Annotated in this window: 47 protein-coding genes and 1 rRNA gene (1 of these 48 cut by a window edge); 20 read left to right on the forward strand and 28 right to left on the reverse strand. The window is 42.0% G+C overall.

What is annotated here, in order from left to right:
* From F902_RS01905 to glnK, 7 genes are all read right to left on the reverse strand, one after another.
* On the reverse strand, positions 1-588 hold the 5' portion of the coding sequence (locus F902_RS01905) for a riboflavin synthase (RefSeq protein ID WP_004656373.1). 72 nt of this gene lie to the left of the window's left edge; 588 of the gene's 660 nt are visible here — the first part of the coding sequence; the start codon lies at positions 586-588; its stop codon lies off the left edge, out of view.
* A 155-nt stretch (positions 589-743) separates the two neighbouring features.
* Complete coding sequence (locus F902_RS01910) at positions 744-1,586, reverse strand: MIP/aquaporin family protein (RefSeq protein ID WP_004802130.1); 843 nt, start codon at positions 1,584-1,586, stop codon at positions 744-746.
* A gap of 396 nt (positions 1,587-1,982) precedes the next feature.
* Positions 1,983-3,275 (reverse strand): DNA adenine methylase, encoded by a 1,293-nt coding sequence (locus tag F902_RS01915; protein WP_005200608.1) that lies wholly within the window; start codon positions 3,273-3,275, stop codon positions 1,983-1,985.
* The gene (gene ribD / locus F902_RS01920) at positions 3,272-4,372 is read right to left on the reverse strand and encodes a bifunctional diaminohydroxyphosphoribosylaminopyrimidine deaminase/5-amino-6-(5-phosphoribosylamino)uracil reductase RibD (RefSeq protein WP_004802127.1); all 1,101 of its coding nucleotides are present in this window, start codon (positions 4,370-4,372) and stop codon (positions 3,272-3,274) included. Before ribD ends, F902_RS01915 begins: the two co-directional genes overlap by 4 nt.
* Before the next feature lie 12 nt (positions 4,373-4,384).
* Entirely contained in the window at positions 4,385-4,849 is a 465-nt protein-coding gene (gene nrdR, locus F902_RS01925; protein WP_004656377.1) for a transcriptional regulator NrdR, read from the reverse strand.
* 125 nt (positions 4,850-4,974) lie between these two features.
* Entirely contained in the window at positions 4,975-6,381 is a 1,407-nt protein-coding gene (locus tag F902_RS01930; protein ID WP_005200614.1) for an ammonium transporter, read from the reverse strand.
* Between the two features lie 67 nt (positions 6,382-6,448).
* On the reverse strand, positions 6,449-6,787 hold the full coding sequence (gene glnK, locus F902_RS01935; RefSeq protein WP_004656379.1) for a P-II family nitrogen regulator: 339 nt from the start codon (positions 6,785-6,787) through the stop codon (positions 6,449-6,451).
* Positions 6,788-7,062: 275 nt separating this feature from the next.
* Here glnK and F902_RS01940 point away from each other — a divergent pair, with 275 nt between their 5' ends.
* Both F902_RS01940 and F902_RS01945 read left to right on the forward strand, forming a co-directional pair.
* Entirely contained in the window at positions 7,063-7,290 is a 228-nt protein-coding gene (locus F902_RS01940) for an accessory factor UbiK family protein (RefSeq protein ID WP_004802123.1), read from the forward strand.
* Between the two features lie 69 nt (positions 7,291-7,359).
* Complete coding sequence (locus tag F902_RS01945; protein ID WP_005200615.1) at positions 7,360-8,847, forward strand: YifB family Mg chelatase-like AAA ATPase; 1,488 nt, start codon at positions 7,360-7,362, stop codon at positions 8,845-8,847.
* Between the two features lie 41 nt (positions 8,848-8,888).
* On the opposite strand, the gene F902_RS01950 is transcribed toward F902_RS01945, so the two are convergent.
* Positions 8,889-9,677, reverse strand: a complete 789-nt coding sequence (locus F902_RS01950; RefSeq protein WP_005200616.1) for a TorF family putative porin — start codon at positions 9,675-9,677, stop codon at positions 8,889-8,891.
* A gap of 391 nt (positions 9,678-10,068) precedes the next feature.
* Here F902_RS01950 and F902_RS01955 point away from each other — a divergent pair, with 391 nt between their 5' ends.
* A complete protein-coding gene (locus F902_RS01955) occupies positions 10,069-10,836 on the forward strand; it encodes a sulfite exporter TauE/SafE family protein (RefSeq protein ID WP_005200617.1) in 768 nt (255 codons plus the stop codon).
* Between the two features lie 75 nt (positions 10,837-10,911).
* On the opposite strand, the gene F902_RS01960 is transcribed toward F902_RS01955, so the two are convergent.
* Positions 10,912-11,682 (reverse strand): TorF family putative porin, encoded by a 771-nt coding sequence (locus F902_RS01960; protein WP_004802085.1) that lies wholly within the window; start codon positions 11,680-11,682, stop codon positions 10,912-10,914.
* 740 nt (positions 11,683-12,422) lie between these two features.
* On the opposite strand from F902_RS01960, the gene F902_RS01965 reads away from it, so the two are divergent.
* A complete protein-coding gene (locus F902_RS01965) occupies positions 12,423-13,715 on the forward strand; it encodes an OprD family outer membrane porin (protein WP_005200618.1) in 1,293 nt (430 codons plus the stop codon).
* Positions 13,716-13,814: 99 nt separating this feature from the next.
* Here the strand turns inward: F902_RS01965 and ppa are convergent, their stop codons facing one another.
* Together ppa and F902_RS01975 are read right to left on the reverse strand one after the other, a co-directional pair.
* Entirely contained in the window at positions 13,815-14,342 is a 528-nt protein-coding gene (ppa, locus tag F902_RS01970) for an inorganic diphosphatase (protein WP_004656389.1), read from the reverse strand.
* A 116-nt stretch (positions 14,343-14,458) separates the two neighbouring features.
* Positions 14,459-14,857 (reverse strand): MAPEG family protein, encoded by a 399-nt coding sequence (locus F902_RS01975; protein WP_004802081.1) that lies wholly within the window; start codon positions 14,855-14,857, stop codon positions 14,459-14,461.
* Positions 14,858-15,007: 150 nt separating this feature from the next.
* Here F902_RS01975 and F902_RS01980 point away from each other — a divergent pair, with 150 nt between their 5' ends.
* On the forward strand, positions 15,008-15,400 hold the full coding sequence (locus F902_RS01980) for a hypothetical protein (RefSeq protein WP_005200620.1): 393 nt from the start codon (positions 15,008-15,010) through the stop codon (positions 15,398-15,400).
* A gap of 49 nt (positions 15,401-15,449) precedes the next feature.
* On the opposite strand, the gene F902_RS01985 is transcribed toward F902_RS01980, so the two are convergent.
* The 7 genes from F902_RS01985 to F902_RS02015 form a co-directional block, all read right to left on the reverse strand.
* Positions 15,450-17,129, reverse strand: coding sequence for a long-chain-fatty-acid--CoA ligase (locus F902_RS01985; protein WP_005191709.1), 1,680 nt, complete (start codon positions 17,127-17,129; stop codon positions 15,450-15,452).
* A 156-nt stretch (positions 17,130-17,285) separates the two neighbouring features.
* Positions 17,286-19,505, reverse strand: coding sequence for a DNA topoisomerase IV subunit A (parC, locus tag F902_RS01990; RefSeq protein WP_005200622.1), 2,220 nt, complete (start codon positions 19,503-19,505; stop codon positions 17,286-17,288).
* Between the two features lie 152 nt (positions 19,506-19,657).
* On the reverse strand, positions 19,658-20,221 hold the full coding sequence (locus tag F902_RS01995; RefSeq protein ID WP_017401962.1) for a hypothetical protein: 564 nt from the start codon (positions 20,219-20,221) through the stop codon (positions 19,658-19,660).
* Positions 20,211-20,855, reverse strand: coding sequence for a trimeric intracellular cation channel family protein (locus tag F902_RS02000; RefSeq protein WP_004802075.1), 645 nt, complete (start codon positions 20,853-20,855; stop codon positions 20,211-20,213). The genes F902_RS01995 and F902_RS02000 overlap by 11 nt, the downstream gene beginning before the upstream one ends.
* A 52-nt stretch (positions 20,856-20,907) precedes the next feature.
* Positions 20,908-21,378 carry a YchJ family protein gene (locus F902_RS02005; protein ID WP_005200625.1) on the reverse strand — a complete coding sequence of 157 codons (471 nt, stop codon included), beginning with the start codon at positions 21,376-21,378 and terminating at the stop codon, positions 20,908-20,910.
* Between the two features lie 80 nt (positions 21,379-21,458).
* On the reverse strand, positions 21,459-23,042 hold the full coding sequence (locus tag F902_RS02010; RefSeq protein WP_005200627.1) for a TerC family protein: 1,584 nt from the start codon (positions 23,040-23,042) through the stop codon (positions 21,459-21,461).
* Entirely contained in the window at positions 23,039-23,284 is a 246-nt protein-coding gene (locus F902_RS02015) for a hypothetical protein (RefSeq protein WP_005200628.1), read from the reverse strand. The genes F902_RS02010 and F902_RS02015 overlap by 4 nt, the downstream gene beginning before the upstream one ends.
* An 84-nt stretch (positions 23,285-23,368) precedes the next feature.
* Here F902_RS02015 and F902_RS02020 point away from each other — a divergent pair, with 84 nt between their 5' ends.
* On the forward strand, positions 23,369-23,992 hold the full coding sequence (locus F902_RS02020) for an LOG family protein (RefSeq protein ID WP_004656405.1): 624 nt from the start codon (positions 23,369-23,371) through the stop codon (positions 23,990-23,992).
* 55 nt (positions 23,993-24,047) lie between these two features.
* Here the strand turns inward: F902_RS02020 and F902_RS02025 are convergent, their stop codons facing one another.
* Positions 24,048-25,835 (reverse strand): choice-of-anchor I family protein, encoded by a 1,788-nt coding sequence (locus tag F902_RS02025; RefSeq protein WP_005200637.1) that lies wholly within the window; start codon positions 25,833-25,835, stop codon positions 24,048-24,050.
* A gap of 164 nt (positions 25,836-25,999) precedes the next feature.
* On the opposite strand from F902_RS02025, the gene mdtD reads away from it, so the two are divergent.
* The 9 genes from mdtD (at position 26,000) to F902_RS02070 (ending at position 34,901) form a co-directional block, all read left to right on the forward strand.
* Complete coding sequence (mdtD, locus tag F902_RS02030; RefSeq protein ID WP_005200639.1) at positions 26,000-27,388, forward strand: multidrug transporter subunit MdtD; 1,389 nt, start codon at positions 26,000-26,002, stop codon at positions 27,386-27,388.
* A gap of 51 nt (positions 27,389-27,439) precedes the next feature.
* Positions 27,440-28,408, forward strand: coding sequence for a hypothetical protein (locus F902_RS02035; protein WP_005200641.1), 969 nt, complete (start codon positions 27,440-27,442; stop codon positions 28,406-28,408).
* 10 nt (positions 28,409-28,418) lie between these two features.
* The gene (locus F902_RS02040; RefSeq protein WP_005200642.1) at positions 28,419-29,180 is read left to right on the forward strand and encodes a glycoside hydrolase family 25 protein; all 762 of its coding nucleotides are present in this window, start codon (positions 28,419-28,421) and stop codon (positions 29,178-29,180) included.
* Complete coding sequence (dinB, locus tag F902_RS02045; protein ID WP_005200644.1) at positions 29,170-30,237, forward strand: DNA polymerase IV; 1,068 nt, start codon at positions 29,170-29,172, stop codon at positions 30,235-30,237. The genes F902_RS02040 and dinB overlap by 11 nt, the downstream gene beginning before the upstream one ends.
* Positions 30,238-30,541: 304 nt before the next feature.
* Complete coding sequence (gene creB / locus F902_RS02050) at positions 30,542-31,261, forward strand: two-component system response regulator CreB (RefSeq protein WP_005200645.1); 720 nt, start codon at positions 30,542-30,544, stop codon at positions 31,259-31,261.
* Positions 31,262-31,264: 3 nt separating this feature from the next.
* Positions 31,265-32,731: a two-component system sensor histidine kinase CreC gene (creC, locus tag F902_RS02055; protein WP_005200646.1), complete on the forward strand. Its 1,467-nt coding sequence runs from the start codon at positions 31,265-31,267 to the stop codon at positions 32,729-32,731.
* Positions 32,732-32,806: 75 nt separating this feature from the next.
* Positions 32,807-34,204 (forward strand): cell envelope integrity protein CreD, encoded by a 1,398-nt coding sequence (creD, locus tag F902_RS02060; RefSeq protein ID WP_005200648.1) that lies wholly within the window; start codon positions 32,807-32,809, stop codon positions 34,202-34,204.
* A gap of 62 nt (positions 34,205-34,266) precedes the next feature.
* Positions 34,267-34,470 carry a hypothetical protein gene (locus tag F902_RS02065; RefSeq protein ID WP_005200650.1) on the forward strand — a complete coding sequence of 68 codons (204 nt, stop codon included), beginning with the start codon at positions 34,267-34,269 and terminating at the stop codon, positions 34,468-34,470.
* 74 nt (positions 34,471-34,544) lie between these two features.
* Positions 34,545-34,901: a RidA family protein gene (locus F902_RS02070; RefSeq protein ID WP_005200652.1), complete on the forward strand. Its 357-nt coding sequence runs from the start codon at positions 34,545-34,547 to the stop codon at positions 34,899-34,901.
* Here F902_RS02070 and F902_RS02075 read toward each other — a convergent pair.
* The 6 genes from F902_RS02075 to F902_RS02100 form a co-directional block, all read right to left on the reverse strand.
* Positions 34,898-35,440: a DUF2726 domain-containing protein gene (locus tag F902_RS02075; protein WP_004802049.1), complete on the reverse strand. Its 543-nt coding sequence runs from the start codon at positions 35,438-35,440 to the stop codon at positions 34,898-34,900. The two genes, F902_RS02070 and F902_RS02075, sit on opposite strands and share 4 nt — an antisense overlap.
* Positions 35,441-35,743: 303 nt before the next feature.
* A complete protein-coding gene (locus tag F902_RS02080; RefSeq protein WP_005200654.1) occupies positions 35,744-38,125 on the reverse strand; it encodes a YgiQ family radical SAM protein in 2,382 nt (793 codons plus the stop codon).
* 204 nt (positions 38,126-38,329) lie between these two features.
* Positions 38,330-38,719 carry a hypothetical protein gene (locus tag F902_RS02085; protein ID WP_005200656.1) on the reverse strand — a complete coding sequence of 130 codons (390 nt, stop codon included), beginning with the start codon at positions 38,717-38,719 and terminating at the stop codon, positions 38,330-38,332.
* A gap of 63 nt (positions 38,720-38,782) precedes the next feature.
* A complete protein-coding gene (locus tag F902_RS02090; RefSeq protein ID WP_005200658.1) occupies positions 38,783-39,997 on the reverse strand; it encodes an MFS transporter in 1,215 nt (404 codons plus the stop codon).
* A gap of 78 nt (positions 39,998-40,075) precedes the next feature.
* Positions 40,076-41,332, reverse strand: coding sequence for an esterase-like activity of phytase family protein (locus F902_RS02095; RefSeq protein WP_017401965.1), 1,257 nt, complete (start codon positions 41,330-41,332; stop codon positions 40,076-40,078).
* 152 nt (positions 41,333-41,484) lie between these two features.
* Positions 41,485-41,889 carry a helix-turn-helix domain-containing protein gene (locus F902_RS02100; protein ID WP_005200662.1) on the reverse strand — a complete coding sequence of 135 codons (405 nt, stop codon included), beginning with the start codon at positions 41,887-41,889 and terminating at the stop codon, positions 41,485-41,487.
* Positions 41,890-41,970: 81 nt separating this feature from the next.
* Between F902_RS02100 and F902_RS02105 the strand changes: the two genes are divergently transcribed.
* The 5 genes from F902_RS02105 to F902_RS02125 all read left to right on the forward strand — a co-directional run bounded on the left by F902_RS02105 (position 41,971) and on the right by F902_RS02125 (position 45,007).
* Complete coding sequence (locus F902_RS02105) at positions 41,971-42,462, forward strand: DUF2938 domain-containing protein (protein WP_005200664.1); 492 nt, start codon at positions 41,971-41,973, stop codon at positions 42,460-42,462.
* A gap of 11 nt (positions 42,463-42,473) precedes the next feature.
* Positions 42,474-43,049, forward strand: coding sequence for a flavodoxin family protein (locus tag F902_RS02110; RefSeq protein WP_004802036.1), 576 nt, complete (start codon positions 42,474-42,476; stop codon positions 43,047-43,049).
* Positions 43,046-43,264 (forward strand): DUF2798 domain-containing protein, encoded by a 219-nt coding sequence (locus F902_RS02115; RefSeq protein WP_004656444.1) that lies wholly within the window; start codon positions 43,046-43,048, stop codon positions 43,262-43,264. The genes F902_RS02110 and F902_RS02115 overlap by 4 nt, the downstream gene beginning before the upstream one ends.
* Before the next feature lie 315 nt (positions 43,265-43,579).
* A complete protein-coding gene (locus F902_RS02120; protein ID WP_005191649.1) occupies positions 43,580-44,143 on the forward strand; it encodes a lytic transglycosylase domain-containing protein in 564 nt (187 codons plus the stop codon).
* Positions 44,144-44,464: 321 nt separating this feature from the next.
* Positions 44,465-45,007, forward strand: coding sequence for a lytic transglycosylase domain-containing protein (locus F902_RS02125; protein ID WP_005200666.1), 543 nt, complete (start codon positions 44,465-44,467; stop codon positions 45,005-45,007).
* A gap of 55 nt (positions 45,008-45,062) precedes the next feature.
* Here the strand turns inward: F902_RS02125 and cysK are convergent, their stop codons facing one another.
* From cysK to rrf, 3 genes are all read right to left on the reverse strand, one after another.
* On the reverse strand, positions 45,063-46,064 hold the full coding sequence (gene cysK / locus F902_RS02130; protein ID WP_005200669.1) for a cysteine synthase A: 1,002 nt from the start codon (positions 46,062-46,064) through the stop codon (positions 45,063-45,065).
* Between the two features lie 190 nt (positions 46,065-46,254).
* Positions 46,255-46,797 (reverse strand): GNAT family N-acetyltransferase, encoded by a 543-nt coding sequence (locus tag F902_RS02135; RefSeq protein WP_005200671.1) that lies wholly within the window; start codon positions 46,795-46,797, stop codon positions 46,255-46,257.
* A 155-nt stretch (positions 46,798-46,952) separates the two neighbouring features.
* Positions 46,953-47,067: ribosomal RNA gene (gene rrf / locus F902_RS02140) — 5S ribosomal RNA — on the reverse strand.
* Positions 47,068-47,211: the final 144 nt, after the last annotated feature.

The raw sequence follows: 47,211 nt of genomic DNA on the forward strand, positions 1-47,211 counted from the left end.
ATCACCTAGCAATAAACGCTCAATGTAGCGTGCCAAGACATCCACTTCCAAGTTGACTTTGCTGCCAACCTGCCAAGTGCCAATATTGGTACGTTCTGCGGTATGTGGGATCAAATTCAAACTTAAAATATTGCCGCGTAAATGGTTAATGGTCAGACTGATCCCATCGACAGTAACTGAACCTTTTTCAGCTAAATATTTAGCTAACTCAACAGGCGCTGTCACTTCAAAATACAGTGAACGTGCATCATGTCGCACTAAGGTAATTTCACCTAAACCATCCACATGTCCACTGACAATATGCCCACCAAAACGTGTGGTTGGCAGCATTGCTTTCTCAACGTTGACGGCTTGACCGACTTTCCATTGGCCTAATGTGGTACGGTTTAAACTCTCTCGCGAAACATCAGCTGCATACCAGTTTTCACCCCATTCAATCACAGTCAGGCAGATCCCATTGGTGGCAATTGAATCCCCCAAATGTACATCAGACATATCCAAATCAGTTTGAATACGCAAACGAACGTCGCCACCTACACTCTGTAGGCTCTCAACCTTACCTAAACTTTCAATAATGCCTGTAAACATGGGAGTTTCAACCTATCTTTATTGCAGTATGTACCACTGTAAAGAAGATACCTTAAAGCAAAGAACTAGAGATAACAAGGCATGTACAGTCCAAATACAGGCAAATAAAAAGGGCAATCCGTTGACTGCCCTTCAGATTCTTGATCTGGTCTTTATTACATTTCAGACACTTGCTTTTCAGCAATTTCTTTTTCTTTTACTACAACAGGATTGTTGACTAAAAAATGACTAAAAAACAGCTTATAACCAAGTACGCCCAAACAAGCCCCTACGATTGGTGCAATAATCGGGACGATGAAATATGGAATATCGCGTCCACCGGTAAATGCAACAGGTCCCCAGCCAGAGAAATAAGCCACAATTTTCGGGCCAAAATCACGGGCAGGATTCATAGCAAAGCCAGTCAATGGGCCAAAAGATGCACCAATCACGGCAACCAATAAACCGACTAAGATCGGTGCCAAAGCACCACGCGGTAAACCATTGCTATCATCACCAATCGCCATAATCAGCCAAAGCAATAACATGGTGATAAACATTTCTACCATAAAGGCCTGACCAAGCGAGAGCAGATGATGTGGATAGGTTGAGAAAATCCCCGCTAGCTCTAAACTTTCTACACTGCCCCGCACCATATGATGGGTTTGCTCATAGTCCACAAATAAATTGCTATACAGACCATAAACCAGAAGTGCACCCACAGCTGCACCAGCAACTTGTGAAATGATATAGAAAGGTACTTTACGTTTTTCAAAACCAGCAAACAATGCCAAAGCGATAGTCACTGCGGGATTAAGATGTGCCCCAGAAATGCCAGCAGATAAATACACTGCCAATGCAACAGCCAAGCCCCATACAATACTAATTTCCCACAAGCCTAAACTCGCTCCCGCAAGCTTAAGTGCAGCCACCACACCAATACCGAATGATAAAAAAATTGCGGTAGCAAAAAATTCAGCTACACATTGCCCCAATAAGGTGGGCTCCGAGCGACTCATAACAACCTCTCTTGGTCATCGCTGCAAATAGGCAAGACCCTAAATTAAGCTCGGCAAACTATAGTTATTTTTAGATATGGTCAATATCATTTGGTAAAAATTTGAACGATTGGTTAAAGTATTTCCAGCCTTATATTAAGTGAACAGGACGATAAAAACTAAAGACAAAACCATTCCATGTATTTGTTTTAAATCATTATTTATTAATTATAATTTTCTAAGTTCTAATTTAAATGTATGATTTCGCATGTATAAACCAGCTCAAAATTGGTAGATATTTACTATAAAAACATAGGCTTATCTTACAAATCGATCACAACAATCTAATTAACCGATACTCAGCAAATACTGGATACAAAAACACCACTTTGTTGCCAAAATGGTGTGTTTTTTCTTTTACCAAAGTGCCAGTTGGGTACTGTTACCTGTGGTATCTACACCACCCAATTCAGCGAAATGGTACAACTGCCCCAAGAGCTGCCGTAATGGTGGTCCAGACTTGGCATGGGTGTCCGTGATTACAATAAACTCAAGAACGCGAGCACGTTCAGACTGGCGTTGTTTACTGACCCGATAACGTGGAACATCTTGGGTCAATAAAGTCACTTTACCGCGCTTCAAATTGGCAGTCAGTAAGTCTTTCGGCTCAATATTTCCATCTGTCGAATAACTGGTCAAAATATAACGCGCATTAATCGTTTCCAATAACTTTTCATAGGCCTCTTTGGCATATTTAGAAGAGTTATAAGGACTTGGACGTTCTTTACGCCAAGCTCGATCAATACCACTTTTAAAACCTTTGGTGTCTGGGGATGGCAAGTCAACTTGATCCCATAAAGTCAGTGCATTCAGAACATGATAGTTACTGCTATAGGCATGCTGATTATAGGGTGGATCTAGATAGGCGACATCAACCTCAAAACTACTCATTTGATTGGCCAGATGCTGTGCATCGACACACCACATTTCAGCAGCAGGACGCTTAGGATCACCAATCTCACAGAAGCGACTTGGTGTCAGCCACAATAAAGATTCAATCCGCTCCAAGGCAGTTTGGGTACGTCCGCCCCAGCCCTGATGGAAACTTTTAAAGACACCACTGGTGTTACTGACGAAACTTGCTGAATACAGTAGCGGTGCCAATAAAGCACTCATTTCTACATCATTAATTGCACCTTGCGCTTGCCACGTTGCAATCTGCTGACGAATCGCATCAATCCGCATACCGTTACGGCGTTTGAAGAACAAACGATCACGGGCAGGATCATACACATCATCATTACGCGGACATAAATTATGCGTGACCCAGCCTTTGACCTCAGGTAAGCGATTCAGATAATCAATGGCTTTCTGATAGCCACCTAACTCTTTAAAAGCAGGTGCATCAACACAAGCTAAAATGGCATTGTTCAAGGCATGACTATACGGTTCCCAGTCATTGGCAATCACGCGATAGCCATTTTGACGGGCTAACCGCGAAACAACCCCACTCCCCGCAAAGAAATCAGCAAAAATCGGTGGATTCTTTTTCTTGCTATTCAATGTACCTGTAATCTCAAGTGCTTCTAAAATGAGGTGAAGCAGTCGACGCTTATTACCGAGATAAGGCACTAACTGATGAAAAAGATATTCGTCAGTCGTACGGGCAGCATGACGACGTTTGTGATAAACCGATGGTTCTGGATTCATATCATCTCTTGGATAGGGAGCAATCTTAGGCGAATGTCTTGCCCAAGTTGGGTTACATCGACCAACTCAAAACGGAGCTGCTCTGCCATTTTGCTAAATTCAGCATTAAACATAGCCCGAGCAGATTGACCAAGTAAAGTTGGCGCAACATAACTAATCATTTCATCAACCAATCCTTGTTGTAAAAAGGCCGTTGATAAAGTCGCACCTGCCTCAACCAAAACATCATAAATTTGATATTGTTGAGACAAAGTCTGCAATAACTGGTTTAAAGGTTGCGGTGGCAATTGTATCACGCCTAAATCAGCAAGTTCTTGACGAAATGGTGTCATCACCATCACCGTTTCAGATTGCTGTAGAATTTTCGTAGAAAGTGGTAATTGCCCTTGTCGATCTAAAACGATCCGTTTTGGTTGCACCACTGTTGTCAGATCAACGCCTTCTAATGCACGCACATTCAGTTCGCAATCATCGGCCAAAACCGTTTGAATACCAGTGATGACCGCACCCGAAATTGCCCGCCAATGTTGTACGTCTTGTCGGGCTGCTGTGCCAGTAATCCACTTTGATTCACCCGAGGCCATGGCAGTACGGCCATCCAGACTTGATGCTATCTTTAAACGTACATAAGGCAGGCCAGTTGACATGGCCTTCAAGAAACCCAAGTTGAGCGTTTTTGCACTTTCCGTACAAATCCCTGTTTCGACCTCAATACCTGCATCTTGTAAAATCTTAACACCTTTACCTGCGACCAGTGGATTTGGATCAGAACAGGCAATGACGACTTTTTTCACTTGAGCTTTGACCAAAGCCTCTGCACAAGGCGGTGTTCGACCGTAATGTGCACAAGGTTCTAAAGTGACATATGCAGTTGCATCTTTGGCATTCTCAGCTGCTTGACGCAGGGCAAAAACTTCCGCATGCGGCTGGCCAGCTTTAGGGTGATAGCCTTCCCCAATCAATTGACCGTCTTTGACAATCACACAACCTACATTGGGATTCGGCTTCGTCGAATATTGACCACGTCGAGCTAAGGCAATGGCTTGTTGCATCCAGTGCTGATGTTCAGATAAATGATCTTGGGTTAACTCAGACATGATCTCTCGAATTTAAGCTTCATTTTCACGTTGTTGCATTTGCTCAATTTGATGGCGAAATGCTTCTACATCTTGGAAATCTTGGTACACAGAAGCAAATCGAACATAAGCAACATGATCCAATGCAAATAATGCCTGCATCACGATTTCACCAATGGTTCTGGATTTGACATCCCGTTCGCCTAGACGGCGAATCTGCGATTGAATATCGCTGAGTACGGTTTCAATTTGTTCCTGAGTGACAGGACGTTTTTGTAAGGCATGCATTAAAGAACGGCGTAGTTTGGCCTCATCAAAAGGTTCATTTTTACCGTCTGATTTGATCACACGAGGCATGACCACATCATAACTTTCAAAGGTGGTAAAACGCTCCCCACAAATGACACACTCACGACGACGACGAATCTGGCAGCCTTCGGCAGCCAAACGGGAGTCTATGACTTTACTATCAGCAGCGTTACAAAATGGACAATGCATAGTTGCGCGATTATTTACTCACTTTGCTTAAGTGTAGCAAAGTTTCTTCAATTGCAGAACTAGCACCCTAAAGCCATAAAAAAACAGCCCCATAAGGCTGTTTTTTTAATCACATCTTGCACTGATTATTCGATACGTTCGCCATGTTGGCTAAGGTCAAGCCCCATACGCTCATCATCAGCACTTACACGGATACCAATCACCAGATCAATTACTTTCAGGATAATGAAGGTCACAATTGCGCTATAAGCGATTGTCGCTAACACACCTTCAATTTGTACCCACAATTGACCGATAAAGGTCGGTGCAAGTGCAACATTTGCCGCTTTGATGATTTCATCACTGTAGAACACACCAGTAAGAATCGCACCAACGATACCACCCACAGCATGTAAACCAAACGCATCCAGAGCATCATCCGCTTTAAGCAGGCGTTTCAGTGCAGTAATCCCCCAGAAGCACACCACACCACCAATTAAGCCCATGATTAATGCGCCACCTACACCAACGAAACCAGCAGCAGGCGTAATCACCACTAAACCAGCAACCGCACCTGATGCACCACCAAGAACTGATGCTTTACCACGAACAAGACGTTCAACAATGAGCCATGAGAATGCAGCAGCGGCAGCAGCGACTTGAGTTACAAGAATCGCCATACTTGCACGCGCACCCGCACCTAAAGCACTACCACCGTTAAAGCCGAACCAACCTACCCAAATCAAGCTTGCGCCAATGACAGTTAAAGTTAAGTTATGCGGTGCCATCGATTCACGGCCAAGGCCTGTACGTTTCCCTAACATGTATGCTGCAACCAAACCTGCAACACCTGCGTTAATATGAACAACCGTACCACCAGCAAAATCTAATGCGCCTGCTTTGAATAACCAGCCATCAGCCGCCCATACCCAGTGAGTGATTGGTGCATAAACCAAAATTACCCATACTGCGATAAATGCCATAAATGCTGAATATTTCATACGATCAGCAATCGAACCACTGATAATCGCAACAGTGATGATCGCAAACGTCATTTGGAAAATAACAAATAAGCTTTCAGGAATTGTTCCACTTAAGGCATCAAATGCAACGCCATTCAGCATCGCCTTGCCCAAGTCACCCACATAAGCACCTGAACCAGAGAAAGCCAATGAGTAACCGGCAATTACCCAGATTAAACTCACTAAGATCGCCGCAGAAAGGCTGAACATCATGGTGCTGAGTACGTTTTTCTTACGCACCATACCACCATAGAACAGAGCCAAACCAGGAATAGTCATCAACAGAACCAATGCTGTTGAAACAAGAACCCAAGCTGTATCACCTGTATCCACTGTTGCTACAGCAGCAGGAGCAGCCTCTTCAGGAGCTGGAGCTTCAACGGCTACAATTTCAGTTGTTGCAGCACCCGTATCAGCAACGGCTACAGTTTGTTCAGTTACTGGTGTTGATGCAGCATCTTCTGCCCAAACCACCGCTGAACCACCTAAGAGTGCGCCAGATAGACTGAGCGCCATAAGCATTTTTTTCATTCGTGTCCCCCAACCTTATTTTGTGAGCTATTTCTCTTATTTCTAACTCAGCAAAGTTTGTGCCAATTTAGACAGCATCTGGCCCAGTTTCACCCGTACGGATACGGATTACTTGCTCTAAATTCGTGACAAAAATTTTGCCGTCACCAATTTTGCCTGTGCTTGCGACACGAGTGATTGATTCAATGACTGCGTCCACCATTTCATCACTAATTGCAATTTCAATCTTCACTTTCGGTAAGAAATCAACCACATACTCTGCACCACGATACAGTTCTGTATGACCTTTTTGACGTCCGAAACCTTTGACTTCAGTTACGGTAATCCCTTGAACACCAATCTCAGAGAGTGCTTCACGCACATCATCTAATTTAAATGGTTTTACAATTGCAGTTACAAGCTTCATGTTTGTTTTCCTTCGGCTTATTTTCACCAGTAAGGTTTTATGTTCAATTTTCATGCCAATATTTAAAGGTTGGGGGTTTTTAAATATTGGGCACAAGCTTTCTTTATAACCTATTTAGGCTTGAAGATGTAGATAGTGCATCGAAAATAAGTTTCATTTCGCTATATTGAATGAAATCAACCAGTCACTCATCCTTCTGTCCCGAAGTGTGCTAGAGGAATATAGCCAGCAGTGATACACTGAGCAGCAAATATACATAACCTATTGAGCACTTTATGATTGAGACTCTTTTACAGGCAATTTTGCAACAAGTTGACCAACCTAAAAAAGACCTAGAAAAAAACTTACGTGCGTTACTCAGTGAAAGCATCGAAAAGTTAGACCTTGTCTCTAAACAAGAGCTTGATCGCCAACGAACTGCTCTCAATACGGCCAATCAACGCCTCACTGAGCTGCAACAGCAAATGAAAATACTTGAAGAAATCGTTCAGAATAAAAAATAAGCACCAATTCGGTGCGAATAGCACCGAAAAATGATTAAAAATAAAGCACCACAATGGAACAATAATAAGATGTCTTTTGCCAAAATTTATACGAGAGGCTTATTGGGTCTACACGCCCCACAAATTGAAGTTGAAGTCCACATCAGTTCAGGCTTGCCTTCACTCACAATTGTAGGTCTACCTGAAGCTGCAGTACGTGAAAGTAAAGATCGTGTCCGCTCAGCCATTATTAATAGCGGTTTTCAGTTTCCAACCAAGCGCTTAACCATCAATTTAGCCCCAGCAGATCTCCCTAAAGATGGTTCTAGACTTGATTTACCCATTGCTCTTGGCATCTTGATTGCTTCAGGACAATTACCAGAAAATAGCACTGAAGGCTTTGAATTTATTGGTGAACTGGCATTAGATGGACATTTACGCCCGATTTCAGGCGCATTGACCATCGCGATGGCCTGCCAACAAGCGCAGCACCGTCTGTTACTGCCTAATGGCAATTTAGAAGAGGCCAACCAACTCCCCAATTTTGAGGTATATGCGGCCAATCACCTACAGGATGTCTGTGCACATTTTTCGGGCAATTCTCAAATTACGGCTGCACCACAAAGATCAATTCATGGTTTAACCTCTTATCAACTCGACCTCGCAGATGTTAAAGGACAATTACGACCACGTCGTGCCTTAGAGATTGCAGCAGCTGGTGGGCATTCGCTCTTATTTAAAGGTCCTCCTGGTACAGGTAAAACCTTACTCGCCTCTCGCCTTCCTTCCATTTTACCGCCACTCAATGCACAGGAAAATTTAGAGGTCGCCAGTATTTATTCAGTTGCCAATGCACAACATAGCTTTGGACAACGGCCCTTTCGCGCACCACACCATACTGCATCTGCGATTGCCTTGGTCGGTGGTGGCTCACAACCCAAACCTGGTGAAATTACCTTGGCACATTTGGGTGTATTATTTCTGGATGAATTACCCGAATTTGACCGCAAAGTCATCGAAGTCTTGCGTCAACCGCTAGAGTCCAAAGAAATTGTGATTTCTCGTGCAGCAAGGCAAATGACTTTTCCTGCAAATTTTCAATTTATTGCAGCAATGAACCCCTGCCCATGTGGTTATGCCTTTAATCAGGATAGTCGTTGCCAATGTTCTCTGGATAGTATCCAACGCTATCAAAATCGAATTTCAGGCCCGCTATTAGATCGGATTGATTTACATATTGATGTTCCACCTTTACAGGCACAAGAATTACAGGATCGTACCCCAACCGAAAACTCTGACACGGTACGACAGCGCGTCATCAATGCTTATGAAAAACAGATCCAAAGACAACATTGTTTAAATCAAGCGCTCTCTCCAAAATTATTGGAACAGCATGCCTTATTAGATGACAGCTCAATAAAAATTATTGAAATGGCACAACAGCGGCTCAACCTTTCTGCTCGTGCCTATCATCGGGTGTTAAGAGTGGCTCGAACCATTGCAGATCTAGCAGAAAGTGAATTCATCAGTAGTGGCCATATCACTGAAGCCTTGTCCTACCGCGGTCAGCAAAGCTAAAAAAGCGACCTTGAGGTCGCTTTTTTATGGATCAGACTCAATTAGAAGGCATAACCTAAAGCTAATACCACTTTATTCTTTTGTTTGGTTTCATCACGGGTATAGCCGCCAAAAATATAATCCAGACTCCACGTTGCGCCGGTATTACCCAAAGGATGTGATAAACCCAGTGTTGCATGACGGAAAGCAAAATCCGTTTTAGTTACATCGCCAGCTTTGGCTTGATAAGCCAGATACTCGTCGTCATCACCATAATAATAGGCTGCAACTTGCGCTTTACCTGTAAATCCACCTGCAAGTTTTGGCGCATAGGTCGCTAAGAAATAAGTATCGCCTTTGTTTCCGAAGGTGACATTATTCAACAAAGTCTGCGCGGTAATGCTGAAATCTTTATAGCTCAAACCCAAGATGGTTTCATAACCTGTCGATTCCCAACCCGGATAATAGTAATAAACCGTTCCCCCAATTTGATAACCAAGATCCTCGGTAATTTTGCCTTTATAGCCCGCGTAAAAATCGTTTTCGAAGGATTTTTTCTCTTCCTTCACATCAGTAGGCGAAGTATTAAAATCAGCATAGGCAGCCGTTAAAGTCGAAAACCAATAACCCAAATAAAAACCACTGTCATGTGTATAATCCAGCCCCCCTTGCACTGCTGGTGTATCACTTTCTGGTGAGTTGGTCATACCACGTAAATTATAGCTCGATACCACATTCACATTACCTGTGATCGTTCCTGAAAATGGCAGTTTTGTTTCCTCAGCCAAGCTCAAAGTTGATACTGTAGTCATCATTCCCAGTACAGCAGCCTTGCATGCAAATTTCATCATATTGGTCTCCCCCTATATTTTAGATACTCAATTGATTTTTAAGCTTTAAATTGCATCACCAGCTAATTAGCAATTGCTGTGCCAAATCACAAAAATAAAAAAAAGACAAATAAAATCAAACACTAATAAAAATTAACTCAATATTTTCTCATTTTTAAAGCAACATATTTCTAATCATGCAACTGAAATGAGCGACTCCTATCCTTCATAGCGCATAAAAAGCACCTTTTTAGCCAAGCAAATCATTTATATTCATTCAAAACCTTAATTACTGAGCAGCATAAAAAAACAGCAAGCTCACAAGAAACGATGTTTAATAATGATCTAACAAGATTCGCATGCTGTTCTTTCAAAAGTGCGAACAACATAAAAAATTCTAAGACTGGCTGATATGATAAATGATGAAACCGTCCTACTGACTTTAGGGTTCTTTGCTTTCTGTGGCGGTCTGATTGATGCAGCAGTTGGCGGTGGTGGTTTAGTACAAATACCTGCCTTATTACATGCTTTGTCACAACACAGTATTGCGACCGTTTTTGGTACAAATAAGTTAGCTGTTTGGGCGGGAACGGCATCTTCTATTTTTAAATTTGTTCATAAAATCAATTTTGTGTGGAAACTTCTGATTCCTACAATGCTTGCAGCATTTATATTTGCATTTATTGGGGCGATGACCACTGCCTATATTCCCAAGCAATTGATGACGTATGTCATTTTTTGTTTACTCATCATGATGGCTGTCTATACATTTTTGAAGAAGGATTTAGGTGCACGAAGTACTTATCTCAAATGCGGACATAAAGAAATCTTGCTCGGAATCCTTTTTGGTGGATTGATCGGCTTCTATGATGGTGTTTTTGGGCCTGGTAGCGGAAGTTTTCTGCTTTTCCTGTTTGTCAAAGTTTTCGGTTTTGATTTCCTCAATGCTTCTGCATCTGCAAAGGTTGTTAACCTTGGGACATTTAGCGCAGCACTTTTATTTTTTATTCCTACAGGTCATGTCTTGTGGGCAATCGGATTAACGATCGCCGTCTGTAATATTATGGGTTCTTTAGTGGGTGTTTTTTTAGCGCTACGCTATGGCAGTCAATTTATCAGATTATTTTTTCTTATTCTTTTGGTCTTTCTGATTATCAGAATGGGCCTATCTATATTTTAATCAGGCTTAATATCTCAATGCTCAAATCAATAAAAAGCCAGCAACAGTGCTAGCTTTTTATTTACTTAAAGAAACTTAGAATGCTTTGGTTAAAGTAAACACTGCACCTGTCTCAACACCACGTTTATAAGGTTGAGTCTGCGCATCGATATTAGTCCCTACCGCTGCGAGTTCAGCCGTTAAACCCGATACTGATTTAACGCTATAAGTCACACCTGCTTTCCAGTCTACATAATTATCTTTAGCATCTTTTTGACCAAAAGCTTCATCAAGATCTACTTTGGTATAGCCAATGCTTGCAACACCACCGAAGCCGGTATCAGCGAAAGGAACATTATAAGTCGCATTTACATACCAACCATTCTCATCTGTACCTGCAAAATCATTGGTATAGTTCAAACTACCCAATAAGCTGTCGCCAGATGCCAAGACATTTTTAAAGCCTAATTTTGCATATAATTCTAACCAGTTCAGATCAGATGCACTTGGATAGCCGTAATACCATAAACCCACATCTAAAGTCGGTTTACCCGCAAATGGAAGTTCAGTCGCATAGCCCACATATGGATCTAACTCCAAATGTGGATCTGGAGCGCCAAAATTAACATTCGAACCCCACACACCTGCATATAAACCAGATGAATGTGTCAATGTAAAACCACCTTGCACCGCAGGATCACTTTCAGTTTGAGTAATACCACGATAACGATAATCTGTCGTTAAAGCAGCGGTTCCAGAAAAGCTAAGGCCGTATTGAGATAATGTATTTGTTTCTTCCGCCATAGCAAAAGTCGAAGTCACTGCACAAATACTCAACGCGATTGCTTTACATGCAAATTTCATCATATTGATCTCCCCCATGATGGATATTCGACTGATTTATGTTTTAAATTGCATCGAAAAGTAATTAGCAATTGCTGTGCCAACTCTATAAAAACTGCATTAAATCTCGATTTTGTCCCATAAAAGTGCTGAGCTTCTGTCATTTGTGCCTTGGAATTGATCTTTATCAAAAACAGATCTGTTTTTTTGAACTATTTAGAAGCGCTATAAAAATAAAGACTATTTATTGCACAAAAAAGAGGCATACCTGCAAAGTAAAAAAGCAACAAAGCGTTTAAAATATAAGCATTGTGTAGAAAAAGCAGGCGGTGTTCCATAAAAGTGCATCGGCAAAAAACTTAAATTCGCCTGAACGTCTGTAACTTTTAGATTGATGAGTCACTGTCATTCGTCGGGATGGTATTTTTTGCAAACCGATACGCTTATTTTTTAAACAAAGAAAAAATAACTCATTAAATAAAAAGAAAAAATAATGCAATAAATCACATATTTTTATAAAAATAAATCAAAAAATATACAGCTTATTTTACAACCAAATTAAATTAAATTAGATATAAAAATCATTATCTTAAATTTAATTTGATGGTTTTTTAAACGAGAAACAAATCATAAAATTATATAAGTATTTTATTTAATATTAATTAAATTATTTTAATAAAAATCTATCTTTTTTATGCATAACTTATACAATTGGTCAAAATTTCGGTTCTATCCCAAATTTATTTTTTTTAATGAGGCGAGCTATGCCAAAGGCAAATAAACTTACTTTAGCGGTTTTGATTAATGCCGCGTTAATTACCTCAACATATGCAAGCGAACAAAGCGAAGCAAAAGGACTTGTTGAAGATGCCAAAGGGGATATTTTATTCCGTACTGGTTATTTAAATCGTGACAAAAAGAATGGTGTCAAAGACACAAGCTCATATGCTCAAACGGCAATGGTGAAACTGGAAACTGGTTTTACTCAAGGTTTAGTCGGTTTTGGTGCTGGTGTGATTGGTGACGGCTCTTTTAAATTAGGCTCAAACAATAATGCTGGTAACGGCATGATTCCACGCGAACGCTTAAATGGTAAAGACAATACTGGCGATACCTATGATCACTGGGCGCGCGGTGGCGGTTTTGTAAAAGCACGTATCTCGAATACTACGGTCACTTACGGTACACAAATCTTAGATATCCCTGTTCTGGCAAGCAATACAACACGTTTAGTACCTGAATACTTTGAAGGTATTTTGGCAACAAGCCGTGAAATTGATGGCTTAGAGTTAACTGCCGGTAAATTCACTAAAGATCAGTACTCTGACCAAATCAATACTGATGGCCGTCGTTTAGATCGTGCTGTTGTTTGGGGCGCAAAATACAAATTTGATGACAACTTAAATGCCGCTTACTTTGGCTTAGACAGCAAAGATAAGTTGGATCGTCATTATATCAATGTGAACTACAAACAAGCGTTAGATAAAAACAGTGGTTTGACTTACGATTTGAGCGCATATCACACCAAGTGGGATGAAAAAGCGAGCACTTACTCAAGTACGACAGATGATTTGTCTAATCGTAAAAACACCATTTGGGCACTTTCTACAACCTATAACACGGGTCCTCACAGCGTGATGTTGGCTTACCAACAAAACAATGGCAATACTGGTTATGACTATGGTGAGAATGCTGATGGTGCACAAAGTATCTATTTGCCAAACTCTTACTTGTCTGACTTCATTGGTAACAGTGAAAAATCTGCACAACTTCAATATAACGTAGACTTTGGTGGTTATGGTGTTCCTGGTTTAAGCTGGACTACTGCATTCGTTTACGGTTGGGACATTAAAGTTAAGAACCTGACTGACAATGCCAAAGAACGTGAATTCTTTAACCAAGTGAAATACACCGTTCAATCTGGTTTTGCCAAAGATGCAAGCTTACGCTTACGTCACTCATACTACCGTGCGAGTGATGACTACCAAACAAATGCCTACATTGGTGATACCAACGAATGGCGTATCTGGCTTGATATTCCTGTGAAATTATTCTAATTCACAGTTGATCAAGCAATAAAAAAACTCCATTCATTCGAATGGAGTTTTTTTATGATCAAGCTTTAAAAATTCCAAGCTTGGGTCAGCATTTCAAAGTTACTTTTTAGCCGCTTCGATTGCTTTAAGTACTTCTGCTTTCGCAACGTCAGCACCTTCCCAACCACTGATTTTTACCCACTTACCAGGCTCTAAATCTTTATAGTGAGCAAAGAAATGCTCAACTTGGCTGATCAATAACGGCGGAAGATCTGTATATTCTTGAACATCTTTATAAAGTGGAGATAATTTTTCGTGTGGAACAGCGATCAGTTTCGCATCGATACCACCATCATCTTCCATTTTTAATTTACCTACTGGGCGGCAACGAATCACAGAACCAGCAGCAACAGGATGTGGAGTTACAACAAGTACGTCTAATGGGTCACCATCTTCAGACAAAGTATTTGGTACATAACCGTAGTTTGCTGGGTAGAACATTGCTGTACCCATGAAACGGTCTACAAATAACGCATCTGAATCTTTATCGATTTCATATTTGATTGGCGCTGCATTTGCAGGAATTTCGATGATGACATAGATGTCATTAGGTGCGTCTTTACCCGCAGGAATATTGCTATAACTCATATCAACACTCGTTTAATATTGTGAAGTCAGATGTAAATCGGACAGATTATAACGTGAATACAATGAAAATGATGCTAGATATGCAAACAGCTGGAGAATTTTCTATCCAGCTGCGCTTAAGTCATTTTAATAGTAATCACGAACAGTAAAATTGGACAAAGCAGAGAGAAAAACCAAATGATTGAACGCAAAGTTGCCAAATTGGCTAGATAACAGATGCCATAAATCACACGGAATACGATGTAAGCCCAACCCAACGTAAGAATAAAGCGTTCTGGCACAACCATATATTCTGCCATCAAAATCGCAGCAATGAACAAAGGTAAACTTTCAAAGCTATTTTGTTGCACGGCATTGGCGCGTGCAGACAACCCTGTTGTTTTAGCTAAAAACTCGCGCGGGTTTTGATTATCTTTTGCTTGAAAACCACCTTTTGATTTTGCAATCAAGGTAAACACATACGGCAACAAACATGCGACTATAATCATCAATATAATGCCGCTAATACCTTGCATGCTGAGATCCATCATTTGAAGTTCTTCTGATCATGCTATCATAATCTATAATTTATTGAACTTTCATTTGTGCTTGTTCTACAAGCGTTTCTTTTACACCACGTTTGTGTGTAAAAGTTGTGTTTTTTCATACAGTTTTAAGGTCAAACTATGCAGCAGCAAGATCAAAAAGAAATGTTTGATGTTTTGGCACAGCAACGACAGCATCAACTCTTAGTTGATCGTGTATTGAAAGTCGTACTCCCAATCATGGCATTTTTACTCAGTGTGATTTGTGCAAATCTGAATTGGCAGTCAACTCTAGGTACTTTTGTGATCCTCAGCATTGCCTTTTATGCGGTCGGGATTTATCGCTTAACACTCTGGCATTGGTTGGCGGTCATTGTAATTTATGCTCTTGCTGATAATTATTTTAGCTTTAATGGCATTGATCCAACCCGTTTACGTTTCCAACTGGCAACCATGGTGGTTTTTGTCGGCATTGTCGGTATTGGACGACCGTATATCGATCGTTGGCTCATGAAATCAAATAGTACTAAATAAATCCAAATAAAAAAACGCCGCGATTGCGGCGCTTTTTTTAGCTTTATTCTTAAGCTGGTTTACGTAAGTCTTTACGTAAGATTTTACCTACATTTGACTTCGGTAATTCTTCCATAAACTCAACATAACGTGGGCACTTATAACCTGTTAGGTTTTGTTTTGCATAAGCAATAATTTCTTCAGTCGTTAAAGAAGGATCTTTTTTCACGATGAATAATTTTGGCACTTCACCTGATTTTTCATCTGGAACACCAATCGCAGCCACTTCCAATACTTTAGGATGTTTCGCAATCACTTCTTCAATTTCACTTGGATAAACGTTGAAGCCAGATACCAAGATCATGTCTTTTTTACGGTCAACAATCTTCACATAACCACGTGAATCCATCACACCGATATCACCGGTACGGAAGAAATTATCAGCAGTCATCACTTTGGCAGTTTCATCTGCACGATTCCAATAGCCTTTCATGACTTGAGGGCCACGGATTGAAATTTCACCTTGTTCACCCAGTGCAACTTCTTTACCGTCATCATCCAAAATTGCAACTTCAGTTAATGGCAATGGAATACCAATGGTGCCACTGAATTCAGTTGTTGCAGGTGGATTCGCCGTTGCAACTGGCGAAGTCTCAGATAAACCATAACCTTCGATAATGGTTGTACCTGTGATCTTTTTCCATGCTGCCGCAGTTGAAGGCAATACCGCCATACCACCGCCCATTGCCATCTTCAGATTGCTATGGTCAAGTTGTTTAAATTCTTCATTGTTCACTAAAGCATTAAACAAAGTGTTTACCGCTGGGAAGAATGAAGGCTGGTATTTACGTAATTCACCAACCACTGCTGGCAAGTCACGTGGATTTGGAATCAAGATATTCGCTTGACCTTTGTACATACCGTAAAGCGCACATACCATGAACGCAAAGATATGATACAGCGGCAATGCACAAACAATGCGATCACCTTTTGCGCTGTCAGAAGCACCAAACTTACTTGAGAAAATGGCTTCACACTGAAGTAAGTTCGCCACAAGGTTACGATGCGTCAATTCAGCACCTTTAGAAACACCTGTTGTACCACCCGTGTATTGGAGTACCGCAGTATCACTTAAGGTTAAGCTTGGACGCTTGTAGTTGCTTGGATTGGCTTTGCTTAATGCAGCATTGAATTTGGTATGCCCAGGGATATTCCACGCTGGAATTTGCTTACGCACTTTACGTAAAACAAAGTTGACCAAGGTCCCTTTCAATGTACCCAACATGTCACCCACAGAAGCCACCACAACATGCTTCACAGGTGTTTTACCAATAATGCTTTGATAAACGCTGGCAAAGTTTTCAATGATTACCAACACTTCAGCACCAGAGTCATTCAATTGATGCTCAAGTTCACGTGCTGTGTATAATGGATTCACGTTTACAAGCACTAAACCTGCACGGAATACACCTAAAGCAACCACTGGGTATTGGAAAACGTTCGGCATCATGACCGCAACACGTGATCCTTTAGCTAAACCTAAGCTCTGTAAATAAGCAGCGAATTTACGGCTAGCGACTTCTAATTCATTAAACGTTAAAACTTTATCCATGAAGATAAAGGCATCACGTGAACCAAATTTTTGGAAATTGCGTTCAAAAATATCAACAAGTGAGGTGTTTTCAGCAGGCAGTTCAACTGTTTCTGGAATTCCTGTCTTTTGGTATTCAGCAAACCAAATCTTTTCCATAATGCCATTATCTCCGAGTGGTAATCCTTAAAAATGTAACAACGTTACGTCCATGACAAAACATTTTTTTTAACTTTTTGAATTGCCCTGTCAATCTATTCAAACAATATGAATACATTGTCATATATAACGTATTTGTATCACAGAATACTAGCCTTATCTCTGAATGAAGAGTCTATTTGCTTTTTGATATCCGCGTGGTAAAAGTTGCCCCTTTGTTGCTCTTTTTCCTAGATATTTTTGGAGATCGTCCCCTTTCAGTTTTAGATGCTGTTGTCCTGCAGCGACTTGGATTATTTCATCTAAACTCAGGGTTGTCATGGATAAAATTTGCTCTTTTTCATCAAGTTGTATCAACTTGTTACCTTTACCTTTATTCAGAACAGGAAGTTCTGCTAAATCAATAATCAATAAACGTCCTGATGAACTGAGAATCGCGACATGGGTTGCTTGCTGAATTGGCAGCAATGGCAAAGCCGTTGCCTTATCTGCAACCGTCAAGAATGCCTTACCGGCTTTGGCATTGGTATCCAATTGCGCGGCTTGGGTTTTAAAACCATAACCTTTAGAACTGACAGCGAGCAATTCATTATTATCGTCCTCAATAAAGACTTGGATAAATGAGACCCCACTGGCTGGAGACAGTTTGGAGCTGAGCGGTTCACCTAAGCCACGTGCTGATGGCAAGCTGCTAATTGGCAAGGCATAACTCCGTCCTGTTTGATCCAAGAAGTACACCCGCTGATTGGTTTTACCTACCGCATGACTTAAATACTGGTCCCCCGCTCGGAAGTTGAGATTAGCAGCATCCACTTCCGCACCTTTGGCAGCACGCACCCAACCAGCTTCTGACAACACCACGGTCACCGCTTCGGCTGGCATTAAATCTTGCTCTTTGATCTGCACCGCATCTGCACGGGCAACGATTGGTGAACGGCGATCATCACCAAATTTTTTCGCGTCTTCTTTTAATTCACTGATAATAAGATTCTTCAATGATTCTGGATTTGCCAATTGCTCACGAATAATGGCAGCTTTGGCTTCCAGTTCTTCTTGCTCACGGCGAATTTCCATTTCTTCAAGCTTGGCTAAATGGCGGAGCTTGAGTTCCAAAATTGCTTCAGCTTGAATCTCATCAATACCAAAATGCTGCATCAGTTCAGGCTTCGGCTGGTCTTCTTCACGAATAATCCGAATCACGGTATCAATATCTAAGTAGGCAATTAAAAGACCGGCCAAGATATGTAAACGCTTTTCAATTTTGGTTAAATGATATTGCAAACGACGGGTCACGGTTTGCTTACGAATCTCAATCCACTCTAACAAGATGCGGCGAATCGATTTCACCTGCGGACGGCCATCCGCCCCAATCATGTTCAGGTTGACACGGTAGCTTGATTCTAAATCAGTCGTCGCAAATAAGTGACTCATCACCGTTTCTGCATCAACACGATTAGAGCGCAGTACAATCACCAAACGGGTTGGATTGCGATGATCAGATTCATCCCGAATATCGGCAACCAGTGGTAGCTTCTTGGCAATCATTTGATCGGCAATTTGAGTCACAACTTTTGAACCAGAAACCTGATAGGGCAATTCGCTAATCACGATTTCATTTTTTTCGACTGTATACACCGCCCGAACACGATAACTCCCACGACCTGTGGTTTGAATTTTCAGTAATTCTTCAGGCGGAGTAATGATTTCAGCTTTGGTCGGTAAATCTGGTGCAGGAATATATTCTGCTAATTTTTCATCGGTGGTTTCAGGGTTACGAATCAGCGCAATGGTGCCTTTCACCACTTCACGCAAGTTATGTGGCGGGATATCGGTTGCCATCCCCACTGCAATACCCGTGGTACCATTCAATAAAATATTGGGAATACGTGCAGGTAAGGTGATTGGTTCTTTCATCGAACCATCAAAGTTATCCTGCCATTCACTGGTGCCCTGCCCAAGCTCACTCAGCAATAATTCACTATAAGCCGAAAGTTTAGCTTCGGTATAACGCATGGCCGCGAATGATTTTGGATCATCAGGTGAACCCCAGTTGCCCTGACCCTCAACCAATGGGTAACGATAGCTAAATGGCTGTGCCATCAATACCATCGCTTCATAACAGGCTGAGTCACCATGCGGATGGTATTTACCGAGTACGTCACCCACGGTACGTGCCGATTTTTTCGGTTTGCCTGTCGACTTTAAGCCAAGCTCGCTCATCGCATAGACAATACGACGCTGTACAGGCTTTAAACCATCACTGATATGGGGCAATGCACGATCCATAATCACGTACATGGCATAGTTCAAGTAAGCCTGCTCAGTGAATTCGGCTACGGAACGGTTTTCTGTTGCATGATGTGCAAGGCTGGTCATTTCAGCGAGTCATCCAAAATCATTTATTATCGTCAATGTTTTGTATGCTATGTGGATGCAGGCGTTGTGACAAGCCCTTGTTGTTGTTTAAACGTCAAATGGTGTCTTGTTCGGAGAATTTGTAATTGGATAAGGTTCTAAACAGAAGATTTTTACTTATCTAACCTGAGACTTTCTCTAAGTAATGTCATTTTATTTTTATCAATATTTAAAATTTGCAAAGAAGCAAATTCATCATGATCATTAAAGTCCAGACTAAAATGGTGCCCTTGAAAAGATTCAATTGTATTCTCTTTAATAGATGAAAATGCCAGTTCGATGTAATCCAGACCAATCAGCAATTGAAAATCTGTATCAAATGCATCTTTAAACTGACTGGAAAAATCGTTCATATCTACCACCCAAGACGAAACATCAAAAACAGGGAGGAATGTTTTTTTCAAAGCTGACGATGTCGGTGATTTTATCGTTTGAATAATCATCTGTGGATCATAGGTAATAAGTTTGATCGTTGACAATTCACCTGTTTTTAAAAGCCCTATTTCAATTAAAGATGTAGAGCCATTACCAGCTCTCCAAAACAAATCTGGAGATTTTTCATTCAAATAAATAGCAAAGGGGATATAACCATCAATCTCAATTGAATGATAAGAAAACGGACTTATATCAATTCTTTTTAACATCTGCTTATCTATATAATTTTTATCAATGCTCATCGGTTGAGGACGCAGATTCCGCATCATCTTCTTTATAAATAAATTTCGGCATTTCCAAACCAAAATAGATCGCAATCAAACGTAAAGTGAAACCAAAAACCAAAGTAAAAATCACGGTAAGATCGTGTGGTAAACCCACTTCCAAGCACACCCAATAACAAATTACCGCAACAAAGGAAATACTAGCATAGAGCTCACGACGGAACACCAACGGTACGTCATTACACAGAATATCGCGCAGAATACCACCTGATACTCCAGTTAATACCCCAGCGACCGCAGACACCACAAAACCATGTCCCATGGATAACGCAATCTGGCAACCAATGATGGTAAAGCCGATTAAACCCAAGGCATCCAGTACCAAGAAGATATTACGCAAATGGCGCATCCACTTGGCAATAATAATCGTCACAAAGGCAGCAATACAGGTCAGCACCAAATATTCAGGGTGTTTAACCCAGGTTAAAGGATAATGCCCGAGCAATACATCTCGTACTGAGCCACCACCTAATGCCGTGACACAGGCAATCAGTACCACACCAAACCAGTCCATACTACGTCGGCCCGCTGACAAAGCACCAGTCATCGCTTCTGCAGTAATGGCAATAATATAAATTACGGTGAGTAACATCTGCCTACATCCCTAAATCAGGCGTAAAAGTGTGCGCTATTCTAAGACAAACTTAGATGAATTGCGCACAACATTGCTTAAATTTTTTCCCCGAGCCACAAATGCAGGGTTGTTTCATGGTGATTTGCATATCCAGAGTCGGATCAAGGAAATACCACCGCTGTTGGTGTAATACAAAATGTGAAATTTCATGATGAATATGCGCTTGCGTGCCATCATGATAATGTGCCTTGAATTCAACCAACGCATGTGTTTTATCCAGCTTGGGCTGATGTTGCACGACTTTTAGTTTGAGCCATTGATTCGATTGACTCCAGTCTGCAATCGCAGCTCGGTCTAAAGCTGGCTGTTGCCCCAAGGCTGTCGTCTGCAAAATATAATCAATCTGTTGCAATGCAAAAGCACTATAACGCGATCGCATCAACTGCTCTGCAGTTTGAGCGACTTGCCGTTTTAAGTGCAAAGGCTGACAGCACTCAGCATATTGCCCCTGCCCACATGGACAATTTTGTGATGAAGTCATTTCCAATTCTCAAATAAAAAAGCCCTGAGAAAAGCCTTGTACCACAAGGCCAAACTCAAAGGCTATTTGCTCAAACTTAATTACTTCTCGGTCGTCTTCTCTTTCGGAAGGATGCGCACTTTTTCAATCTTGTGCCCATCCATTGTCACAACTTCAAAACGATAGCCATCGACTTCAATCATGTCACCATTTTCAGGTAAACGACCAAGATGGAATAAGATATAGCCCGACAAGGTTGAATATTCTTCGCTTTCATCGACCAAATCTTTGCCCAATAACAAAGAAACGTGACGAATGTCGGTTGAACCTTCTAACAACATAGAACCGTCATCTAAACTTTCTGCAGTTGCTTCCAATTCATCTTCATCAGGGAATTCACCCGCAATCGCTTCTAACATATCAATTGGTGTGGCAATCCCTTCAATCGAACCATATTCATTCAGGACAATCGCCATTTGCAACGGTGCTTGACGTAATTGCTCCATCACCATCAGGACTTGTGCATTTTCATGCACAATCACAGGTTCGCGTAAGTGTTTACTGAAATCAATCGCACCAGTTTCGATATATTCATTCAATACTTTATGGGTGAGAACAATCCCTTCGATATTGTCTAACTCGCCACGGGCAATGATCAAACGCGAATGGGTCATTGCCATTAAACGTTCTTTTAACTCAGCAGGATCGTCATCCAAGTCTAACCATTCCAACTCTGGACGTGGTGTCATCACCGACTTAACTGGACGCTCAGATAAACCCAAGACCCCTTGAACCAAGACACTATGATATACCCCATTGTCTTCATCAAAGACTTCTTTGGCATAAGCCTGTGTCGCTAACACATCTTCCGCTTCTTTGTTGTGACTTTCATTACCATTGCTCTTATTACCGAGCATACGCAGTACGGCAGAAGCAGTGCGGTAACGTAAATCAGTGGTAGTGACCAATTTCTCTTGGTTACGGCGCATAGTTTGGTTGACCATTTCTACCAACACCGAGAAACCAATCGCAGCGTATAAATAACCTTTTGGAATATGGAAACCGAAGCCTTCGACCACCAATGAGAAACCAATCATCATCAGGAAGCCAAGACACAGGATCACCACGGTTGGATGCTTATTCACGAAATCCATCAATGGACGTGAAGCCAGCAACATGATACCAATCGCAATCGTTACCGCGATCATCATCACCGAAAGCTCTTTCACCATCCCCACTGCAGTGATCACACTGTCGAGCGAGAAGACAGCATCAAGGACCACGATCTGCACCACAACCATCCAAAACACAGCATGCACCGGATTTTCTTCTTTATGTGCCTGCTTGCCTTCAATGCGTTCATGCAGTTCCATGGTGCCTTTAAATAACAAGAACACACCACCAAACAGTAGAATTAAGTCACGTCCAGAAAAGGGATGGTCAAAAATATGAAACAGCGGTGTGGTTAATGTCACCACCCATGCGATCGAGGCAAGTAAGATCAAACGCATTAACAGGGCGAGAATTAAACCAATTTTACGCGCAGCATTACGTTGTTCTGGTGGTAATTTTTCTGCCAAAATTGCAATAAAAACAAGGTTATCAATACCCAATACAATTTCAAGCACCACCAATGTGGCTAAGCCAACCCAAGCAGCTGGATCTGACATCCATTCCAGAATCATTGAGGTGACTCCTCTGCAAAATCAGCAATATTGTTATGAAGTTGAGATTTTAAAAGGTCGGCATAAACAGCCAAAACATTTTTTTTAGGAAATAAGAACAATGCGGAGCGACAACAACCACTACTCATAGAGGTACAAAGATTAATAAAAGGATTTTCAGTATAGGCAAGATTGCAGTGAAATTCATCTTTTTTTATGTTGAGGATGTTTTCAAATTCTTTCGAGACGCGACAAAAGCCCATTGTATGTAAAATGTGCATAAAACTGTCACAAACCTGATTTAGCCTAGACAAGCACAGCGAAAATGATAAGGTGAAAATAAACGAATGAATAGTGTATTAAGAATGACAGAGAAAAAAAGCATTAACCCAACTCCCATTACCACCCAATCCCTTATTGCCTTATATTGCGGTTCGCGTACAGGCAACAAGCCTATTTATCGAGATAAAGCCATTGAACTTGCCCAGCATATTGCCAATCAAGGTTTTGGGATTGTCTATGGCGGTGCCAGTATTGGTTTAATGGGACAGGTCGCAGATACCGTACTGGAACATAGCGGTGAAGTAGTCGGTGTGATTCCAGAATTTATGCTGGATTATGAAATTGCCCACCATAAACTGACCGAACTGCATATCGTCAACAGCATGCATGAACGTAAAGCCCTGATGGCCGAACGTGCCAGTGCCTTTATTGCCCTGCCTGGTGGTCTAGGAACTTTTGAAGAGATTCTGGAAATTGCCACCTGGGGACAGCTCAATCAGCACCAAAAACCGATGATCATCTATAACGTCAATCGTTTTTATGATGCCCTGATTGCACAGCTTGATCATGCGGTAGAAGAAGGCTTTTTACCACCACAACATCGCGCCAAAGTGATTATTTGTGAAACACTGGAACAGATTTCAAGTGTGATTAAAAACTTAAACACACCCAGCCATATCGAGGTCTAAAACTGACCCATAAAAAAATCGGATCAAAAAGATCCGCTTTTTTTATATTGAGAACTTATTGTACATTCACTTGATATAGCGCAGTTGAACCACTGACTTCATTCCCCACCACCAATAAAGGCTTGCCGTTTGGTGAGTCTTTTGCAGCAATAAAGATCAAGCCTTCAGGCCCTAAATCGCCCTGTTTTGCAGCATCGGTTTCAACAAAATTACGTGTGCTAAAATATTCAATAAATTTCGGTTTATTCGGTGTGGTGATGTCATAGACCATCACCCCACTCATTCGCTCCAAACCAATAAAAGCAAAAGTTTTCTGACCAATCGTGCCGATAGCAATACCCTCAGGCTCAGGGCCTTTATTATCACTACGGTCATCAAAAGCCACTGTTTCATGGTCACTATTAAAATAGTTCGGGAACAATTCAGCAGTTTTCTTTTCAAACTCACTGCCAGAGTCCCAAACTAACTGACCTTGAGTATTCCAGATACTGAATGAACGCGCGCCATAAGCGTAGAGCTTGTCATAAGTGAGCAAGCCATTGGCATCAAGCTTGGCTGAACCATCGGCATTGGTTTGATAACCTATATTCCATGCAATATTGAGACGCCCCAATGCTGCATCATCACGGCATGCACCCGCAGTTGTCGCTGTGGCACCACAATATGCAAAGGTCACTGGATTGAGTTTTGCCCCTTTCACCCCTGCAGCCAGTTGCTGTAAATGTGCTGGATAATCGCCATCCTGATTAAAGCCTTTACTGTTAAACAAATGCTTCATTCGAATATTTTCAACAAAGCCTTTACTGGCATCGCCCGCATAATAGGCTTTGGAATCCTTCAACCATTCACGGCTATCACCTTCATTGGCAGTGACCAGATAGGTTTGACCATTGACTTGGTAATTGGCAATCGAGTCAGGTTGATACATCCCGACCAAGCCAGCCCATGTTTTGATATCAATCTTTTTATCTTTATCACTAACATCCAGTTCATTGCCAATTTGCCCATGATCTTTATAGCCCAATGGATAAATATCAGTGACTTTCTGCTGAGCAATATCAATTCGTGCAATCGCATTATTTTCCTGCAATGTCACCCAAGCAATTTTGCTGTCTGCAGCAATGGTTATATATTCAGGCTCTAGATCCTGAGCCACACTCGCATTTGGCCCAAAAATACGTACCCCTTTGCCGATTAAATCCACCTTTTGTGAATTCCACACCTTAAAGTCCGCTACGCTGGCTTTGGGTTGTTGAATATTGCTGATATCAATAATGCTGACTGAACCTTCAGGATCAACCGAGTAATCATCGTTTGGCTCGCCTTCATTGGCCACTAAAACAGTTTTGCCATCGGGGCTAAAAGTCAACATATCGGGCAATGAACCCACAGCAACTTTGCTGATAAAACTTAAGTCCTTGGCATTAAAAAACACCACGATCCCTGTATCGGTTTTCTTCTCGGCTTGGACTGCAATTGCTACAATGCCATTTTTAACTGCAACGCTGTTCACTTCCGAGTTGGCTAAATAAGTACGGGCAGAAAGTTCTGCAATATGGACGGGCTTTTCAGGTTTAGATGCATCTAAAACATCGACTAAACCCTTCTGGGCATTGACCACAAAGAGACGTTTGCTTGCCACATCATAAGCAGGAATTTCAGCAGCACTTTTGGCAAAGACATTGGTCTCATAGCGCCCTAATAAACTTAATTTAATCGTTTCAGGGGTTGTCTCAACTACTTCTGTTGGCGTATTTGCGTTGTTATTGTCGTTGTCATCATTACACGCCACTAACCCCACCGACAGTAACGCTGTCAGTAATACTGAAATCTTAAATTTCATGATCAAATTCCATACAATTTATTCTGTATGGCCAATCTAGTCGTTGGTGATGCAAATTCGATGACACTTTAATGTCAGTTTCATGACCACTCTTTGACAATTTTAGGCTTTATTTCACACACAGTTGCATTAAACTAAAACTGCCTTTTTATCCATCATGGCTCATGACAACGACAACACATCAAGCGGTACAGCCTGAATTCCGAATGTTGGTGCTCTTGGTCTCGATTGGCTTTTTTATGCAAGCCTTGGACACCACCATCGTCAACACGGCAATTCCTGCCATGGCAGTCCAACTCAATGAAAATCCCCTGCAAATGCATGGCGTCATTGTGGCCTATGTGCTGTCGGTTGCGGCCTGTATTCCGCTCAGTGGCTGGTTGGCTGATCGTTTTGGCATCCGCAATATTTATCTCAGCTCCATGGTGATTTTCAGCTTGGCCTCGTTGGGCTGTGGCTTGTCACAAAACCTAGAACAATTATTATTTTTCCGCGTCATTCAAGGGGTTGGTGGTGCCTTACTGATGCCTGTGGGGCGCTTGGCACTGTTAAAACTGATCCCACGCTCCCAATTTCTGTCTGCGATGAGTCTGATGAGCCTTGCGGGTCTGATTGGCCCGTTGATGGGGCCGACCTTAGGAGGTTGGCTCGTCGAAGTGACAACTTGGCACTGGATCTTTTTAATTAATATTCCGATGGGTGTACTCGGCATGATCATGACGTTCAAAGTCATGCCAAACCAGAAAGAGCCAAGCGTCAAATCCTTCGATTTAAGTGGCTTTATCCTGTTAATGGTCGCAATGGTGGGCTTGTCTTTAGGCATTGAGAATATTGCGGCATCGCAATATTCCCGTTGGATCAGCGTGGTTTTATTGATTTCAGGACTGTTGGCAGCCACCGCTTATGCCTACCATGCGCATACGCATCAAAATGCCCTGTTTCATGGTCGCCTATTTCGCTACAAAATCTTTTCAATCGGCGTATTGGGTAATTTCTTTGCCCGCCTCGGCAGTAATGCGATTCCCTTTATTTTACCGTTGATGCTGCAAGTCGCCTTTGGCTTTGAACCTTTCTATACCGGTTTAATGATGATTCCAATGGTGCTCGGCTCATTATTTTCCAAACCGATTATTCGTCCCTTGATTCAACGGGTTGGTTATCGTCGTTTCTTACTCACCAATACTGTTTTAGTCGGTTTATGTATCGCCAGTTTTTCACTGATGACCGCCGCGACACCGCTTTGGTTGAAAGTGCTACACCTGTTTATCTTCGGTACACTCAATTCGCTGCAATTCGTGGGCATGAATACGCTAACTTTGAAAGACTTAGCACAACAGGATGCCAGTAGTGGCAATAGCTTCTTGTCGATGATCATGATGCTTTCCATGAGTATCGGGGTGGCCTTGGCAGGAACCTTAATCAATCTATTTGGTCAACAGTTTTCCAGTGCCTCGATTAGCACCGCCTTCCACGCCACTTTGATTACTCTTGGCTGTATTAATGTCATTACCGCCTTGGTGTTCTGGCAAATCCCCAAAGAAACCACAGATTAAATTTACGGACCTAAAGTTCGTCGTCCAATAAACAGAATAAGGAAAAATAAAATGATCGTTCCACAGCATTGGGCAGAAGCTAAAACAAAAACCAAGATTGCAGGGCGACAATACACCATTAAACGCTTTGGTTGGTCAGATCAAAACCTTGCAGCAGCGCAATCGCATGCCGAGCAACGTGTTGCCGAGGCAATTGAAAGGATCAAGGCTGGTGAAAATATTCGAAAAATCGACCATAAAGTTCCCTACAATGGTGCCGAAGGCGTACCAATCAGAGAACAGATTATTGCTCAGCATGACGATGTTATTATCACGCGAAACTCCTACGGCGCATTATGCTTAAATACCCCAGATGTGTTATTTGCAGATATCGATTTCGAATACGCACCTCGATTTAGACTGTATCTATTGGCTTTTTTATTGTTAATGCTGCTCGCAAGTATTGGGGCTGTTTACTTAGGTTCATGGATGATCTTGGGAGTCGGAGTGATTGTTTCCCTCATCTTGACAGGGCTGCTTGGCAAAGGATTGTTCTATTTACAAAGCAAGTTATTTGGAACACCAGAACAGCGTGCATTTGCATCAATTCAAGATTTCTCTCAACAGCACCCCACATGGCATTTACGCGTTTATCTCACACCAAAAGGTTATCGTGTTTTGGCAATGTATCAAACCTTTGAACCTAAAAGTGATGAAGCTCAATTATTATTCAATGCCATTCATGCGGATCCTAACTACGTCCGAATGTGTAAAAATCAAAATTGTTTCCGAGCCAGAATCAGCCCAAAGCCCTGGCGAATTGGTGTGAATCGCTTAGCACTCGGCGTTTGGCCTGTGAGTGAAGCCCGTTTAGCGATCCGTGAAAACTGGGTTCGAGACTATCAGAAACAAGCCGAGAACTATGCATCATGCAAATTTGTGGCACAATTAGGCAGTCAGGTCACCCACATGAAGGCGAAGAGATTACAATCGCTACATGACCAATACTGTAAATCTGACACTCGCTTAGACATCGCATAACACAAACGATATGGCAAAAAAATCTGCAAAATTTCCGTCGACACCACATTATCCGACTTATGCCAGTATCGGTTTAGCGGTTATGCTGAGTGTGGTCAGCTACTTTGGCTTGTTCTATCAGCAGAAAGCCTCGGCACATGATTATTCCATTCGCGGCTTTGATGTGTCCCATCATCAAGGCGAGATCAACTGGAAAAAAATCTCGCCAATGCAATATCAATTCGTTTATTTAAAAGCCACGGAAGGCGGTGATTTTAAAGATCGTAACTTTCAGCAGAATTGGTTAAAGGCGCGTGAACGTGGCCTACATGTCGGTGCTTATCATTTTTATCGGCTGTGTCGTGATGGTGCCATACAAGCGGAAAATTTTATTGCGACCGTTCCGAAAAAAGCCGATGCCCTGCCGCCTGTAATTGATTTGGAATATGACAGTAACTGCATCAACACCTATACCAAAGAGCAATTACTGAAAGAAATTCAGGTCATGCATGACCAACTGCAACAGCATTATGGCAAACAACCGATTTTTTATATTTCAAAGAGCTTTTACCATATTGTGCTGATGGGGAACTTTAACAACACCCCGTTATGGGTCAGAGATTATGAGGGCAAACCTGAACTCAAAGATGGTCGACAATGGCTGTTTTGGCAGCATAGCAGCCAAGGCAAAATCGACGGCGTTCCCAAAGCCGTGGATTTAAATGTTTATGCCGAATCACCAAAACAATGGCGGATTTTTTTGAAAGCACAAGGCATTGAAGATGCCAAATGAGTTACGCAAAATCATCCATATCGACATGGATGCTTTTTATGCCTCTGTTGAACTCAAAGATCGCCCCGAACTAAAAGATTTGCCTGTGGTGATTTCCTCTCATCATCCAAGAGCTGTCATTGCCGCAGCGTCTTACCCTGCCCGTGTCTTTGGACTCCGTTCGGCTATGTCGATGGGACAAGCCAAAAAACTCTGTCCACAGGTCATCGTGATTGAACCCAATTTTGAAAAATACCGCGAAGTTTCAGCGCAAATTCATCAGATTTTTCAGCAATACACCCCCTTGATTGAACCGCTGTCTTTAGATGAGGCCTATCTGGATGTCACTGAAAATTTAAAAAATATTGCCAGTGCCACCGAAGTCGCAACACAGATCCGTGCTGATATTTTTGCAATCACAGGACTGACCGCTTCCGCAGGCGTGGCACCGAATAAGTTCTTGGCAAAAATTGCCTCGGATTGGAACAAACCCAATGGTTTATTTGTGATTAAACCGAATCAGGTGCTACGTTTTATTCAAGATTTAGCCTTGAATAAAATTCCTGGGGTGGGCAAAGTCACCCAAGAACGATTGCAGCAACTGAATTTACATACCTTGGGCGATCTGCAAAAAATTGACGAAAATGTGCTGATTCATCATTTTGGAAAGTACGGCAAACAGCTGTATTTATATGCGCAAGGCATTGATCACCGACCTGTCAAAGCAGAACGAGAACGTCAGCAAATTTCCAAGGAAATTACTTTTGACGATGATTACACCCTTGCTCAATGCAGCCATGCGTGGCAGCCATTGACCGAGCAAGTCTGGCGCAGTTTAAATAAAAAACAGCTAACGGCTCGCGGTGTGACCGTCAAACTCAAGCTTAAAAATTTCCAAGTCTTACAGCACAGTAAAAGCTTTAAGCAGGCACTACAATCACAACAAGACTTGGGGCAAGTGGTACTACAACTTCTCGATGAAATGCATATTGACCCAGAATTCCAATTCCGTCTGGTCGGCGTCGGGGTATATCAATTACAGGCGCTAGAAGAAGAATCACAACTTTCTTTGTGGTAGTGCTGATTTTTTACACAAAAGCACAATCCATGCTGAAAATTATGTTTGCTTTTTATCCAGTTTTCAGTACTCTAAGCAACGCAGTAACATTATCCTTGTTATTTGCTTTGCTAAAGGAAACCTCACTTTTAGCATCTGCTCCTGTGGTTGGCGTGACGATCAAATCCGAAGATTACAGGGCACTTCAGGTCTTCTTTCGCTATCCTCTTGTTCCTATAAAAAATTCTATATTCCCACTACACACCATCATAACTTCAGTTAAACTCAGCAGATAAAACTAGAAAATTCTGTATGTACATGCCTTATGAAGCAAAAACAAATTCTTTGTGTTGAAGATGAAGCCGCCATTGTCCTGCCGCTACGTTATGCGCTTGAGCGTGAAGGTTGGCAAGTCAGTTGGGCCAATACAGGAACACAGGCACTGCAATTACTGACGCAACAATCCTTTGATTTTATTATTTTAGATGTCGGACTCCCTGATCTGAATGGTTTCGAAGTCTGCAAACAATTACGTCAAAAAGATCAAACCCCTTTACTGTTTTTAACAGCCCGTGATGATGAAATTGACCGAGTGGTTGGTCTCGAAATTGGGGCGGATGATTATTGCAGCAAGCCCTTTAGCGCACGAGAAATTGTGGCAAGAATCAAAGCGATTTGGCGCAGAATGGAAGCGCAAGCTCAGCCTGTTACAGCCTCTGTAGCAGCGACGAAAACTGACGTTATTGTGCAATCGGCAACTTGGTCATGCAATCCACAAGCTTTACAGATTCATTATCATCAACAAGTACTACAACTGACTCGCTATGAATACCGCTTGTTATTTTTACTAATTCAGCATCCAGAACAGGTGTTTAGCCGCCAACAACTGATGGATCATATTTGGGAACATCCTGAACATAGTTTGGAACGTACTGTCGACACGCATATCAAGAGTTTAAGGCAAAAGCTCAGACAGATTACTCCACATGATGATCCGATTCGTACTCATCGTGGCTTTGGCTATAGTTTGATAAAGTTGAGCTAAAGCATGTCTATCTTTGTCCGTATCTGGTTTTTCTTTAGCTTGGTGGTGGTACTCAGTCTAGGCTTTATCGCCTATACCCTGACTCAACAAGTGAAACCCAATGTACGACAAGTGGTTGAAGACACCCTCGCTGAAAACGCCAATATTATTGCCCAACTGATTGCGGAAGATGTCTATCAACATCAGGTGGATACGCCCGAATTTGATCAAAAAATTCAGGCAGCATTATCTCGTCAACTGAATGCCACCATTTGGCAGCATCGCAAAAAACAGATTAACCAGCAACTGTACATTACCGATCCCAAAGGCATCGTGATTTATGATTCTGAAGGACAAGCCGTTGGGCAAGATTATTCCAAATGGAATGATGTCTATTTAACACTGCGTGGTAAATACGGTGCACGTTCGACCGCCACCAATCCCTATGACCGCAATAGCAGTGTCATGCATATTGCAGCACCGATTATTTATCAACAGCAATTGCTCGGCGTGGTCAGTATTGGTAAACCGAACCAGTCGGTACAACCCTATATCGAACGTGCTGAGCAACAACTGATTTATCAAGCCCTCTGGATTGCAGCACTCAGCCTGCTCTTGGCTAGTATGGTGGCCTATTGGCTAAGACATAGTATTGATCGGGTTCGACGCTATGCACAGGCATTGGCACCAGTGAATCAGGCACCTTTCTTTTATTCCGCTAAAGAACTCAACCAAGTGACTCAGGCACTGAGTGAAATGCGCGAAAAACTAGAAGATCGTGGCTATGTGGAGAACTATGTCAACACACTTACCCATGAACTCAAAAGCCCGCTCACCGCCATTCAAGCCAGTGCTGAACTATTACAAGATGATATCCCTCTAGCTGATCAGCAACAGTTTGCCCATCATATCATCCAGCAAAGCCAGCGTTTGCAATCCTTGATTGAACGAATGTTGTTATTAACACGACTCGAAAAAAATCAACATGTTTTAGAGTTTCAAAACTTAGACCTGAACGAGCTCATTCAACAATGCTTTCAGCAACAACATAGTGCTTTGCAGCTGAAACAGATCCAAATACAACTTGATCTCCCCCAACACTGTGCAATCCACGCCGATCCATTTTGGCTGAAACAAGCGCTGAATAATCTCTTAGATAACGCCAGAGACTTCTGCCCGCCACAGGGGAAAATCGCAGTTCAAGTTCAGCAAGACCCAACCCATCAAAGCATCACTTTGTTGTTTTTTAATGAGGGCGATGCAATTCCTGAATATGCCTTAAACCGTGTATTTGAGACTTATTTTTCACTGCCTCGTCCGCATAATCAGCAACGCAGTACTGGCATTGGGCTCAGTATCGTCAAACAAATTATTCAGCAGCACCACGGTCAGATTCGTATCCAGAATATTGAAGCGAATCGCCTCGACTTCTTAGCAACCCATCAATCTGGTGTGCTCTTGACCCTCACACTTCACACAAACTTCACTTAAGCTTCAAACCGAACTCATCCGAAGCGCATCTCGCATATAGATACTGGTCATATCCTAATGACCATGGAATTTCATATGCGTCGCAATTTTATCAATCTTAAAATCGGAGCCATTCTGTTCCTGATTTTGATTTTTTATATTGGTTTGTTTTTTATTTCGAGCTTGGTCTCAGAACGCCAAAGCTATCAACAACAAGTCATTCATGACATCGCCAACGAACAAATTCGTCCACAACAAATTGTTGCACCTTATTTAAAACTACCCTATCAAGTACAAACCACCTGTACCGATGAACAAAAGAAAAGCTATACCTGTACGCAAACCCTATTTGTCGCTATCGGGGCTGAAACGACCGACTGGAGTGCACAATTTAAGGTTTCGGACAGTACCTATAGACGCAATATTTATAAAGCGATCAGCTATCAGAACTCGATGTCAGGCAAAGGTACATTCAAGGCCATCGATAACGAAGCAAAACGTGATTATCGATGGGAACAGGCTGAAATTATTTTTCCAATCCAAGATGCGCGTGGGCTGAATGCCAAACCAATCTTCAATATTGATGGCAAGGCCTATAAGTTCGACTTTTCAGAACAAAGCCAAGGACAACGCGGTTTTGACCTGATGCACCTGACAGCGAAGCAGTACCCTGAACTGGTGCAAAAGTTCCAACAGGGTTTTAAGTTTGGCCTACAATTCGAGCTTGAAGGACTCAGTGAATTCAGCTTCATTCCGACCAGTTATGAAATGACCTATCAAGCCACGGGCAACTGGGGCGATGTTAAATATGATGGGCAAAGCCTACCCTTTAAAAAATCCAGTGAAAAACACCAATTTCAAGCAGACTGGAAAAATATCGCACTGGGTAAACGTAATTTAGAAAATGTGTCATTGTGCGAAAATAGCCAGTGCTTTTATAAAATTTTAAATGCTCAAGATCCTGTACCAACAGCAGCGGTAGAAACATACGATACAGGCACCCCAGCAAATATCTCTGGTATTTCCACTCAATTCCTAGAACCTGTCAATATCTATACCCAAACCGATCGTGCCATTAAATACGGTGTGATGGTGATCATCATTACCTTTGGTTGCTTCTTCCTGTTTGAAGTCTTAAAACAACTCAAAATCCATCCTGTGCAATATGCCTTGGTTGCGATGGCACAAGGTGTATTCTTCGTGTTGTTACTTTCGATCAGTGAATATTACGCCTTTGCATTCGCCTATCTAGCGGCAGCAATCGCTTGTGTCGGTCTCATCACATGGTATTTATATTTTGTAGTCAAAGGGATTAAGCCTGCGCTGTTATTCGGGATTTTATTGGGTGTGCTCTACGGCATGATGTATCTGTTACTGCAATCCAGCGGTAAGACCTTCTTATTTGGCTCCATCCTGTCCTTCATCCTGATTGCCTGCGTGATGTTCATCACCCGTCATGTCAACTGGTATCAATCCGAACAACCAAGCCAATAAAAAAACATAGGGGCGAAGTAATGTCTTCGCCTCTTTTCACGGCATTGATCAGGAATAAAACCATGTACCCAACGACTTATTTAGCGTTAAAGCAACTTAAACAGCTATGCCCTTTACATAGCTCGATTGCAAGCTGTCTGAATCAATTACGACAGGCCAAAATCCAGTTTTTGAATCTGGGAAATATTATTATTTGCCCACAACAACGCTGCATTTTGGTTTTTAAACATCGTAACTTAATGGAAATAGAAACTTTTTTAGCCTGATTTATAGAAAATTACATTGCAGCTGAATGGCATCAAGTACAATCCCCACTATACTTTTCGATTTGGGAATCACTATGTCTGTGCAACGCCTTCATGTCACATCACGTTATTGCGAAGTTGCAATTTCAGGAAATCTTGTTCATTTAGCAGGTCAATTGGCTGATGATACCAGCGTTGATGTAACCGCACAGACACAGCAGACCTTAGATAATATTGATCGTTTATTGGCAGAAGCAGGTACAGATAAAACCCATATTTTATCTGTACTGATCTTTTTAAAAGACATCGAAAAAGATTATGCAGCCATGAATGCAGTATGGGATGCATGGATTGCTGAGGGACATCCCCCAGCACGTACCTGTGTCGAATCTAAACTCTACACACCTGATGTTTTGGTTGAAATGACAGTCACTGCGGTTCGCCCAAATTAATAAGATTTAAATGCGAATTCATTATATTTCATCATTCGATCTGCTTTAGGCAGCGACATTGATGCTGAGGTACCTGCCGCTGAAATAGCGGTAGGCTCAAACAAATCAGGCACTAAATCCTCTCTGAGCTCCTGTTCAGTCGGAATGCTGCTATAACGCAGTACACGATAGCCTGCCAATTCAAGTAAGCTATCTTGATAATGCTTTTGATGCAGGCGGTTCACATAAGATTCGTCAGCAATCTCAATAATCGCAAGCACTTGATGCTGCTGATCTAAAATGACGAAATCTGCAACTAAACCTTGATACTTCCGACGTGTGTGCGCAAATTTAGTGGTCAGTAAAGCATCAAAAGACACATGCGCCAACACGGTATGACGTGGTAATACAGCTTGTAAACGCATCAAGGTAATTTGCTCCGCAATATTTAAAATACCACGGCGTTTTAATGGACTGTCCTGACGCCTATTTTGTTGTAAGCGACGAAGTGCAAGTGCTGTGATTAACAGCAACCCAACTGTTGTTATAAAATAATACATTTCTAACTAATCCCTTTAGATTTTTTATAATCATTTGGCTTTATGCCAATTTTTTTAATCAAGAACATCGATAGCAAAGTCATTTTGCAGTGCAAACTTAAGTTTTTTAATCGTGTTTTCCTAGACGACCAAAGTCGTAATAGCCCTCTGCACTTTATTTATAATCATTCGTTTGCCAAGATTCAAGTCGTTATTGTCAGTTTATGTTTCTATGAGCGATAGTTTTACGATCAAATTGTGATCACATAATAATTTAGGCATAAAAAAGAAGGCATGAACTCTCATGCCTTCTTCAATACCCAATTAACGAGGTGCTTTGGTTTTAGACTTTGGTTTTCCTGAAAATGGTCTTTTCTCACCCGTTTCACGTGGCGGTAAACCATTATGTTGCGTCAATAGCTGCCCTTTTTGCGGACGCTGTTGACCTGACGGTGAACGAGACTGGCCTTGACCACGTTTTGCAGAATCCCCTGCGACAGACGAATTCTTCTTACGTGCCGATTTATATTCACCTTCAGCGGTACCTTGCGGCTGATAAGTCGGAATCAAATGCTGTTTTGAGTTACCAATCAGGTCCGCACGTCCCATTTCCTTCAAGGCTTCACGCAACAAAGGCCAGTTATTTGGATCATGGTAACGCAAGAAAGCTTTGTGCAAACGGCGACGTTTTTCACCTTTCACAATATCCACATTTTCCGTATAGCGTGCCACTTTAGACAGCGGATTCTTGCCTGAATAATACATCGTAGTCGCAGTGGCCATTGGCGATGGATAGAAGGTCTGTACCTGATCGGCACGGAAACCATTTTTCTTCAACCAAATTGCCAAGTTCATCATGTCGTAATCGGTGGTACCCGGATGTGCAGCAATAAAGTACGGAATTAAATACTGCTCCTTACCTGCTTCCTTACTGAAACGCTCAAACATTTGCTTAAAGCGATCATAAGTCCCGATGCCGGGTTTCATCATCTTGGATAATGGGCCATTTTCAGTATGCTCAGGCGCAATTTTCAGGTAACCACCAACATGGTGCTGTACCAATTCTTTGACATATTCAGGGTTCAGTACGGCCAAGTCATAACGCAGACCCGAACCAATCAGAATTTTCTTCACCCCTTTGATTTCACGGGCTTTACGATAAAGCTGAACCAAAGGTGCATGGTCGGTATGTAAGTTTTGACACACACCCGGATATACACAGGATGGTTTACGGCAGTTCTTTTCAATTTCAGGATCATTACAGTGCAAACGATACATGTTTGCCGTTGGGCCACCTAAATCCGAAATAATTCCAGTAAAGTTTGGCGCTGTATCACGGATTTTTTCAATTTCACGTAAAATTGAATCTTCGGAACGGTTTTGAATAATACGACCTTCATGTTCGGTAATCGAGCAGAAAGTACAACCACCGAAACAGCCACGCATGATATTGACCGAGAATTTGATCATATCAAAGGCAGGAAAACGTGCATTCGCATATGACGGATGCGGTAAACGTGCATAAGGTAAATCAAAGACGTAGTCCATTTCCTCAGTGGTCAAAGGAATTGGCGGTGGGTTGATCCAGACATCACGCTCACCGTGACGCTGCACCAAGGCACGTGCATTACCGGGGTTGGTTTCCAGATGCAAAATACGGTTGGCATGGGCATAAAGCACCTGATCATCCGCAACTTCTTCAAAAGAAGGCAAACGGATCACAGCCAACTCACGTGGCGGTAATTTATGTTTAATCGCTTTGGATGGCGCAGGCTTTAACTGCACAATTTGGGTATCTGGATCGAGCTGATCGCCTTCACGTACAATTGGATTGGCAACGATTTCTTTTTGGAAGTTTTGATACTGTGCCAGTGAGTTACCTTTTTCTTTTTCAACTTCACAGCCATCAATGTCTTCAGTCATGACATAGGGGTTGATAATTTGATCAACACGACCAATGGTATCAACATCGTTACTGGCGATTTCAACGAATTTTGCTTTCGATTTTTTATTATGTTTATTGATAATAAATGCAGTACCACGAACATCGGTAATCTCGTGGACTTTTTCACCTTTGGCTAAACGATGCATTACGTCAATAATGGCACGCTCGCCATTGCCATACATCAACAAATCAGCTTTAGAGTCCATCAAAATTGAGCGACGAACTTTGTCTGACCAATAGTCATAATGTGCGATACGACGTAAGCTGCCTTCAATCCCACCAAGTAAGACTGGAACGTCTGGAAAAGCCTCACGGCAACGCTGACAGTAAACCGTTGCTGCACGATCTGGACGCTTATTTGCTTCATTATTTGGTGAGTACGCATCATCAGAGCGGATTTTACGATCTGCCGTATAACGGTTGATCATTGAATCCATGTTCCCTGCAGTCACACCCCATGCAATGGTTGGCTTACCTAAAACGCGGAAGCTCTCGACATTGGTCCAATCAGGTTGCGCAATGATTCCGACACGGAAGCCTTGTGCTTCAAGTACTCGCCCAATCACACCTGATACAAAAGATGGATGGTCAATATAAGCATCGCCACAAACTAAAATAAAGTCACATGCATCCCAGCCGAGTAGATCCATTTCTTCTCGTGACATCGGCAAAAATGGTGCGGGTTCAAAACACGACGCCCAATATTTGTCGTAATCAAACAGCGCTTTAGGCGCAGTCTGCATGGTATAGGCAGTAGACATAGCTTGCGAATCTCGGCTAGCAGATGAAGGAGAGACATTTATAAGGGCTGTTGGTATTTTAACCCCTAAAATGAAAGCCGATCATTTTAACATGAATTTCATTCATTTTCCCTGTTTATAAAACATTCAGGAACAAGGGGATAACAAATTATTTGTATAAAGTTTAAGCAAAATATAAATATGAGCATCAAACTGAAGTTTTAACTAATAGGAAGCAGTACTGGTTATTCCATTTGCTCGAACCACCTCTTTGACCGTATAACCCGACTCAATATAGCCGCTACCTCCAGAAACGGTTTGACCATTCGCAAGTGTCGCTTCCAACTGATATCCACCTTCGCCCTGTACAAAGAATTGCGTTTCTATTGTCTTGTTATTTTCTAAGGGCTGGAAAAAGATCTCATGCTGCACACCTGCTGTTTGCACATGTAGCTTCAGCTGACTAATCATTTGCCCGCTGTGATTTGAGATTTGCACGTGGACTAAGGGCTGAAACCAATAATTAAAGCCCGCAGTTAAAGCACCAGCAAAAAAACTGATCATTAACGAAATAATGATTAGAAACACAATCCAGATCTGTTTAACCCTTGTCATTCTAATACTTTCATTTTTGATTTATTAAGGAAAACTCTAAGGTATAAATCATAAAAAGCAAAGTCAATCCGATTGCCGCATCGACAAAAATCTCAACCGCAATGCTAAAAATAACCCGAGTGCTAAAACCACAGCCACCATAAGATTAATTCCCGTCCAGCCATAGTTCTCCCAGACCAACCCACCACTACTGCCCAATAAACTCGACCCCATGTAATAGCAGAATAAATACAGCGAAGAAGCCACTGCCCGATACTGAACCGCTTGAACAGAAACCCAACTGCTGGCCGTCGAATGGGCCGCAAAAAATGAAAAGGTAAAAATTGTGAGGCCCAGTAAGATAGTCCAGAGCGATGGAATCAAGGTAATCAATAGGCCGATAATCATCATGACCAGTAAAACTGGCAACACTTTATCGCGCCCATATTTAAAGCCCCATTGCGCGGCTTTGGGTGAACTATAAATGCCTGCCAGATAAGCAATTGAAATTAGACCGATCCATGTTTGCGATAGATGAAACGGGGCTTCTAATAAGTGGTAACTGATATAGTTAAAGACCGTGACTAAGCAGCCCATTAGAATAAAACCTTGGGCAAATAAAATGCGTAATTTCGGGTCTTTTAGATTTTGCTCAAAGGCTGCTTTAAAACGTGAAAATCGGAATGGAAATGGTTTGAAATGCTGTGATTTGGGTAATAACAGATAGAATAAGCAGGCAATCACAAAATTCAGAAAACCAATAATATAAGTTGCCGATTGCCAAGAAATAAAATCAACCAAAACACCTGCAATCAGACGCCCACCCATTCCGCCAATCGCGGTACCTGAGATATACAGCCCCATGGCAAAACCGATATCCTTCTGCGCAATCTCCTCTCCGATATAAGTCATCGCTACCGCAGCAACACCGCTAACAGCTAGACCAATCAAAACACGGGTACTTAGAAAAATTTCCCAGATTGGAAAAGAAGCACTAATCAGTAATAAAATCGAGACCAGAAATAAGGCAAACACCATGATGGGTTTACGCCCGAATCGATCGGAAATAAAGCCCGTGAACAATAGGCCAATAGCCAGTGCAATGGTAGAAAAAGACAGCGGAAAACTACTGTGGGTCGGAGTGACATGAAAGAATTCTGCAAAGATCGGCATCATCGGCTGTACACAGTACAACGAGGAAAATGACGCGAAACCAGCAAAGAACAATGACCATAAAATCGCAGTAAACGATTTCGAACCATATTCAATATGGGTTGGGCGCAGCACTGATTCAGACATGAGGACTCCTTATGCCCGATCAGTATACGCCTTCGACCGAAATGCGGAATGATCATTTCGGCCATTTTTATCAAATGTTTAAAATAATGCTTTAGGCAGGCGAATCTGAATGATCTCATTATCATCGGCGAGTTTGGCATTGCGTCCTGATGAACCAGGGAAATTATTGTCATTCAATACTGTCAAAGTCGTGCCATTTTCAATAATCACATCTTCAATGGTTTCAAAAGGGAAGGCAAACACCTTGCCTGTACCAATATCTCCCTCACGCGCTGTGCCATACAGCCCATTTGGATTGGCAATTTTCATTAAGTCGACCAAGTCTTCGCGTGCCACCACCTGCTTCGGCTCATTGAATTTAATTCGAATCAGTTTCTTATGGCCACCGAGATTATTTTGACTCACATCGCGCTCAATAATGATGCCTTCTTTGTCATTAAACAGTTGGAAGTCGCCAATATTGGTGGCTTTACTGTCTAGTACGAACCAATAATAAACACCCGTATAGGCTTTCTTCTGCAGATCAAACTGGGAGATCAGCAGCCGACCTGTCGAGTCATTCAGCAATGGCTTTTCCAGTAGCGGATACAGGTATTTGCCATCTGGTGAAATCGCCATGCCTTCAAAACCACTACTGCGCCCCACCAATGGCTCAACATAATTGATATTGGCTTTATTCAGCTGGTTTTGCGGAGAACGTAACTCTTGGCTCGGATTAAATGGATTTGGCAAAGCAATCGGCGCATCAAGTAAAACCCCATCTGCTGAAAAATGCAACAAGAATGGGCCAAATTCATCACCAATCCAATAGGTACCATCCGGCGCACGTTGCATCGATTCAGGATCAAAATCCGCCCCTGTCAATAAACGTTCTGCCGTATTGCCATTCACAATCTCAAAAGGAATCCGTTTATTTGGATCCCGTAACTGGATGAAGCTTTGTACAGAAACCTGCCCCGAACCTTTACTCTTGGTTTTAAAATCGGCTTTGATTTTATAAATGCGTAATAAGAAATCAGCCGAATTATCCTGTGTGCCAAAACCGTTATCCGCCATGGCCATATAACTGCCATCCTCATTTTTTAAGGCAGCAGAAAAGCCTTGTACGGGTTGCCCTTTAAAGGGGGGATAGATGCCATTGGCACCACTCACCGCTTTGCCTGAATCAGGCCCAGCGGCATAAGTGGCGACAGGAAGCTTGGCGAATGAGATCAGCGTAGGTTCTGTGACTTTGTCTGTCGATGTATTCTGATCTTGGTTATTGTCATCATTATTACAGGCAGTTAAACCCAAAGCACTACAGCAGAATAAGGCCAATAAAGTTTTCTTGTTCATGGTTTTATACATTTGGTAAAAAATTAGGCAAATTTAAACAAGTTTTTATGACGCTTTTACTGCAATAAAATGAAGTCTTTATGGCGAAAACATGACAATGTAACGCCATGCTTGGCTCTATAAATAAAATAAACCCGCTCCATTCAATATCATTAAAGCTTGATCGGATGATATTCACCAGCAATCGCAGCTTTTAAAAAGTTTTGAAAGGTTGGGCATTGCATATGATTTTCTGCGGGACATACCGCAGCATGTCTCAGTCCTTGGCTGATAAAGTGCAAACGTCGGGTCATTTGTTCCAGTTGCTCTGCTTTCTCATTGAGCATGGCTCGGTCCAATTCGGGCTGACCACCCTCCCCAAACATATGCGCAATTTCATTGAGGGAAAAACCTGCCGCCCGCCCCAAAGCAATCAATGCCAATTGATCCAAGACATGCTTGCCATATTGTCGGCGTAAGCCATGACGGCCTATTGATCTAATTAAGCCCTTTTCCTCATAAAAGCGTAAGGTTGAGGTGCTCACATTGGCCCGTTTAGCAACTTCTCCAATATCCATAAATCCCCCTTGACTTCAAGTTGACTTGAACTTGCATACTCTCTTTATCGCGTTTTATGCAAAAAAGATCAAGGTGAAAAAATGGATACTGCTGAACTGTTATTTCAAATTCTGGGTTTAGGTGTTGGCGCCACGCTGATCATGGATCTGTGGCTATTGCTGTTAAAAAAACTCAATCAGCCCATCTTAAATTTTGCTTTGCTGGGTCGTTGGGTGGGCTGGATGTTTCGGGGCAAGTTCATCCATGCATCGATTGCGCAAAGTCCTGCTATTCAAAGGGAATATGCCTTGGGTTGGCTGGCACATTACAGTGTCGGCATTCTCTTTGCATTCAGCTTTGTCCTGATTGTAGGCGAAGCATGGTTACGACACCCTCAATTTAGCGCTGCTTTTATTTTCGGGGTGATTACAGTGCTCATTCCCTTTTTCGTCATGCAACCGGCTATGGGGGCAGGCATTGCTTCAACGAAAACAGCACAGCCTTTGCAAAACTGCCTACGAAGTCTGATGAATCACACTATTTTCGGCTGCGGTTTATATCTCAGCGCTCAACTGCTTGCATTATTTCACTGAGGGATCAAACCATGAAGTCCATTGCCATTGTTTATCATAGCCGTCAGGGCCATACCCAATTTATTGCCCAACAGATTCAACTTGGTGCCGCACAAGCTGCTCAGCTTAAAATTGATTTATTCACCGCTGAACAGTTAATACCGCAACCCGAGTTACTCTGTCACTATGATGGACTGATTTGGGGCTCACCAACCTATTTGGGTGGTGTCTCAAGCACATTGAAACAGTTGATGGATGCCACAGGGTCTTTATGGAAAAAACAAGCATTTAAAGGAAAGTTAGCTGCAGGATTTACCGTTTCCACACTACCCGCAGGCGATAAGCAATCTACACTGATTTCACTTTTCACCTTTGCGATGCAACACGGTATGATATGGGTCGGTAATCCAATTTTACCTGAGCAACATCAAGGTGTTCCTTATACGCAAGCGGCCAATCGTCTCGGGTCATGGTCTGGCCTTATGGCACAAGCTGAACATGCCAGTGCGGCAGATGCTTTTGATGTTGGCGATATCAAAACCGCTCAGTTGTTTGGACAAAATTTTGCATTGAGCTTAAGTGCATATCAAGGAGTGATGATCACGTGAAAGCAGCAAGTCTTTTATTTCCATTGATTTTATCCTGCATGATGTCTTTTTTAATCTCTGGCATCACCACATTAAAGGCAGTCGGTTTTATCGATCATTTCTTTGCGATGTGGATGTCTGCATGGATCGTGGCGTGGATGTTTGCCTTTCCTAGCGTATTGGTCTGCGCGCCAATTGCACAAAGGTTGGTTGGCTGGATTCTAAAGAAACGCTAATTTACACTTTGTAAGTAAAAGCCTACAGTGACTGTGGTGATTGGCGAATATACCGAATGAGATAGATTCACTAATATATCAAGCATAGAGAGACAGGATGTCTCATTCAGAATAATAACAAGCACAGGATGTGGTCGTTGACAGGAGTTGGCGGCAAGAAACCAAATATGAGAAAGCCTCGACAGGATGTCGGGGCTTTCTTATTCGGCTTAATATCTAAAATTAAACGATTTACTCCTATAGATTACATTGACTCCCATCAGCTTGCTCCCTACCATCCGCATGTTTTATAGATGACGGTCAAATTTTTCTACGATGATAATTTACAAAAAATTTTCTTTTTCTCGCTTTCACATTACTTTTGCCAAATTGAGTCTCATTTTTTTAAGTACTTACTTCACTGTCGCGTGTACGACAACCAAGGCACCTACGGTAAATCACTCCCAGAAATTGTCTTCTGGTATTCAAAATGCTTTTTCAGTAGCACCAACAACTGCAAATCGGGTTGCTCCCATCATTCTGCAAACTGCTGAGCGTCACAATATTTCACCACATTTATTAGCCGCGCTGATTCGTCAAGAGTCTAGCTATAGAACCCGTGCACGATCTTCTGCAGATGCAGTGGGCTTAACCCAAGTACGCCCAAAATTTTGGCAACAGTTCTGCCCTGGTGATTTATATGATGAACACGTCAATATCAATTGTGGTGCTTATATCTTAGCGAACTACTATCAATCGACAGGCGATTGGTCAAAAGCCCTCGGCTATTACAATGTTGGCCCTACAGGTTACAGACGAAGTCCCTATATGCGTCAGCAAGCCGAACGCTATGCCAGCTCAGTCAAACGCCATGAACAAAGTTTAAAAGAAGCTCTTTAAAACCTAAAACAACTGCGGTGATTGCCGAATGTACCTAATGAGCTAGATTCACTAATCTATAACTCATAGAGAGACAGGATATCCCATTCAAACAAACAAAAAATACAGAATGTAGTCATTTACAGAAGCTGGCAGCAGGAAACCAAATATGAAAAAGCTTCGACAGGATGTCGGGGCTTTTTTTATGGTCCCCTCTGATCCATTCATTACCGTAAAATAACTACTATTGACTCCCCTAAACTGAGTGCATACCATCCTTATACTTCTGTTTGGTATCGGGTTCTGGTTTTGCACATCACATCGACTTCTTCTGATCAACATATGGCTTTTAAACCATTTGCCTCAATCATTTTAAAGATCAGCCTTGTTGTGCTTGCAATCAGTTTATCTGCATGTAGCAGTTTAAGCGGGTCCTTTGCCAATCGCTCAAATCAACTTTCCTCAGGTTTGCAAAATGCCTATTCCGTTTCTCCGACTACAGCCAATCGCTTATCGCCGATGATCATTCAAAGTGCTGAACGTTATGATGTATCCCCGACTTTACTTGCCGCGCTCATTCGCCAAGAATCGAATTACAACAGCTCAGCACGCTCGCCAACAGGGGCAATCGGTTTAACCCAGATTATTTCCAGCCATTGGCGGCAGTCTTGCCCTGGTAATCTCTATGATGAGAATGTCAATATTAACTGTGGTGCACATGTGCTCTCGACCTACTATCGATCTGCTGGCAGTTGGTCTAAAGCGGTCGCCTATTACAATGTTGGGCCAACAGGCTACGAACGCAGTTTCTGGACACGGCATAAAGCCAAGAAATATGCTCGTTCGGTCAAACGCCACGAAAAAACCTTAAAAAAAGCGCTTTAAAATCAATAAAAAACCATGCCTCAAGCATGGTTTTTTTATGGGCTGAATCACGAAATTACGCTTCGTCAAACAAGCCTTCAAATAAGACTGAAGATAAATAACGTTCACCGCTATCCGGTAAAATCACCACAATGGTTTTGCCTGCATTTTCAGGACGTTCAGCAATTTGCGCTGCTGCCGCTAATGCTGCACCACTTGAAATACCGACTAAAATCCCTTCTTGAGTTGCGCACTTTCTTGCCCACTCAATTGCATCTGCGCTATTCACTGGCAGCACTTCATCAACTAGATCCAAGTCTAAGTTCTTAGGAATAAAATTCGCACCAATCCCTTGAATTTTGTGTGGCGCAGGTGTGATGCTTTCACCACGTTTAGTTTGCGTGATGATTGGTGATTCTGCAGGTTCAACTGCAACTGAATACAATGGTTTATTTTGAACTTGCTCAAAATAACGTGAAATTCCCGTAATGGTACCACCTGTACCTACACCAGCAACCAAGATATCCACTTGACCATTGGTTGCCTGCCAAATTTCAGGGCCAGTGGTGTCTGTATGAATTTGTGGATTGGCTGGATTTTCAAATTGTTGCGGCAAGAAATATAGTTCTGGATTTTCAGTGGCTAAACGAACAGCCTCATCTACCGCACCTTTCATACCTTTGGCTGGGTCAGTCAGAACCAGATTCGCGCCTAAAGCTTTTAGTACTTTTCTACGCTCTAAACTCATACTGGCAGGCATGGTTAAAGTAATTGGATAACCTTTTGCTGCTGCGACAAATGCCAAAGCAATCCCTGTATTGCCACTGGTTGGCTCAACAATATGCATACCTGTTTTAAGTACACCACGTTTTTCCGCATCTGCAATCAACGCTGCACCAATACGACATTTCACTGAAAATGCAGGGTTCCGGCTTTCTACTTTTGCCAGTACCGTTGCACCGGTTTTGATGAGGCGATTGATCCGAACTAAAGGTGTGTTACCAATGGCTTCAGCATTATTTGAATAAACTGCGATACCTAGATTGGCAGGTGTTGGAAATTGCTGATCGGTTGACATGTTATTTCCTTATTAGATTTGGAATGATTCTTAATCATTATAGGCGTGTGAATCTAAGAGGAAAGTAGAAAACGTTAAGATTTATGAAAAGTTATAACTTAGCAAGATGAAATACCAAGCTATTCTTATCTTTATACGGTCTTTAAATTAAAATAATTTTATTCAATATTAATACGCTATACAGTGGTTACTACCAAAGCTCACCCTCTCGCCAATCAGCGCAAATAGCATCATCAGCTGTATGATGTGATAGCAATTCTTTCGGCTTAACACTCAATGGATACAGCAGAATTTCATGTTCATCTGTCAGATAAGCAGAGCTATTTTGTTTGATATATAAATCCCCCGACCAAGAAATCCAGCCAAGTTTTTTATAAAATGCATCATCTTCGGGCTGGAGTGCAGCAAGTTCATAACCCAAAGTAGTTAAAGCATCGATTAAATATTTTAATAACTGTGATGCTAGCCCCTTCCCCCGCATCATTTGATCAGTCGTCACATATTCAATATAGGCAGTTTTTACACTGATATTGTCATTAACAATGAACATTCGATCCGTCCATAGAGCGTGCGATACAATCTTTTCATCCAATATACAGATTAAATGAGAAGCTGTTTGCATGAAGGCATGCTGACTCCAAGGATCTTCATCAAAAGCTGTAAAACATAACTCAGCAATCTGTTGTCGCTGTAGTCTATCCAAATCTTGAGCGGCGATAATTTTAAACTGCATGGACTGATGCTCGATTCAAATTGTTTATATCTTAAGCAAGAGATGGAGGAGTATGAAGACTTTTTAGTCAAATCTAATTAAAATAAGTTGAGATATAAAATTTCAGCCAATAAAAAACACCCCCAACGGTTGGTTGGGGGTGTTCTAGATTTAAAAGCTGGCGATGACTTACTCTCACATGGCAAGTGCCACACTACCATCAGCGCTAAGAGGTTTCACTTCTGAGTTCGGGAAGGGATCAGGTGGTTCACTCTTGCTATTGTCGCCAGCAAACTGTTTTGGTTTTGGGTGGTCTTACATTTTTTGCCACTTAGTACCGAAAGAGTTATTAACGGATTAGATAATTGGTCTGTATTGTAACTAGTTTATTCACTAAATCAAGTTATGTATTGAATTTATCTTGAATACAACAAC

It is taken from the genome of Acinetobacter higginsii, assembly GCF_000369525.1.
Taxonomy (GTDB): Bacteria; Pseudomonadota; Gammaproteobacteria; order Pseudomonadales; family Moraxellaceae; genus Acinetobacter; species Acinetobacter higginsii.

Coding starts and splice junctions, on each gene's coding strand:
- F902_RS01910 (WP_004802130.1), bottom strand. CDS start 1,586: ATGAGTCGCTCGGAGCCCACCTTATTGGGGCAATGTGTAGCTGAATTT.
- F902_RS01915 (WP_005200608.1), bottom strand. CDS start 3,275: ATGAATCCAGAACCATCGGTTTATCACAAACGTCGTCATGCTGCCCGT.
- ribD (WP_004802127.1), bottom strand. CDS start 4,372: ATGTCTGAGTTAACCCAAGATCATTTATCTGAACATCAGCACTGGATG.
- nrdR (WP_004656377.1), bottom strand. CDS start 4,849: ATGCATTGTCCATTTTGTAACGCTGCTGATAGTAAAGTCATAGACTCC.
- F902_RS01930 (WP_005200614.1), bottom strand. CDS start 6,381: ATGAAAAAAATGCTTATGGCGCTCAGTCTATCTGGCGCACTCTTAGGT.
- glnK (WP_004656379.1), bottom strand. CDS start 6,787: ATGAAGCTTGTAACTGCAATTGTAAAACCATTTAAATTAGATGATGTG.
- F902_RS01940 (WP_004802123.1), top strand. CDS start 7,063: ATGATTGAGACTCTTTTACAGGCAATTTTGCAACAAGTTGACCAACCT.
- F902_RS01945 (WP_005200615.1), top strand. CDS start 7,360: ATGTCTTTTGCCAAAATTTATACGAGAGGCTTATTGGGTCTACACGCC.
- F902_RS01950 (WP_005200616.1), bottom strand. CDS start 9,677: ATGATGAAATTTGCATGCAAGGCTGCTGTACTGGGAATGATGACTACA.
- F902_RS01955 (WP_005200617.1), top strand. CDS start 10,069: ATGATAAATGATGAAACCGTCCTACTGACTTTAGGGTTCTTTGCTTTC.
- F902_RS01960 (WP_004802085.1), bottom strand. CDS start 11,682: ATGATGAAATTTGCATGTAAAGCAATCGCGTTGAGTATTTGTGCAGTG.
- F902_RS01965 (WP_005200618.1), top strand. CDS start 12,423: ATGCCAAAGGCAAATAAACTTACTTTAGCGGTTTTGATTAATGCCGCG.
- ppa (WP_004656389.1), bottom strand. CDS start 14,342: ATGAGTTATAGCAATATTCCTGCGGGTAAAGACGCACCTAATGACATC.
- F902_RS01975 (WP_004802081.1), bottom strand. CDS start 14,857: ATGCAAGGTATTAGCGGCATTATATTGATGATTATAGTCGCATGTTTG.
- F902_RS01980 (WP_005200620.1), top strand. CDS start 15,008: ATGCAGCAGCAAGATCAAAAAGAAATGTTTGATGTTTTGGCACAGCAA.
- F902_RS01985 (WP_005191709.1), bottom strand. CDS start 17,129: ATGGAAAAGATTTGGTTTGCTGAATACCAAAAGACAGGAATTCCAGAA.
- parC (WP_005200622.1), bottom strand. CDS start 19,505: ATGACCAGCCTTGCACATCATGCAACAGAAAACCGTTCCGTAGCCGAA.
- F902_RS01995 (WP_017401962.1), bottom strand. CDS start 20,221: ATGAGCATTGATAAAAATTATATAGATAAGCAGATGTTAAAAAGAATT.
- F902_RS02000 (WP_004802075.1), bottom strand. CDS start 20,855: ATGTTACTCACCGTAATTTATATTATTGCCATTACTGCAGAAGCGATG.
- F902_RS02005 (WP_005200625.1), bottom strand. CDS start 21,378: ATGACTTCATCACAAAATTGTCCATGTGGGCAGGGGCAATATGCTGAG.
- F902_RS02010 (WP_005200627.1), bottom strand. CDS start 23,042: ATGATTCTGGAATGGATGTCAGATCCAGCTGCTTGGGTTGGCTTAGCC.
- F902_RS02015 (WP_005200628.1), bottom strand. CDS start 23,284: ATGGGCTTTTGTCGCGTCTCGAAAGAATTTGAAAACATCCTCAACATA.
- F902_RS02020 (WP_004656405.1), top strand. CDS start 23,369: ATGAATAGTGTATTAAGAATGACAGAGAAAAAAAGCATTAACCCAACT.
- F902_RS02025 (WP_005200637.1), bottom strand. CDS start 25,835: ATGAAATTTAAGATTTCAGTATTACTGACAGCGTTACTGTCGGTGGGG.
- mdtD (WP_005200639.1), top strand. CDS start 26,000: ATGACAACGACAACACATCAAGCGGTACAGCCTGAATTCCGAATGTTG.
- F902_RS02035 (WP_005200641.1), top strand. CDS start 27,440: ATGATCGTTCCACAGCATTGGGCAGAAGCTAAAACAAAAACCAAGATT.
- F902_RS02040 (WP_005200642.1), top strand. CDS start 28,419: ATGGCAAAAAAATCTGCAAAATTTCCGTCGACACCACATTATCCGACT.
- dinB (WP_005200644.1), top strand. CDS start 29,170: ATGCCAAATGAGTTACGCAAAATCATCCATATCGACATGGATGCTTTT.
- creB (WP_005200645.1), top strand. CDS start 30,542: ATGAAGCAAAAACAAATTCTTTGTGTTGAAGATGAAGCCGCCATTGTC.
- creC (WP_005200646.1), top strand. CDS start 31,265: ATGTCTATCTTTGTCCGTATCTGGTTTTTCTTTAGCTTGGTGGTGGTA.
- creD (WP_005200648.1), top strand. CDS start 32,807: ATGCGTCGCAATTTTATCAATCTTAAAATCGGAGCCATTCTGTTCCTG.
- F902_RS02065 (WP_005200650.1), top strand. CDS start 34,267: ATGTACCCAACGACTTATTTAGCGTTAAAGCAACTTAAACAGCTATGC.
- F902_RS02070 (WP_005200652.1), top strand. CDS start 34,545: ATGTCTGTGCAACGCCTTCATGTCACATCACGTTATTGCGAAGTTGCA.
- F902_RS02075 (WP_004802049.1), bottom strand. CDS start 35,440: ATGTATTATTTTATAACAACAGTTGGGTTGCTGTTAATCACAGCACTT.
- F902_RS02080 (WP_005200654.1), bottom strand. CDS start 38,125: ATGTCTACTGCCTATACCATGCAGACTGCGCCTAAAGCGCTGTTTGAT.
- F902_RS02085 (WP_005200656.1), bottom strand. CDS start 38,719: ATGACAAGGGTTAAACAGATCTGGATTGTGTTTCTAATCATTATTTCG.
- F902_RS02090 (WP_005200658.1), bottom strand. CDS start 39,997: ATGTCTGAATCAGTGCTGCGCCCAACCCATATTGAATATGGTTCGAAA.
- F902_RS02095 (WP_017401965.1), bottom strand. CDS start 41,332: ATGAACAAGAAAACTTTATTGGCCTTATTCTGCTGTAGTGCTTTGGGT.
- F902_RS02100 (WP_005200662.1), bottom strand. CDS start 41,889: ATGGATATTGGAGAAGTTGCTAAACGGGCCAATGTGAGCACCTCAACC.
- F902_RS02105 (WP_005200664.1), top strand. CDS start 41,971: ATGGATACTGCTGAACTGTTATTTCAAATTCTGGGTTTAGGTGTTGGC.
- F902_RS02110 (WP_004802036.1), top strand. CDS start 42,474: ATGAAGTCCATTGCCATTGTTTATCATAGCCGTCAGGGCCATACCCAA.
- F902_RS02120 (WP_005191649.1), top strand. CDS start 43,580: ATGATAATTTACAAAAAATTTTCTTTTTCTCGCTTTCACATTACTTTT.
- F902_RS02125 (WP_005200666.1), top strand. CDS start 44,465: ATGGCTTTTAAACCATTTGCCTCAATCATTTTAAAGATCAGCCTTGTT.
- cysK (WP_005200669.1), bottom strand. CDS start 46,064: ATGTCAACCGATCAGCAATTTCCAACACCTGCCAATCTAGGTATCGCA.
- F902_RS02135 (WP_005200671.1), bottom strand. CDS start 46,797: ATGCAGTTTAAAATTATCGCCGCTCAAGATTTGGATAGACTACAGCGA.